Annotated in this window: 50 protein-coding genes, 1 tRNA gene and 1 riboswitch (1 of these 52 running past the window's edge); of the genes, 14 read left to right on the top strand and 37 right to left on the bottom strand. The window is 34.1% G+C overall.

Annotation, left to right across the window (positions count from 1 at the left end):
• Positions 1–131: 131 nt before the first annotated feature.
• From rpoN to asnS, 5 genes are all read right to left on the bottom strand, one after another.
• The gene (gene rpoN / locus DRF58_RS10210) at positions 132–1,595 is read right to left on the bottom strand and encodes an RNA polymerase factor sigma-54 (RefSeq protein WP_116035185.1); all 1,464 of its coding nucleotides are present in this window, start codon (positions 1,593–1,595) and stop codon (positions 132–134) included.
• A 143-nt stretch (positions 1,596–1,738) separates the two neighbouring features.
• On the bottom strand, positions 1,739–3,820 hold the full coding sequence (locus DRF58_RS10215) for a M13 family metallopeptidase (RefSeq protein ID WP_116035187.1): 2,082 nt from the start codon (positions 3,818–3,820) through the stop codon (positions 1,739–1,741).
• Positions 3,821–3,925: 105 nt separating this feature from the next.
• Positions 3,926–4,219, bottom strand: a complete 294-nt coding sequence (locus DRF58_RS10220) for a type II toxin-antitoxin system RelE/ParE family toxin (protein WP_116035189.1) — start codon at positions 4,217–4,219, stop codon at positions 3,926–3,928.
• Positions 4,207–4,425 (bottom strand): DUF2683 family protein, encoded by a 219-nt coding sequence (locus tag DRF58_RS10225; RefSeq protein WP_116035190.1) that lies wholly within the window; start codon positions 4,423–4,425, stop codon positions 4,207–4,209. The genes DRF58_RS10220 and DRF58_RS10225 overlap by 13 nt, the downstream gene beginning before the upstream one ends.
• Before the next feature lie 81 nt (positions 4,426–4,506).
• The gene (asnS, locus tag DRF58_RS10230; RefSeq protein ID WP_116035192.1) at positions 4,507–5,955 is read right to left on the bottom strand and encodes an asparagine--tRNA ligase; all 1,449 of its coding nucleotides are present in this window, start codon (positions 5,953–5,955) and stop codon (positions 4,507–4,509) included.
• Between the two features lie 107 nt (positions 5,956–6,062).
• On the opposite strand from asnS, the gene DRF58_RS10235 reads away from it, so the two are divergent.
• On the top strand, positions 6,063–9,092 hold the full coding sequence (locus DRF58_RS10235; protein WP_116035193.1) for an Eco57I restriction-modification methylase domain-containing protein: 3,030 nt from the start codon (positions 6,063–6,065) through the stop codon (positions 9,090–9,092).
• Between the two features lie 10 nt (positions 9,093–9,102).
• Here DRF58_RS10235 and rimM read toward each other — a convergent pair whose 3' ends face one another.
• The 11 genes from rimM to mutY form a co-directional block, all read right to left on the bottom strand.
• Entirely contained in the window at positions 9,103–9,645 is a 543-nt protein-coding gene (gene rimM, locus DRF58_RS10240) for a ribosome maturation factor RimM (protein WP_116035195.1), read from the bottom strand.
• 157 nt (positions 9,646–9,802) lie between these two features.
• Positions 9,803–10,360, bottom strand: coding sequence for a 30S ribosomal protein S16 (locus DRF58_RS10245; protein WP_116035197.1), 558 nt, complete (start codon positions 10,358–10,360; stop codon positions 9,803–9,805).
• Between the two features lie 368 nt (positions 10,361–10,728).
• Positions 10,729–13,041, bottom strand: coding sequence for a T9SS type B sorting domain-containing protein (locus tag DRF58_RS10250; RefSeq protein WP_116035198.1), 2,313 nt, complete (start codon positions 13,039–13,041; stop codon positions 10,729–10,731).
• A gap of 63 nt (positions 13,042–13,104) precedes the next feature.
• Complete coding sequence (locus DRF58_RS10255; protein ID WP_116035200.1) at positions 13,105–13,617, bottom strand: nitroreductase family protein; 513 nt, start codon at positions 13,615–13,617, stop codon at positions 13,105–13,107.
• A gap of 101 nt (positions 13,618–13,718) precedes the next feature.
• Positions 13,719–14,168 (bottom strand): GreA/GreB family elongation factor, encoded by a 450-nt coding sequence (locus DRF58_RS10260; protein WP_116035201.1) that lies wholly within the window; start codon positions 14,166–14,168, stop codon positions 13,719–13,721.
• A 27-nt stretch (positions 14,169–14,195) separates the two neighbouring features.
• Positions 14,196–14,870, bottom strand: a complete 675-nt coding sequence (locus DRF58_RS10265; protein WP_116035203.1) for an alpha/beta hydrolase — start codon at positions 14,868–14,870, stop codon at positions 14,196–14,198.
• Positions 14,871–15,926: a serine hydrolase domain-containing protein gene (locus DRF58_RS10270; protein ID WP_116035205.1), complete on the bottom strand. Its 1,056-nt coding sequence runs from the start codon at positions 15,924–15,926 to the stop codon at positions 14,871–14,873.
• A gap of 43 nt (positions 15,927–15,969) precedes the next feature.
• Positions 15,970–16,644 (bottom strand): tRNA (guanosine(37)-N1)-methyltransferase TrmD, encoded by a 675-nt coding sequence (trmD, locus tag DRF58_RS10275; protein WP_116035206.1) that lies wholly within the window; start codon positions 16,642–16,644, stop codon positions 15,970–15,972.
• Positions 16,645–17,904 carry an NAD(P)/FAD-dependent oxidoreductase gene (locus DRF58_RS10280; RefSeq protein ID WP_116035208.1) on the bottom strand — a complete coding sequence of 420 codons (1,260 nt, stop codon included), beginning with the start codon at positions 17,902–17,904 and terminating at the stop codon, positions 16,645–16,647.
• 142 nt (positions 17,905–18,046) lie between these two features.
• The gene (locus DRF58_RS10285) at positions 18,047–19,963 is read right to left on the bottom strand and encodes a TonB-dependent receptor plug domain-containing protein (protein WP_116035210.1); all 1,917 of its coding nucleotides are present in this window, start codon (positions 19,961–19,963) and stop codon (positions 18,047–18,049) included.
• Between the two features lie 113 nt (positions 19,964–20,076).
• A riboswitch (cobalamin riboswitch) is annotated at positions 20,077–20,271 on the bottom strand.
• A gap of 43 nt (positions 20,272–20,314) precedes the next feature.
• Positions 20,315–21,373 carry an A/G-specific adenine glycosylase gene (mutY, locus tag DRF58_RS10290; protein WP_116035211.1) on the bottom strand — a complete coding sequence of 353 codons (1,059 nt, stop codon included), beginning with the start codon at positions 21,371–21,373 and terminating at the stop codon, positions 20,315–20,317.
• A 47-nt stretch (positions 21,374–21,420) separates the two neighbouring features.
• On the opposite strand from mutY, the gene DRF58_RS10295 reads away from it, so the two are divergent.
• From DRF58_RS10295 to porX, 3 genes are all read left to right on the top strand, one after another.
• Positions 21,421–21,711 carry an HU family DNA-binding protein gene (locus tag DRF58_RS10295; RefSeq protein ID WP_027383593.1) on the top strand — a complete coding sequence of 97 codons (291 nt, stop codon included), beginning with the start codon at positions 21,421–21,423 and terminating at the stop codon, positions 21,709–21,711.
• A 237-nt stretch (positions 21,712–21,948) separates the two neighbouring features.
• Positions 21,949–23,505 carry an Rne/Rng family ribonuclease gene (locus tag DRF58_RS10300; RefSeq protein ID WP_116035213.1) on the top strand — a complete coding sequence of 519 codons (1,557 nt, stop codon included), beginning with the start codon at positions 21,949–21,951 and terminating at the stop codon, positions 23,503–23,505.
• 138 nt (positions 23,506–23,643) lie between these two features.
• Complete coding sequence (gene porX / locus DRF58_RS10305) at positions 23,644–25,188, top strand: T9SS response regulator signal transducer PorX (RefSeq protein WP_116035215.1); 1,545 nt, start codon at positions 23,644–23,646, stop codon at positions 25,186–25,188.
• Between the two features lie 330 nt (positions 25,189–25,518).
• Here the strand turns inward: porX and DRF58_RS10310 are convergent, their stop codons facing one another.
• Complete coding sequence (locus DRF58_RS10310; protein WP_116035216.1) at positions 25,519–26,121, bottom strand: outer membrane beta-barrel protein; 603 nt, start codon at positions 26,119–26,121, stop codon at positions 25,519–25,521.
• A 9-nt stretch (positions 26,122–26,130) separates the two neighbouring features.
• Positions 26,131–26,793 (bottom strand): hypothetical protein, encoded by a 663-nt coding sequence (locus DRF58_RS10315; protein ID WP_116035218.1) that lies wholly within the window; start codon positions 26,791–26,793, stop codon positions 26,131–26,133.
• Positions 26,794–27,123: 330 nt separating this feature from the next.
• Between DRF58_RS10315 and DRF58_RS10320 the strand changes: the two genes are divergently transcribed.
• Complete coding sequence (locus tag DRF58_RS10320) at positions 27,124–27,888, top strand: exodeoxyribonuclease III (RefSeq protein WP_116035278.1); 765 nt, start codon at positions 27,124–27,126, stop codon at positions 27,886–27,888.
• 46 nt (positions 27,889–27,934) lie between these two features.
• Positions 27,935–28,567 (top strand): trimeric intracellular cation channel family protein, encoded by a 633-nt coding sequence (locus DRF58_RS10325; protein ID WP_116035220.1) that lies wholly within the window; start codon positions 27,935–27,937, stop codon positions 28,565–28,567.
• A 57-nt stretch (positions 28,568–28,624) separates the two neighbouring features.
• On the opposite strand, the gene DRF58_RS10330 is transcribed toward DRF58_RS10325, so the two are convergent.
• From DRF58_RS10330 to DRF58_RS10350, 5 genes are all read right to left on the bottom strand, one after another.
• On the bottom strand, positions 28,625–29,191 hold the full coding sequence (locus DRF58_RS10330) for a DUF2892 domain-containing protein (RefSeq protein ID WP_116035221.1): 567 nt from the start codon (positions 29,189–29,191) through the stop codon (positions 28,625–28,627).
• 59 nt (positions 29,192–29,250) lie between these two features.
• Positions 29,251–31,053 (bottom strand): excinuclease ABC subunit UvrC, encoded by a 1,803-nt coding sequence (gene uvrC / locus DRF58_RS10335; RefSeq protein WP_116035223.1) that lies wholly within the window; start codon positions 31,051–31,053, stop codon positions 29,251–29,253.
• A gap of 130 nt (positions 31,054–31,183) precedes the next feature.
• Positions 31,184–31,663, bottom strand: coding sequence for a cupin domain-containing protein (locus DRF58_RS10340; RefSeq protein WP_245955402.1), 480 nt, complete (start codon positions 31,661–31,663; stop codon positions 31,184–31,186).
• A 31-nt stretch (positions 31,664–31,694) separates the two neighbouring features.
• Positions 31,695–32,117, bottom strand: a complete 423-nt coding sequence (locus DRF58_RS10345) for a Dabb family protein (protein ID WP_116035225.1) — start codon at positions 32,115–32,117, stop codon at positions 31,695–31,697.
• A gap of 10 nt (positions 32,118–32,127) precedes the next feature.
• Positions 32,128–32,925 (bottom strand): hypothetical protein, encoded by a 798-nt coding sequence (locus DRF58_RS10350; protein ID WP_116035226.1) that lies wholly within the window; start codon positions 32,923–32,925, stop codon positions 32,128–32,130.
• A 112-nt stretch (positions 32,926–33,037) separates the two neighbouring features.
• On the opposite strand from DRF58_RS10350, the gene DRF58_RS10355 reads away from it, so the two are divergent.
• The 3 genes from DRF58_RS10355 (at position 33,038) to DRF58_RS10365 (ending at position 38,119) form a co-directional block, all read left to right on the top strand.
• Positions 33,038–33,736 (top strand): sensor histidine kinase, encoded by a 699-nt coding sequence (locus tag DRF58_RS10355; protein ID WP_157966724.1) that lies wholly within the window; start codon positions 33,038–33,040, stop codon positions 33,734–33,736.
• A gap of 61 nt (positions 33,737–33,797) precedes the next feature.
• On the top strand, positions 33,798–35,003 hold the full coding sequence (gene sbcD, locus DRF58_RS10360; RefSeq protein WP_116035229.1) for a metallophosphoesterase family protein: 1,206 nt from the start codon (positions 33,798–33,800) through the stop codon (positions 35,001–35,003).
• Between the two features lie 74 nt (positions 35,004–35,077).
• Entirely contained in the window at positions 35,078–38,119 is a 3,042-nt protein-coding gene (locus DRF58_RS10365; RefSeq protein ID WP_116035231.1) for an AAA family ATPase, read from the top strand.
• A 53-nt stretch (positions 38,120–38,172) separates the two neighbouring features.
• Here DRF58_RS10365 and DRF58_RS10370 read toward each other — a convergent pair whose 3' ends face one another.
• Together DRF58_RS10370 and panD are read right to left on the bottom strand one after the other, a co-directional pair.
• Complete coding sequence (locus DRF58_RS10370; protein ID WP_379883840.1) at positions 38,173–39,228, bottom strand: lysylphosphatidylglycerol synthase transmembrane domain-containing protein; 1,056 nt, start codon at positions 39,226–39,228, stop codon at positions 38,173–38,175.
• 4 nt (positions 39,229–39,232) lie between these two features.
• A complete protein-coding gene (panD, locus tag DRF58_RS10375) occupies positions 39,233–39,583 on the bottom strand; it encodes an aspartate 1-decarboxylase (RefSeq protein WP_116035234.1) in 351 nt (116 codons plus the stop codon).
• A gap of 359 nt (positions 39,584–39,942) precedes the next feature.
• Here panD and DRF58_RS10380 point away from each other — a divergent pair, with 359 nt between their 5' ends.
• Positions 39,943–40,233, top strand: coding sequence for an HU family DNA-binding protein (locus DRF58_RS10380; protein ID WP_116035236.1), 291 nt, complete (start codon positions 39,943–39,945; stop codon positions 40,231–40,233).
• Between the two features lie 67 nt (positions 40,234–40,300).
• Here the strand turns inward: DRF58_RS10380 and ribA are convergent, their stop codons facing one another.
• The 9 genes from ribA to DRF58_RS10425 all read right to left on the bottom strand — a co-directional run bounded on the left by ribA (position 40,301) and on the right by DRF58_RS10425 (position 49,589).
• Positions 40,301–40,897 carry a GTP cyclohydrolase II gene (gene ribA / locus DRF58_RS10385; protein ID WP_116035238.1) on the bottom strand — a complete coding sequence of 199 codons (597 nt, stop codon included), beginning with the start codon at positions 40,895–40,897 and terminating at the stop codon, positions 40,301–40,303.
• A 20-nt stretch (positions 40,898–40,917) separates the two neighbouring features.
• A complete protein-coding gene (locus tag DRF58_RS10390; RefSeq protein ID WP_245955403.1) occupies positions 40,918–41,376 on the bottom strand; it encodes a hypothetical protein in 459 nt (152 codons plus the stop codon).
• Positions 41,373–41,987, bottom strand: a complete 615-nt coding sequence (locus DRF58_RS10395; protein WP_116035239.1) for a DUF4254 domain-containing protein — start codon at positions 41,985–41,987, stop codon at positions 41,373–41,375. Before DRF58_RS10395 ends, DRF58_RS10390 begins: the two co-directional genes overlap by 4 nt.
• A 9-nt stretch (positions 41,988–41,996) precedes the next feature.
• Positions 41,997–42,203, bottom strand: coding sequence for a twin-arginine translocase TatA/TatE family subunit (locus DRF58_RS10400; RefSeq protein WP_168926416.1), 207 nt, complete (start codon positions 42,201–42,203; stop codon positions 41,997–41,999).
• Between the two features lie 30 nt (positions 42,204–42,233).
• Complete coding sequence (locus tag DRF58_RS10405; protein WP_116035241.1) at positions 42,234–43,778, bottom strand: peptidoglycan DD-metalloendopeptidase family protein; 1,545 nt, start codon at positions 43,776–43,778, stop codon at positions 42,234–42,236.
• On the bottom strand, positions 43,775–44,575 hold the full coding sequence (locus tag DRF58_RS10410) for a DUF4292 domain-containing protein (RefSeq protein WP_116035242.1): 801 nt from the start codon (positions 44,573–44,575) through the stop codon (positions 43,775–43,777). The genes DRF58_RS10405 and DRF58_RS10410 overlap by 4 nt, the downstream gene beginning before the upstream one ends.
• A 128-nt stretch (positions 44,576–44,703) precedes the next feature.
• Positions 44,704–45,723, bottom strand: coding sequence for a sugar phosphate nucleotidyltransferase (locus tag DRF58_RS10415; RefSeq protein ID WP_116035244.1), 1,020 nt, complete (start codon positions 45,721–45,723; stop codon positions 44,704–44,706).
• 54 nt (positions 45,724–45,777) lie between these two features.
• Entirely contained in the window at positions 45,778–47,235 is a 1,458-nt protein-coding gene (locus DRF58_RS10420) for a lipopolysaccharide biosynthesis protein (protein ID WP_116035246.1), read from the bottom strand.
• Positions 47,236–47,291: 56 nt separating this feature from the next.
• Complete coding sequence (locus DRF58_RS10425) at positions 47,292–49,589, bottom strand: GH92 family glycosyl hydrolase (RefSeq protein WP_116035248.1); 2,298 nt, start codon at positions 49,587–49,589, stop codon at positions 47,292–47,294.
• A gap of 188 nt (positions 49,590–49,777) precedes the next feature.
• On the opposite strand from DRF58_RS10425, the gene DRF58_RS10430 reads away from it, so the two are divergent.
• From DRF58_RS10430 to DRF58_RS10440, 3 genes are all read left to right on the top strand, one after another.
• A complete protein-coding gene (locus tag DRF58_RS10430) occupies positions 49,778–51,115 on the top strand; it encodes a dihydroorotase (RefSeq protein WP_116035249.1) in 1,338 nt (445 codons plus the stop codon).
• A 137-nt stretch (positions 51,116–51,252) separates the two neighbouring features.
• Positions 51,253–52,134: an SDR family oxidoreductase gene (locus tag DRF58_RS10435; RefSeq protein ID WP_116035251.1), complete on the top strand. Its 882-nt coding sequence runs from the start codon at positions 51,253–51,255 to the stop codon at positions 52,132–52,134.
• A gap of 89 nt (positions 52,135–52,223) precedes the next feature.
• Positions 52,224–54,158 carry a M1 family aminopeptidase gene (locus tag DRF58_RS10440; protein ID WP_116035252.1) on the top strand — a complete coding sequence of 645 codons (1,935 nt, stop codon included), beginning with the start codon at positions 52,224–52,226 and terminating at the stop codon, positions 54,156–54,158.
• 120 nt (positions 54,159–54,278) lie between these two features.
• On the opposite strand, the gene ribB is transcribed toward DRF58_RS10440, so the two are convergent.
• Positions 54,279–55,403, bottom strand: coding sequence for a 3,4-dihydroxy-2-butanone-4-phosphate synthase (ribB, locus tag DRF58_RS10445; RefSeq protein WP_116035254.1), 1,125 nt, complete (start codon positions 55,401–55,403; stop codon positions 54,279–54,281).
• A gap of 314 nt (positions 55,404–55,717) precedes the next feature.
• Between ribB and DRF58_RS10455 the strand changes: the two genes are divergently transcribed.
• Positions 55,718–55,788: transfer RNA gene (locus DRF58_RS10455), tRNA-Cys, on the top strand.
• A 571-nt stretch (positions 55,789–56,359) separates the two neighbouring features.
• On the opposite strand, the gene DRF58_RS18390 is transcribed toward DRF58_RS10455, so the two are convergent.
• A complete protein-coding gene (locus DRF58_RS18390) occupies positions 56,360–56,503 on the bottom strand; it encodes a hypothetical protein (RefSeq protein WP_157966725.1) in 144 nt (47 codons plus the stop codon).
• A 42-nt stretch (positions 56,504–56,545) separates the two neighbouring features.
• Positions 56,546–57,671, bottom strand: the 3' portion of a protein-coding gene (locus DRF58_RS10460) for a hypothetical protein (RefSeq protein WP_116035258.1). The gene runs 248 nt beyond the window's last position; 1,126 of the gene's 1,374 nt are visible here — the last part of the coding sequence; its start codon lies beyond the right edge, outside the window — the gene reads right to left on this strand; the stop codon is at positions 56,546–56,548.

Raw genomic sequence — 57,671 nt, forward strand, 5'->3', positions numbered from 1 at the left:
ATTACACGCTTTAGCACACAATTTAAGAAAGAAAGTTGCCTGAAGAGGACAACTTTTCACTTTTTCTTAAAATATTGAAAAACTTTTATAACAAAAAAATCCGCCTCAAATTTTGTTGTGAGACGGATTCTTTATAATTCTTTTCTAAGTCTTGCAACCGGAATGTTCAGTTGTTCTCGGTATTTTGCAATGGTTCTTCTTGCGATATTGTAACCTTTTTCTTTTAAGATTCCTACAAGAGCGTCGTCTGTATAAGGTTTTCTCTTGTTTTCTTTATCAATCGCTTCCTGAAGATGGGTCTTGATTTCTTTGGTTGAAACTTCTTCACCATCGTCATTGGTTAATGAGTCTGAGAATAAGTTTTTCAAATAAACAATCCCATTTGGTGTGTCTGCATATTTACTTTTTACAACTCTGGAAATTGTAGAAATGTCAAATCCTGTAATATCAGCCACGTCTTTCAGAATCATCGGTTTGATGTTTTTATCATCACCTGTCAAGAAATAATCTTTCTGAAGTTTTACAATCGCCGTAATAGTTTGCAAAAGTGTATTTTGCCTTTGATTAATAGCATCGATATACCATTTCGCAGCGTCCAGTTTTTGCTTGATGAAAAGTGCAGCTTGCTTGTGTTCTGCAGATTTTTTATCGTTAGAATAAGTAGAAAGAATTTCTTTGTATTCATCAGAAACTCTTAATGTTGGAGCATTTTTATTATTCAAAGAAGGAATAACTTGATTGTCCTTAATCTGAATAACAAAGTCTGGAATAATTTCTTGATTGATTGTAATCGTTTGAGTGTCAAAATTTCCACCTACTTTTGGAGAAAGTCTAGAAATCTCATCCAAAGCTTCTTTCAAATCTTCTTCATCGATGTCATATTTCTGAAGAATCTTATTATAATGTTTATTAGCAAGTGCATCAAACTGATTTCTCAAAATGTTGCCTGCTAAAATGACTGCAGAATCAGAACTTACTTTTTTCTCAATCTGTAAAAGAAGACATTCTCTCAAGTCTCTTGCGCCAACACCAGGTGGATCGAGTTTTTGAACATAATTTTCCAAAACATCCGTTACTTTTTCTTGAGTCGTATAAACACCTTGGGAAAAAGCCAAATCGTCAACAATAGATTTGATTTCTCTTCTCAGATAACCGTCTGTGTCAAGGTTTCCGATAATATATTCTGCGATTTTTAAATCTTCTTCATCGATGTTTGAAAGACGGATTTGTTCTAGAAGATAATCGTAAAGCGTTTGTCCTTCTGTTAAAAGCGATTGATTGTCGAATTCTTCATCATCAGCAGAATAGTTGCTAGAAGCGGTTTTGTAACTTGGCTCGTCATCATAAAGATATTCATCAACATCAAAATCAGTTTCGATGCTTTCGTTGCCTTCGCTTTCGTATTCTTCGTCAGCTTTGGAGTAATCTTCGTCCGAATTTTCATCCGATACTTTTTCTAAAGCAGGATTTTCCTCCAACTCTCTTTCCAGTTCTTCTTCAAATTCCAAAGTATGAAGCTGAATCAACTTCATCAACTGAATCTGTTGAGGCGCTAATTTTTGTCCGAGTTTAAGTTGTAGATTTTGCTTTAGCATAATTGTTGTCGTTAATAATTGGATTAACTTTTACGAAGTTAAAAATTTATTTTTTAAAAACAACAAGTTTAGCACGATTTTTGCATTATGATACTTATTATTAAAAAACCTTCAGGAATTTCTGAAGGTTTTTTGTTTTTATACTACCAGATTTTAATTCTGTTTTCTGGAGCAACATATAATTTATCACCCGGTTTGATATCAAATGCTTTTTGAAAAGCATCCATATTAACCAAAGGTCCAAAACTTCTGTAATAACCCGGTGAATGTGGATCTGTTTTTACCTGATTGGTCATATATTTATCGGTAGATTTGGTTCTCCAAACCGTTGCCCAACTCATAAAGAATCTTTGATCTTGATTGAGTCCACTGATTTCTCCAGGATTCCCATGGTCTTTCAGATACATTTGCAAAGCTGTGTAAGCAACATTAATTCCACCTAAATCTCCAATGTTTTCACCACTAGTAAATTTTCCATTCACGAAACTTCCTTTTACCGGTTCGTATTTGTCATATTGCGCTGCAAGTTGTCCAACTTTTTCATCAAAGTTTTTTCTATCACTTTCTGTCCACCAATTGTTGAGGTTTCCGTCTCCGTCAAATCTCGAACCGCTGTCATCAAATCCATGAGAAATTTCGTGGCCAATTACGCCGCCAATTCCTCCAAAGTTAACTGCAGGGTCAGCATTGAAACTGAAAAACGGAGGTTGTAAAATCGCAGCAGGGAAAACAATCTCGTTGTTAGAAGAACTATAATAAGCATTTACAGTTTGCGGTGACATTCCCCATTCTGTTTTATCAACAGGTTTTCCAACTTTATCCAAGTTTTTAGCGTAATTCCACTCAGAGATTTTCTCGATATTATTATAGTAAGTCCCACCGTTGGAAGTCAATTCTAGATTAAGTTTAGAATAATCTTTCCATTTGTCAGGATAAGCAATCTTCACTTTGAATTTTGCTAATTTTTCCAAAGCTTTTTCTCTCGTCACAGGCGACATCCATTCAAGATTTTCTATGTGTAATTTGAAAGATTTTTTGATGTAATCTACATAAGTTTCCATCTTTTGTTTCGCTTCTGCAGGGAAATATTTCTCAACATAAAGCTTTCCAAAAGCTTCTCCCAAAACACCATTAATCACACCAAGTCCACGTTTTTCCATAGAACGTTGCTCTTGCTGACCTTGCAGATATTTGGAATAGAAATCAAATCGGATATTATCAAGATTCTGGTCAAGATTTCCGGCGTTGCTATTCAAAAGGTCATATTTCATATAGTCTTTGATGAGTCCGATATTTTTATCCGTCATCCAAGAATCCATATTTTGATAATATTTCAATTCTCCGATAATCACTTTATCTGTGTTAACGCCAACTGTTTTTAGATAATCAGGAAGGTTAACATTTTTCACTAATGGTTTTAATTCCTCAACAGTTTTGGGATTATAACGCAAATTCGCATCACGACCTTGTTCCAAAGTCAAAAGGTCTTGAGCCAACTTCTTTTCAAAATCAACAATTTTTTGAGCAGTTGCATCAGGCGTTTTATTTCCAAGAACAGTTTCCAGCTTCGCAACGTAACCTTTGTATTCTTCTAAAGTTTTTGTGTTAGCTTCATTCACTTTTTGATAGTAATCTTTACCCAAACCTAAACTTGGTCCGCCAAGATAAACGGCATTCATTACAGAGTTTTTCATATCTGCGCCCACTCTCCAGCTATAAAAAGGATTATCACCTGAAGGAGTCGCTTCGATGAGATATTTCTGTAAATCTTTTACGTTTTTAATCGCATCGATTTTAGCCAATTGAGATTTGATAGGATTGATTCCTTCCGCATTTCTCTTATTCCAATCGATGAAAGTTCCATAAAGAGCCTGAATTTTTTCGCCTTCAGAATTAGAACTGAATTTTTCCGAAAGAATTTTGTTCAAAATATCCAATGAAGCCACATCTACATCTTCTCTCAAAGCATTGAATGAACCCCAGCTTGGTTTATCTGATGGAATCACCGCAGTTTTCATCCAGCCACCATTGACGTAATTATAGAAATCATCCTGAGGTCTTACAGATTTGTCCATATAAGAAATATTAAGTCCTTCTTCTTTGATTTCCTTTGGCACTTCTACTTCTTTTTTAGGTACTTCTACTTGGGTTTTCTGTGATGTAGAGCAAGATTCCAAATAAAATGTTGCTGCAACAGTCAAGATGTAAACACTGATTTTTTTCATTGAGATTTATTTTAATACTTTCAAATTTATGGAATTTAATTTTTTCTGAGTTTTTATCAATAAAAAATCCCACTCGATAAGAATGGGATTTGAATATTTTTGAATTTATAATTCTAAATTTTCTGGATTTCTTCTGTTGTCCCAGAAAGCTATTATTTCTATTGTTTGTTCGGATAGTCTATAGTAGAGAGAAAAATATTTTAAAATAGGAACTTTATAAGTATTGTGAAAATTTGTTGCAATTCCTGAATTTGGATTTTGTATCAGATAATTTATTTTTCTTTCCACATTTGCAATCAATTTTATCGAATATGAATTTGATTTATTGTGTTTTGTCCAAAAAACAAGTGTGTTATAATAATCAGATTCTGCGTCATCTGACCAAATTACTTTATACATTCTCTTGCTTTTTGACTCACGTCATCATTAGAAGAAAATTTTCCTTCTTTAATATCTTTAATTCCCTTTAATATTTTTTCTTTTTGCCAATCCTGAAGCTCTTCAACTTGTTCCTCACTTTTAAACTTAATTTTCATTTCTTCTAAAAGAGATTTCAGAATCTGAAGTTGTTTTTGATTTTCAGGATAAATGATTAAATTTTCCATCAGTTCAATTTTTATCAAAGTTAATAAAAAATTCCTTCAGTTTTAATTGAAGGAATTTGTGTTTTATGTTTAAGTTAATGCTTAAAATTCTGCATTTTTAGGCGTTCTCGGGAAAGGAATCACGTCTCTGATGTTGGTCATTCCTGTTACGAAAAGAACTAATCTTTCAAGACCTAAACCAAATCCGGCGTGTGGAACAGAACCGAATTTTCTAGTATCCAAATACCACCAAAGTTCGTGTTCTTCAACGTGCATTTCTGCCATTTTTGTTTTCAGAACATCCAATCTAGCTTCTCTTTCGGAACCACCGATGATTTCACCGATTCCTGGGAAAAGAACGTCCATCGCGGCAACAGTTTTGTTGTCATCATTCAGTTTCATATAGAACGCTTTGATTTCTTTCGGGTAATCGAACAAAACAACTGGACTTTCAAAATGTTTTTCAACCAAGAATCTCTCGTGCTCAGACTGCAAATCTGCGCCCCACTCTTCGATTGGATATTGGAATTTTCCTTTTTTATTCTCTTTAGAATTTAACAAAATTTCAATCGCTTCCGTATAAGAAACTCTCTTGAATCTTTTCGCAATCACATTTTCCAGCTTTTCGATAAGACCTTCTTTAGCTCTTTCTTTTTCCGGTTTTGATTTTTGCTCTTCTGCGAAACGGTTGTTTAAGAAATCCAAATCATCTTTGCAGTTATCCAAAACATATTTAATAACATATTTCAAGAAGTCTTCTGCCAAATCAATATTATCTTCCAAGTTATTGAAAGCAACTTCCGGCTCAATCATCCAGAACTCAGCTAAGTGACGCGTTGTATTGGAGTTTTCAGCACGGAAAGTTGGCCCGAAAGTATAAATTCTTCCCAATCCCATTGCAGCAGTTTCGCCTTCAAGCTGACCAGAAACTGTTAAATTAGTTTTCTTTCCAAAAAAATCTTCAGAAAAATCGATTTCTCCGTCTTCGTTTTTCGGGATATTGTTAAGGTCAAAGTTGGTAACGCCAAACATTTCGCCTGCACCTTCTGCATCAGCTCCGGTAATTACAGGCGTGTTGATGTAGAAAAACTGATTTTGATTAAAGAATTGATGAACCGCAAAACTCACAGCGTGACGCACTCTGAAAACTGCTCCAAATAAGTTGGTTCTGAATCTTAAATGTGCCTGCTCTCTCAAAGTTTCCAATGAGTGTTTTTTCGGCTGAAGAATTGTTTTATCTCTGTCTTCTGTAAAGTTATCTCCTAAAATAGTGATTTTTTTAGCCACAATCTCTACAGCTTGTCCAGCACCTTGACTTTCTACAACTTCTCCAACGATTTTCAGAGAAGAAGCTGTGCTAATTTTATTTATGATTTGTTCGTCAAAATTTTCAAAATCAACAACGATTTGCAAATTATTAATCGTAGAACCATCATTAAGCGCAATAAAGCGGTTTGCACGAAACGTTCTTACCCAGCCTTGCACGGTAATGTCGTGATGTAATACTTTTTTGTAATCTGTCAATAAGTCTTTAATCGTTTGTCTTTTCATTTTAGTATAAACTTTTAAGAAAGTTTCTGTTTTAAAATTAAGTGAGTGCAAATTTAGGAAAAATCGAGGGAAGTGTTTATATTTATTGATTCAATTATAATGTACAAATGTCACTATTCCAAAAAACAGTCATTTCAAAATATCTAAAAACTCAAAACACTGAGAATTTTAACCAAAAATGGAATTTGTTCAAAGCGCATTTTCATCATCCGGAAATTCAGGAGAATATTAGAAATTCAAAGGAAGAACAATACCAAGGTGAGTTTCTCATTGACTTGTTTGTAAATGTTTTGGGTTATACCAAAAATCCTACACCAAATTTTAATCTTACTACAGAATACAAAAATGTAAAAGACAGCAAAAAAGCTGATGGAGCAATCGTAATCAACGAAAAAGTTTCTTCTATTATTGAATTAAAAGGAACTAATACAACCGATCTAGCGAAAATTGAAGAACAAGCTTTTGGTTACAAAAATAATCAGCCAGATTGCAAATATATCATCACCTCCAATTTTGAGAAATTAAGATTTTATATTGATAATGCGATTGAGCATTTGGAATTCAATTTATTTGAACTCACTTTTGAGCAGTTCCAGATTCTTTATTTATGTTTGGCTTACGAGAATATTTCTGCAGATGTTCCTGCAAAAATGAAAGCAGAATCACTGAGTCAGGAAGATGCGATTACCAGAAAATTGTACAAGGATTATTCGGTTTTCAAAAGAGAGTTATTCCACAATCTTACCACTCTGAATCCCGATTACGAACCAATTGAATTATTCAAAAAATCTCAAAAGTTATTAGATCGTTTGCTCTTTCTTTTCTTTGGGGAAGACCGAGGTTTGCTTCCGCCAAATTCCGTGAGATTGATTTTGGAGGATTGGAAAGCCATAAAAGACCGAGACGAAGATGTGGAATTGTACAGTAGATTTAAAAAATATTTTGGTTATCTAAATACAGGTTTTAAAGGAAAACGGTATGACGTTTTTGCTTACAATGGTGGACTTTTCAAAGCCGATGAAGTTCTAGATAACATCATTATTGATGATGAACTTCTGTACAAACACAGTTTGAAACTCGCAGATTACGATTTTGCAAGCGAAGTAGATGTGAATATTTTGGGACATATTTTCGAAAATTCTTTGAATGAATTAGATGAAGTAAAAGCCCAATTGGAAGGTCAAGAAATTGATAAATCTAAAACCAAACGCAAGAAAGATGGCGTTTTCTACACGCCAAAATACATAACGAAATACATTGTAGAAAATACCGTTGGAAAATTGTGCGAAGACAAAAAAGCAGAATTTACCATTGTAGAAGAAGAATATTTTACCGACAAAAAAAGACAGCAAAAAACCAAACTCACTTTACTGAAAAAACTAGATGATTACAGAGCTTGGTTGCACCAAATTACCATCATAGACCCAGCTTGTGGAAGTGGCGCGTTTTTGAATGAAGCTTTGAATTTTTTGATTGATGAACACCAATATATTGATGAATTGGAAGCCAAACTCACCGGTTCATCGATTGCTTTTACTTACCATTCCGAAAGTATTTTGGAGAACAATCTTTTTGGAGTGGATCTAAATGAAGAATCTGTAGAAATTGCGAAGCTTTCCCTTTGGTTAAGAACGGCAGAACCCAACAGGAAACTTAATAGTTTGAATGACAATATCAAATGCGGAAATTCTTTAATTGATGATCCCGAAATTGCAGGCGACAAAGCATTTAATTGGGAGCAAGAATTTCCACAGATTTTTGCGAAAGGTGGTTTTGATGTGGTGATTGGGAATCCGCCTTATGTTAACGCAAAAGGTAATAATTTTATTAATGAAGAAAAAGAATATTATTACAAAAAATACAAAACAGCAATCTATCAGATAGATACTTATATTTTGTTTATTGAAAAAGCAAAAGCTTTATTAAAGGATGACAAAATAGCAAGTTACATTGTTCCTAATGCTTGGCTTAATAATTTATTACTTTCAGATGTGAGAAGATTTCTATTAGAGAATTTTCAATTATTGGAAATAGTAAATACTCCATCTGGAGTTTTCGCTGATGCAACGGTTGATACTATTATTTTTAATATTGCCAAAAACTTAACTAGAGATAAGGATGTTAAAATTTCTGAAGTCAAAAACTCAGAAATTAAATTTTTACATTCTATTAAACAAAATGTTTTCTTTAATAATAACAATTTTATTATTGACATCTTCAGTGATGATAAAAGTAGAAATATTATTAACAAAGTTGAATTTGAAAGTTTATTTTTAGGTAACATAACTGATATGTCAAGCGGAATTAAAGAATATGAAACAGGAAAAGGTATCCCAAAGCAAACCCTTGAAGATAAATTAATAAATAAATTCAATGCTAATTATAAAAAAGATGATACTTTTTTACCACATATTACTGGAAGTGAAATAGGAAGATATAATTTAGTATGGAAAAATCAATATTTAAGTTATGGCGAATGGCTAGGAGCTCCTCGTAAATTTCAATATTTCGAAGGAAATAGATTGCTTATTAGAGAAATACCTTCTAAACTTGGGCTAATTGTGAGTTTTACAGATGAAATCTATACTGTCAAAAACTCTGCACATATTTGTCGACAGTTTGATAATGATTATGATTTGAAATACATTTTAACAATTTTAAATTCTTTATTATTAGGATATTATTTTAAATTCAAGTTTGCAGAATTTGATAATGTTTTTCCAAAAGCAAAAATTGGTCAATGCAAACAACTTCCAATCAAAAACATCTCCTTAGAATCTCAACAACCCTTCATCGAAAAAGCAGACCAAATGCTTTCTCTCAACAAAGAATTACAGGAAGTCTCATCCAAATTCCAAAGAACCTGCGAAAGGAAATTTGAGAATCTAAACCAGAACAAAAAACTGCAAGACTGGTACAAACTCTCTTATGCAGATTTCATCAAAGAACTGTCCAAACAAAAAATAAAACTCACCCTTTCGGAAGAAGCAGATTGGGCAGATTATTTTGAGCAAGAAAAAAGCAAAGCTTTAGAAATTCAATCCAAAATTGCGAGTACAGATAAGGAGATAGACCAGATGGTTTATGAACTTTATGGCTTGAGTGAGGAGGAAATCCGTATCGTAGAAAACAGTTGAGAATGATTTTTTACTCATCCTTCTTCGAAGGAACCAAGAAAACATCCATCAAACCTTCTGGTAAAAACATTTGGATAAATTTCTCTTCACGGTTCACTTCCAGAATCCAGTCTTTGATAATCGGAATGATGATTTCTTTGCCGACAAGTTCTAGGATGAAATAATTCTGCGCCGTCTGGTCATTAATAGAAACAATATTTCCACAAGTTTTTCCATCAGCTTCACGGATTTCAAAACCAATCACTTCGTGGTAATAGAATTTTTTTCCAGTCAATGGCGGAAGCGTAGAAAGCGGAAGATAAACACCTTTTCCAATCGATTGATTGACTAGCGCTTCGGAAGAATTTTTGAAAGAAAGAATCTTGGTGTCACCTCTTTGCCATTGCTGTTTTTCAACAAAAAAGGGAACCAATAAACCGTTGACTTCAAGAAATATCGAGCTCAATTTATCATACATCTCAGGTTGATCTGTGTCCAATTTTAGAACAACGTTGCCTTGCAGTCCGTGAGTTCTTGTAATCGTTCCTAAAAAATAGCAGTCTTCTTTTCTCATTATTTCAAAAATTAATTTTCTTCCTTTCCTTAGTCCTAAAGATAGGAACAGTAATTAATTTGCTCCCTTTAAGGTTGGGGTACAAATTGATTTTTTATTTAAACAACAAAGACACGAAATCATATCGTGTCTTTGTTTTGTATCTTTTTGTAAAGAATTAAGCTTGAGTTTCTTCAGTTCCTTCTGCCTCAGCAGCTGGTTCTTCTGTTGCAACTTCCTCAGCAGGAGCGTTAGCAGCTTCTTCAGCAGCCTTTGCATCAGCTTCAGCTTTCGCAGCAGCATCAATTCTTGCTTGGTTTACTTTAGCTTCAGCTTCTAGAGCTGCTTTTTTAGCATCAGCTTTAGCAGTAGATAAACCTTCAACTTTACCTTGTACTTTAGCATCTTTAGCCTCAATCCAAGCAGCGAATCTCTTCTCAGCTTCAGCCTCGTCAAAAGCACCTTTAGCAACACCACCTTGAAGGTGTTTTTTGTACAAAGCACCTTTGTAAGAAAGGATAGCTCTTGCAGTATCAGTTGGCTGTGCTCCGTTGCTCAACCATTGAACAGCAGAATCAACGTTCAAGTCGATAGTTGCTGGGTTTGTAATTGGGTTGTAAGTTCCTAATTTCTCGATGAATTTACCATCTCTTCTAGATCTAGAATCTGCAACCACGATGTGGAAAAAAGGTTTTCCTTTTGATCCGTGTCTTTGTAATCTGATTTTTACTGACATAAATTTAAAATTTGTGGGAACACGTCCCGGTTAAATATTAAGTGTGCAAAGATAGGAAAATATTTCAATGTAACAATTTGAAAATCTAATAATTTAACAATCAAAAAAAGAAAAATTCTCCGACTCTCAAACACGCAAACTCTCAGACCAAATGTTAGGAGCCGGAAACCTGCTTGAAGTTTATGCTGAGCGGAGTCGAAGTGTTGCAATCTTTTTTGCTACACGTTTTGTCAGGCAGAGGTTCTCGAAGCCCAAGCAAAAAAGGATTTCCACTGCAAAACAAAATTTAGACGAATCCAATAAAAAAATAAAAATATTGAGTCAATCAGGGCTATGGTTTTGTTGTATAAGGAAGTGTTTTTTGTATATTACCTATTTTTCAACAATATCCAAGAATTATATCTGTGAATCACTTCTGTGTCTGGTTCTGTCCATTCCAAAGTGTACCAGAATGTGCCGGTAGAAAGAAGTTTCTTTCCATCTTTTCCATCCCAAATGTAATTTCCATCTTTACCAATGAAGACAAATCTGCCATAACGGTCAAAAATTTTAAAAGTAACATTGTTCTTTAGACTTAGAGCAGAAAAATCCAGAACATCATTTTTGCCATCGCCATTTGGAGTTATTACATTTACAAGATTGATGTTGGAAAACTCCCTTACAGAAGGAATACATTTTTTTGCACTTCTTACATATGCTTTCTGGATTCCTTTTGGAAGATTATTAAAAATGTTCGAAGATTGCCAGTTAGTTCCGTCAAGAGAATATTCGTAAGGAGAAGTTCCTCCTATTGCGGTTATTGTCAATCTGTCATTCTCAATTTCTAAAATTTTAATGATGACGTCTTCCTCAGCAATGACTTTAACATCTTGTCTGGTTGTACAACCATCAAATGTAAGATCTACCCAATGATCTCCCACGCTAAGTGCTCCAGAACCAGAATTGGTAGAGCCAGAATCCCAAAGATAAGCATCGAAGCCGGGACCTGCATCTAAAACAATTTGATTTTCTTTGCAGATGATAACATCTTGTAGTGAGTCAGATATTTTAGGACTTTTAAAAATTAACTTTAATTCTCCGACTGCTGGACAATTTATGCTGTTTTCAAAACGAAAAAAGTAGCTTTTATTAGCTTTTAAATCTTGTGAAGCAGGGATATTGTTGAGTTGTTTTTTTGCATCATCTAATGTTTCGTAGAAATTGGTTGTATCAGCTTGTGTTGTAAATATATTAATGTAGTCATTTAAATTGACAGGCTCATTTCCGGAACGGTCTGAGTCGCATATTTCTATTGGGGAAACGGCGTTAAGTATAATCTGAGGTGCAATTTTAAAATTAATTGTACCAAAAATAGAAGGACAACCATTTTTACTTTTGACTTCTACAAGGATATTTGTATTTACTGTAAAAGTAAAATTGTCTGGTAAAGCAACTGTAGGACTAGAAGCTAAGTAATAGTAAACTTCAAAATCATTTGGATTGCTAACAATTATTGGAGTAATATCAGAAAAATTTAAACTGATGGAATTATCCAAATCATTATCACAAAGGTTAGAATTATATAAAGCGGTATCTACATTTGGAACTGGATAGAAATTTAAAAATATTTCTGCCGAATTTTCACATCCACTTGTAGTAATGACCCAAGCAAATACAGATCCGCCATTAGAAATGTGTCGCGATGGATTTAAAATTTCAGTACCTGGAATATGGTCTTCAGCATCCTCTGGAGTTAAATAATATTTTATACTAGATATAGATTCTGATGTGAGATTTGCAGATGTAAGATTAAATGTACCTTGTCCTAAGTTATTTTTACACGTTTTTATTTCCGGATTTGAAAGGATAAGCGGTTTATAATTTACTTTGATTGTCTCTACACGGAAACATTCTGTTAAAGTGCTTTGAATTCTGTAATAATAGTCGTGATTGTCAAGTGTAGTGGGAGCGGTAATTCTATTCTCATCGTAAGTTGCGTCTTCGTAAGTGTTATAATAAGTTACAGTAAAATCTGGATTGCTATTTAAAATGTTGCTTGTAAATAAGGAAAAATCATATAATAAGCTTGGGTTGCAAACATCAATTGGATTTACAATTCCAAAAGGATTCGGAGCGACTCCAAAAGGATCTTCAAGAATGGCTGTTCCTGTCCAATTGAGTGTAAATGCTCCATTTCCAACGGGTCTGTCAATGACAAGAAAATAGGATTCGCCCGCAACTACATTCAGAGATTTTATATATCCGTCACCCAATTCGGCTGGTCCTTCGTGAAAATCACCAGCTGGTTCCGAGTCTCTCATTCCTGTATGGTTATCTAATAACAATGCAGCCAGTGGATTGGTCGTGGAGCATCGTATTGGAGTTCCAATTTTACCACAAGACACGTTAGGCCCGAAAACCCAAAAGTCATAATCGACGATTAAGTCTGTATCTGCTGGGATAAGGTCAAATCCTAAAGTTCCAGTTGTTTTTGCTGTGAATTTCAGCCATAAAGAATTGTTTTCATCACTATTACATGAGATACTCTGGTCTATTTCCTGTACACCATATCCTGTTGGATTAAGTGAGATACTTTGATTTCCGCAAATTTGAATGTAATTAATACAATCATTAGCTTCTTTGCTCTGAGAAAAAAATAGTGAGAAAAGGAAAAGAGAAATGAGGAAGGAGATTTTTTTCACAAGATTGTTTTAGTTTTTTGACAAAGCTAAAAATAACACTTATACCCTGCAAATTAATCTTCATTAATCAATATTTCCTAAATAAAACAATCCCAAACATTGTTGATTTTCTTCAATTTTCAAAGAATCTTTCAGTTTGTTGACGATTTTCGGAGAACTCCAGTAACAACCGATTCTATGAGCGGTGCAAGTCAAATGCATATTTTGAACAGCCATAGACGTTGCCGCAATCTCTTCCCAATCGGGAACCAATCCACTGAATTCAACCACAATTGAAATGATAACATTCGCTTTCGAAATTTTGAAAGCAATATCATCATATTTCTTCTGTAGAAACTGAATTTCTGGTGTCACTTCTTTGTAAATATTTTGAAGTTCCTGACCAAGATTTTGTTTTTCCTCACTTTTGAAAACTTTGAAACGCCAAGGTTTTGTACGTTTATGATTCGGAGCTAAGACAGCATTGCTGAGAATTTCGTCAATGATGTGTTGTGGAATTTCTTTATCTGTGTAATCTTTCGGGAAGATGCTACTGCGCTCTTCTATGATATGCTTGAGAATTGTTGCGTTTTCCATAGTTCAAAGATACGGGAAAGAAGAAACAAGAGCAAAGTAAAAAGAAATAAGAAAATGATTAGAATGAGAAACTTCGGACATCTGACCTTCAGCATCCAACTTTAAAAAATCTCCACAATTTCCTGATGAATTTTATTAAGGACAAAATCATCGCCCACTTTCTTTCCGAGCATTATCTGCGCCATTGGACTTTCCGGAGAAATGGCATAGAAGCGGTCGCCTTGAAAGAAGAATTCCCCCAAAGAAACGGAAATGTAAAAACGGGCTTTATTGGTAATGACAAGAGACCCGAGTTTTATAGTCTTTGAGACAGAGTTCAGAACTTTTCGCATTTGGGTCTGCATACTTTTAAGCGAAACCATTTGTCTGTCCAAATGATAGATCTCTTCCTGTATTTCCTCTCTGATAGAATCGTATTTTGATGTTTTTTTAATGTCCCGGCTAGCTTCCAGAGAAAAGTTGAGGTAAAACTCCAAAGTTTTCACTTTCCCCGAAATACTGTCGTTCACAAAGTCCCGTAATTCACTTTTATTATAAATCGTCTTCTGCATAAATCCAATTTTGAATAAAGATAATAATTAATCTCTTAATTCATAATTTCGTTTTGCCCACATTTTGGAAGGCTTTATCCAGTTGTCCGAAGCGATGTACAGAAATCCGTGCTTCAATCCCGTCTTCAATTCGATTTCTTTAAAATGATTAATTTTTAATTTCGACGTTTCCTTTCGTTTGATTGCTGAAACTCCAAAAATATCTGATTTTTCATAAATGGTTAAAATGTTTCCGCAGAAATTAATTGCTGGAAGTTCTTCAATGTCAGTGTCTAGATAACTTCCAATAAACACAAAGTTCAAATCAGGATTTTTCGCAAAAGTGGAAACAAATTGTGCAATGTAACCACCTTTTGAAGTTCCGATAACCGTGATGTGATTGGGCTGAACACCTTTTGAAATTAAACTGTCGATTTGGAAATTTATTTTTTCAGCGTATTTACTACCATTAGTTTTGGGTTTTCGTTTTTCGCTAAAGACAACAAAGCCATCTTTTCTGAATGAGTTTAAAATCTTATTGTATTCTGCTTTCACACCATATTTTTTATCGAAAGTTCCATCAGGATTTTCTTCTAAAAATTTATTGTGCAAGAAGAAAATGTAATTATTTTCGTTATTTGGATTTTCTGATTTTTTACTCGACTGGCAATTTGTAAAAATTAATAATAATAAAATCGGGATAAGGATAATTTTAGTTTTCATCTATTTCAAAAGTTTAGAATTCATCACAATCTTTCTGATTTCCTGCTCAAAATAATAAGCAATCTCAAAATTTTCAGTAGCTACATTTTCCATTACTATAACACTCGTTTTAGTCTTTGGATAATATAAATTGACCGCCGTAAAACCTTCGCTTGGATGAAAACCTGTGTGCCCGATTTCGTAGATATCAGCCTTGTCATTGATTCTCAAACCGTAGCCATAGCCAATCGGATTTTCACCAAATATTGGATGTGTTGCAGTTGTTGAATAATTGGTCATCAATTTATACGTTTCAGGTTTTAACAATTTTCCATTGTGGAGACATTCGTTCCATTTGGCTAAATCCGGAGCTGTGACAATCAAATGACTTCCAAAATAATTAGTAGGGTCAAAACCCGATTTTTTATTCAATTTAAAAGTTACTTCTTCCTTGATAGTGTGACCTTTTGTTAGAAGTTGGCTACTGGTTTCGGTAGGATAGAAACTGTCGTTCATTTTACATTTTTTGAACAAAGCGGTTACCAATTCCTGATAACTTTTACCGCTTTGCTTTTCCAAAACCAATCCTGCAACATAATATCCAACATTGGAATAACAGAATTCTTTTCCGGTTTTGAATTTAAGATTAGGTTTCAAATCGTCGCTGTACAATCCCGAAGTATGATTGAGCAAGTGATGAACGGTCACTGTATCTGCCCAAGAATATTGGAAATCCGGAAGATATTTTCGAATTGGCTGATGTAAATCGATTGTCCCTTTTTCAACTTGTTGCAAAATCAATGTGGCAGTAATCTGCTTGGCAATCGACATTGTAGAAAACTTATTGGAGATTTCCAGAGGTGTTTTCTTATTGAAATCGGCATAACCAAAAGCTTTCGCATATTTTTCCTTCCCGTTTTGCTGAATGTAAACTACGCCGTTGAAAGTTCTGGGATTTGTAGTTTTGATTAAGCTATCAATTTTTACCGGATAATCGTCTTTTTTTTGAGCTGATGAGTTACAAGAAGTAAATAACGTAATAATAGCAACCGAAGCCACTTTGAAAAAATGTCTCATTTGTTTTTGAATTTGGTTAAGTTTTTTAATTTAATGATTGGACCTACTCCAAAAGGTCAGGTCGCCTTTCTTTTGTGATTCTTACAGCTTCATCGTGTAACCAATCTTCAATCGCTCCGAAGTTGCCACTCAATAATATTTTTGGAACCGATAATCCTTTGTAAGTTTCTGGTCTTGTGTAGATTGGAGGAGAAAGAAGATTGTCTTGGAAACTATCGGTTAAAGCACTCTGCTCATCATTCAAAACGCCAGGTAACAATCTGATGACAGAATCTGCCAAAACACAAGCTGCCAATTCTCCACCAGTTAAAACATAATCACCGATTGAGATTTCTTTTGTGATATGCAAATCGCGAACACGCTGGTCAATGCCTTTGTAATGTCCACAAAGAAAAATCAGATTTTTTTTGATTGATAAAGTGTTGGCAATTCTTTGATTAAGTGTTTCTCCGTCTGGTGTCAGATAAATAATTTCGTCGTAATCTCTTTGAGATTTTAGTTCAGAAATACATTTGTCCAGAGGTTCTATCATCATTATCATTCCGGCACCACCGCCATAAGGCTCATCATCAATTTGCCGATGTTTGCCAATGCTCCAGTCTCGGATGTTGTGAAAATGAACTTCTGCCAATCCTTTTTCCATCGCTCTTTTCAGGATTGAGGTTTTGAAAGGACTTTCCATAAGTTCCGGAAGTACGCTGATGATATCGATTCTCATTTATTGTTCGGTAGGATTTTTCTTAGACGGCGCAATAATCAGCCTTAATGAAGAATCTTTATTAATATAACTCCACATCCAGTTGAAGAAAATTGCGATTTTGTTTCTGACGCTCAGAATCAGCATCAAATGTAAGAACATCCATAGATACCAAGCAAGAAATCCCTGAAATTTGAATTTCGGAAGGTCAACAACAGCTCTGTGTTTTCCAATGGTTGCCATAGAACCGCGGTCGATATATTCGTATTCTGTCCAGTCTTTTTCGGAATCTTTCTTAAAGTTTTTTGCTAAATTTTTACCTTGGTTAATCGCCACATTCGCAACCTGTGGATGACCTTGTGGGTATTTCGGGGTTTCCATATAAGCGATATCACCAATCGCGAAAATGTTATCAAAACCTTTCACTTTGTTGTGTCTATCAACGATATATCGATTTCGAACTAAGTTTTCTTTATTAAAATCATCAATAATATTTCCAGTAACTCCGGCTGCCCAAATCACATTATTTGTTGGGATTGAGTTCCCGCTCGCCATATTGATGACTTCTCCGTCATAATCTGTAACGCGTTCGTTTTTTAAAAATTTGACACCGAGTTGTTTTAAGTAATCTTCTGCCGCATCCTGTGATTCTTGGCTCATCGCTTCCAATGGTTTGTCGCCTGCGCTGATGAGAACAATATTAAGGTCATCAAAGTTCATCCTAGGATAATCTCTTGGAAGAATATGGGTTTTCATCTCAGAAAAGGCACCTGCGAGTTCAACTCCGGTTGGTCCACTTCCTACGATGACGAGATTCCAATTTCCATCGTCGCTGGCTTTTCTTTCGATAATCATCTTTTCAAATGTCATCAAAATATGATTTCGAATCGTGATAGCTTCCTGAGTATTTTTCATTCCGAGAGCTAAATCCTGCATCTTCTGATTGCCAAAAAAATTAGTTTTACAACCTGTCGCAATCACCAATTTATCGTAAGTGAAAACACCATCTTCACCAATGACTTTGTTTTCGGAAGGAACAATTTTTTTGACTTCCGTCATTCGGAATTGAATGTTTTTCGACTTCTGGAAGATTTTTCTGAAAGGGAAAGAGATATTAGAAGGCTCGATTCGTCCAGTTGCAACCTGATAGAATAACGGCTGGAACATATGATGATTCATCTTATCGATGACCATTACTTTATATTTTCCTTGATTATTAAGATGTCTCGCAAGTTGTAAACCTGCAAATCCACCTCCGATGATAACAATCTTTTCCCTCATTGCGATTTTTTTATAAAATTAAGATTTTTATTTTGCTTTAGACTAATCAAATATTATGCTGGATTTCTGATTTCAAAATAAAAAAGAACCCTGCCAAAAATAAATTTGACAGAGTCCTAAAAACACAAATGATGAAAATTTTTTAAAACAGATAACTTATACCCACAGTATAGTTTCTCGGCCTTGTTTTATATCCAATGATATCAACGTATGAAGTGTTGAAAAGATTTCCAACATTTGCAAATGCCTCAATTTTATCTGTAATTTTTTGATTAATATTCAAATTGAAAAGATGAAAACTTTTGTTGACAACATTAACTGTTGCAAAAGTTGCTGAATCGTAATAAGCATCGCTTCTGCTCCCTACGAATTGGTGATTGATGTATAATCTTGTAGATTTGAAAGGTTTTGCTTCAACATAAGAATTGATCCTTTGCTTCGGCTGACGTAGCATTGTAGCTTCTTTGTCTTTTTCTACATAGCTGAAATTTCCACCAATTCTTACATATTGATTAATGTCATAATCAAAACCGATTTCAAAACCTTTAGCTTTGTTTTCATCAATATTTAGATACTGTCCGGCAAAAGCAACCACGTCAACTATTTGATAGGCGAAAGCATCTTTTTCCTGTCTTTGAAAAAGGCTTGCATTTACCACAAACGTTTTTGAACTATTTCCGATTGTTAAATCTATTTCGTGACTTTGATTGGTTTCAGGCTTCAGATCAGCATTTGGAAGAATGTACGGAAGAGAACCATAATTCTGATATAAAGTTGGTGCTATAAAAGCAGTGGCGTAAGAATAGCCAATTTTGAAGAATAAGTTTTCAGCCTCTCCTAAATAATAAGGATTAACAGAATAAACCCGATGATTTCCAAATTTTGAATTATCTGTCATTCTAGCGCCTGCATCTAAATTGAACCCTTTATAATTCAAATTGACTTTTGCAAAAGCATCAAAGTTAGAAAGCTTTGTGTCTTTTTCTAACAATACGTCTTCCAACTCTGTTCCACCCCAAGGTAATGTTGTGGAACCCATTTTTTGATCTTCATATTGAACTCCTACAGTGAAATTGAAAAAATCATTGACTTTATAAAAATTGTATAATTCTGTGAAAAGGTTTTTTCCGGTGTAAGAAAACTGGTCATTGTATTTATCAGAATAAAAATTCTGACTCGATCTATCTGTTCCGGAATATCTGGAATTAAAAACGACTTCACCATTGTTATATTTGAAACCTGCATTTACACCACCAAAAAATTGTTTGTCATTACCACGATAGAGCCCGTCTGTAAAAGCACCTTCGTCATACTTGTAAAGATTATGGTTCCAACCTCCGGAAAGATTAACGTTGAACTTCTCATCAGTATAGCCAACATTTGCAGAGATATTTTGCTTTTCCCAACCATCTTTATCGAAAGTATCGTTGCCTTCAGCCGAAGATATACCCTGAGATTTCTCATTGAAACCATTTATTTGGTAATTAAATTTATCTAATTTACCTTTAACAGTCGCATTCTGAGCAAATGTATTGAATGAACCTCCTCTTGCAGAAACAAGTCCTTCTATTGCTTTTTGAGAAGATTTTTTTGTTTCGATATTGATAACAGAAACGGTAGCGTTTGAGCCATACAAAACTGAAGAAGCTCCATTTAGAACTTCGATGCTTTCTACACTTTCCAAAGCAATCAGGCGCAAATCGGAAACGGTATAATCATTTCCTGTAACATCTTTCAAAGGAGTGCCATCTAATAGAATCAAAATATTAGCACTTTTGCCTCCTCTGATTTTTAAAGATTTCGGTTCGGTTTGGTTGTTGAAATTTCCCGTAATCTGAAAACCCGCAACTTGATTCAAAACATCATTTAAGGTTTGACCTTTGAAATTTTCCAGATCTTCTTGCGTGAAAAGTTTAACGTTTTTTCCTGTTTTGTAAAGTTGTTGTGGGATTTTGGAAGCTACAGTAACCTCTTCGATTTTTGTTTCGTCATTTTGTTGGGCAAAAACCGATGTTCCTATCATAAGAATCGCGCTGGCCAAAATTAATTTTCTGTTCATTAAAATATAATTAAAGTTTATAAATTAACCTTCAGAAAATAGCAGAGAATACAAACACAGAATGTCTATAGAATCAGGCTTTTCCTCCGAAAGCATTTATTCAAAATGTTCTTTTTGGCAGGTCTCCTGACTTTCGCTGATTTTGCACCTTCTCGCTCTTTTCAGAACAATGGCGTTTTGCAAAAACATTTAAACTTTAATTATTAATTTTTCATTCTTAATTAAAGTTCTTGCGATTTACAGTTGCGGGGACAGTTGAAGAATTACACTTCATTCCCATTTTAATCCCGAATCATTCGGGAACCAAATTTTTGCAAATATATAAAGTTCGGATGAAAATCTTAATTTTTCTTAAAACTTGAGTTCTCCAATTTCTGGTTTTCCGATATTTTTGTAGAAATTTTCCAATGGTTTTGGAAACGATTTATCATCGGCTTGTTTTTCATTCACAATGATAAACTCATTATCAGAAGCAAATTTTTCAAATTCTTTTTTGGAATCTAATTCAATGGTATTGATTTCTATTGCTAAGTTTTTATGCGTCAATTTATGATTGATTATTTTAGAATTAATGATAAAATCTCCCCATTCGGAAGGGATTGTAGTTGGGAATTCATAAAGTTTTTTCCAGATGAAGTCATTTCCTCTTTGTTTAATTAAGAACTGATTTTTGAATTTAATAAAGAAATATTTCAAACTCAAATCCGAGACTTTTGCTTTCTTAGTTTTAACCGGAAATTCAGAGATTCTACCAGTTTCGTAAGCTAAGCAGTCATCATTCACTGGACATTCGTTGCAAATTGGATTTTTCGGTTTACAATTCTCCGAACCAATATCCATTATCGCCTGATTGAATTCCCCAGATTTGTCATCAGGCATAATTAATAAAGCTAAATCAGAAAAATATTGAAAAGCCTTTGAACTTGAAATGTCAAAATCATCAGCAAATATCCTTGACAAAACTCTATAAAAATTGCCATCAACTGCAGGAACTTTTTCTTCAAAACAAATACTAGCAATCGCAGCAGCTGTATATTTTCCGACTCCCTTTAATTTTAAAATGTCATTATAATGATTCGGAAATTCGCCTCCGAAATCTTCAACAATCTGATGAGCTGCTTTGTGAAGATTAATCGCTCTGGAATAATAGCCCAAACCTTTCCAATATAATAATACGTCATCCTCCGAAGCGTTGTGAAGTTCTGTTACGGTCGGGAATCTTTCGATAAATCTGAGATAATGTCCGAGTCCTTGTTTTACTTGAGTTTGCTGCAAAACAATCTCGCTTATCCATATATTATAAGGAAGCTGGTTTTCTCTCCAAGGAAGTTGTCTGGCATTGCTATCGTACCACTTTGTGAGCTTTTTTCCAATGTGAAGAAAATCAGCATTTTGTTTGTTTGTTTTCAAAAATATGTCTTATATTTGCACACCAAAAATATAAAGAATTTTAGAAAATGACAAAGGCAGAATTGGTAAATACCATCTCGAACAAGCTGGGAGTAGAAAAGAATGATACACAGAAAGTTATCGAAGCTTTCATGCAAGAAATCAGAACATCTATGTATAACGGAGATAACGTTTACTTAAGAGGTTTCGGTTCTTTCATCATCAAAACAAGAGCAGCTAAAACAGGAAGAAACATTTCTAAGAATACAGCTATAGAAATCCCTGCTCACAACATCCCTGCTTTCAAACCTTCAAAAACTTTTGTAGAAAAAGTTAAGACCAAAGTTGCAGTAAAATAATTAATCGAGTATTAACAGTATAAAAAAAATATAAATTATGCCAAGCGGAAAGAAAAGAAAAAGACACAAGGTAGCAACTCACAAAAGAAAGAAAAGAAGAAGAGCAAACAGACACAAAAAGAAAAAATAATTTAGCCTTTTTGAGTCTTAAACATATTAAATATAGTTGGCATTTTGCCAGCTATATTTTTGTTTTATATTTACAACCTAATTTTAATAAAACCTTTTTATGAAGTTATGAAAAAAGAACTTATTATTTCCAATGAGGGAGATGCTTCAAAAATTGCTTTATTGGAAGATGGCCGCCTTTTTGAACTTCACGAACAAGAAACAAAAACCGATTTCGTAGTCGGTGACCTATTTTTAGGTAAAATTAAAAAACTGGCACCCAACCTTAATGCTGCATTTGTCAACATTGGAACAGACAAAGATGCGTTTTTGCATTATCAGGATTTGGGTCCGCAGTTCCTTTCTTATCAGAAATTTCTGAAAAATACAATCTCAAAAAAACAACAATCTCCAAGTCTTAAAAATTTTGAAACTACAAAAGATATAGACAAACTGGGAACTGTTGATAAAGTGCTTACGGCAGGAGATTTGGTATTATTACAAATTACAAAAGAACCTATTTCTACAAAAGGACCAAGAATCTCTACACAGATTTCTCTTACAGGTCGTTTTCTGGTTCTGATTCCTTTTGATAACAAGATTTCTGTATCCAAAAAAGTAAGTAATTCGGAAGAAAAAACCAGATTGAAAACTTTGATAGAAAGTATTCGTCCGGAAGGTTTTGGAGTTATTATCAGAACGGTTGCAGAAGGGAAAAAAGTAGCTGAACTTCATAATGATATGAATCAGCTTGTTAAAAAGTGGGAATCGACATTTAAAAATATTCAGAAAAACAAAGTTCCAAGCAAAGTTCTGAATGAGGAAGATAAAGCGTCTTCGATTCTGAGAGATAACTTTAACCAGGATTTCGTAAGCATCATTTGTGACGACGAAAAAATGGTTGAGGATATGAAATCCTATATCGAAGTTATCGCACCGGAACGTAAAAATATTGTTCAGTTCTACGACTCACATATTCCACTTTTGGAATATTATAATGTTGAAAAACAACTGAAGCAGAGTTTTGGAAAACACGTTAATATTCCGGCTTCCAAAGGGGCTTATCTGGTGATTGAACATACAGAAGCGCTACATGTTGTAGATGTCAATTCCGGAAATAACATCTCATCTTCTACAACCAACAAAACCCACGCCTTGACTGTCAACAAAATGGCAGCAACAGAAATTGCAAGACAGTTACGTCTTCGAGATATGGGCGGAATCATCGTCGTGGATTTTATCGATATGACCGACCCAGAACACAGAAAGGAATTATACGAACATTTTCGTGAAGAAATGAAGCGTGACAAAGCAAGACACAAGATTTTGCCACCTTCGAAATTTGGTTTGATCCAGATGACAAGACAGCGTGTGCGCGCAGAAAAGCACATAGAAACGTCTGAAGAAAACCCTAACAAAGACGGCGAAATCATTGCTCCAATCGTGATTGTGGAAAGGATGGAAGAATCCATAAGAACTATTATACAAAAAGAAAAAGGGAAATTGTACCTGCATGTACATCCTTTTTTGGAAGCTTATCTGACCAAAGGATTGGCAAGTATCCAGAACAAGTGGTTTTTGAAGTACAAAAAATGGGTAACCATCATCCCGAGAGATTCTTTCAAGATGCTGGAGTTTCATCTCTACAATGCTCAGAAGAAAGAATTGATGAGCTATTCCAATTAAAAAATCAAACTTTGCTAAATTTTTAGCAAAGTTTTTTATTTACATTAACTAATATTTAACGCCTATCTTCTGTTAATTAAAACATAATTATGAAATTTTGGTCATAATTTTGATACTTAGAAAACAAATAAAAAATATATGTCAGGAAAAATTTTATGGATCGATGATGAAGTAGACCTTCTCAAACCTCATATTGTCTTTTTGGAAAACAAGGGTTACAATGTAACGCCTGTTAATAATGTGAATGAGGCTTTGGAGATAATTGAAAAAGAAAAATTCGAGTTAACTCTTCTTGACGAAAATATGCCAGGAATTTCTGGCTTGGAAGCAATTCCGATGATTAAGGAAAAAGATAATGCGCTCAAAATCGTGATGGTTACGAAAAGTGAAGAGGAGCACATTATGGAGCAGGCGATTGGTTCACAGATTTCGGATTACATTTTGAAACCAGTTAATCCAAATCAGGTTCTATTGTCACTTAAAAAAATATTGCAAAGTGAATCTTTGGTAGAACAAAAAACTATTGTAGACTATCAGCAAGAGTTCCGTAATCTGAGTATGGAATTGTCTTATCTCAGATCTTACCAAGATTGGGCAGAATATTACAAGAAAATCTTGAGCTGGGAAGTTAAATTTGATAAAGTTTCTGACAGCGAGTTTGCGGATTTGCTTCAAAATCAAAAAGAAGAAGCTAATATCCAATTCTCAAAATTTATCGAGAATAATTACGAAGAATGGCTTCACAGCAACGATAAACCGATGATGAGTCACACGCTTTTCAAAGATAAAGTGAAACCAGAATTGGAAAAAGACAAAGTTCTTTTGTTGATGATTGACAACTTGAGATATGATCAGTGGAAAGTCATAGAACCTCTGTTTACTAAGTTCTACAACAAAACTTCCGAGGATTATTATTTCAGTATTTTGCCAACGGCGACTCAATATGCACGTAACTCATTTTTTGCAGGATTGATGCCTTCAGAAATCGAAAAAAGATTTCCGGAGTATTGGTTCAATGATAATGAAGAAGGCAATAAAAATCAACACGAAAGAGATTTCTTAGAAGATCAAATGAAACGTTTAGGACTATCAAGCAAATCAATGAAATACTTGAAAATCCTTAATTCGGATTTCGAAAGAAAAATTTTAGACGATTTCAATCAGCACAAGAACAATGATTTGTTAGTTGTTGTTTACAACTTTATAGATATTTTATCTCACGCAAAGACAGATAATAATATTGTAAATCAGCTAATTAGAGATGATAAGACATTCAGGTCATTGACTTACAACTGGTTCGAAAATTCATCTTTAATTAAGATTATAAAGACAGCTGCGGAAAATGGATTCAAATTGGTTATTACAACAGATCACGGCACAATTTATGTTAAAAAACCTAGTAAGGTAGTTGGCGACAGAGAAACATCAACCAATATAAGATACAAAACAGGGCGAAGCTTGACTTATGAAGACAAGGATGTTTGGGCGATTAACAATCCCGACAAACTTTTTCTACCAAAAGGCAATCTGAGTTCCAAATATATTTTCGCCAAGAACAATATATTTTTAGCATACCCGAAGAACTATAATCACTTTGTAAATTATTACAAAGACACTTATCAACACGGAGGAATTTCCCTAGAGGAGGTCATCATACCGATAAGCATACTAGAACCCAAGTAGTTTTTTCATAGTTTATTTGATTTGGGTTCATTGGGCGGAAAGAGGTAACTTTTTCCGCCTTTTTATTTTTTTAGGAGCAAGAAGTTTTGGTCATTCTTTAGACTTTCTCAGCCCGCTATCCACTATATCTTTTTGTGTTAGAACCCTCAAGTTGTCAGGCAGAGGCTCTCGAAGCCACACAAAAAGGATGTCGTTCCTATCGGGGCTAAGAAGAACTTTTTCAATTTCTTTTGACCATTCAATTCATGATGAAATTTTGACATTATTAATGAAAAAAATCCTTGTCATTAAAGTGTCAAGGAATAAGTTGATATTTAAAAATTGTAACTTCTATAATTTATCTAAGTTATATGCAAAAGAAACTCCGAAATTGAACCCATTATTAGTTAAATTATTAAAATCGCTTTTTCCAACTTTGGATAAGTTTTGATTATAATATGAGTATGCGCTGAATCTGAAGTCACCAAAAGTGCGCGTAAATCCTAATTGTAAGTTTGCGGAAAATAGAGTTTTCTTCAGATCATAATCATTCTCATAAGGTGTATTCTCGAAAGGTTTTTTAGATAATAGAAAATTGATTTCCGGCCCAATTCCCAAATAAAAATAAGCATCAGGAATATTGAATTTGTAATTAATATAACTGTCCAACAAAATATAATCCCAACGTTTCGTAATCTTGTTCCAATCTCCCATCAACAAGGGATTGGTTTCGCGCCCACCTCTTTGTTTGTAACCGATGTTACTTGAAACAAAATATTTTTCGTGTTCAGGATAATCAATTCCCAATTTTACATTATAAGCTTGAAGATTAGTTTCCAAAACATCAACATTTTTTCCTTTGATAGAATTGCTGGAGAACTCTGGAGAAATACGAATGTATTGACCATAAATAGAAATCGAGTATAAAAATATGAAGGAATATAAAAGTTTCATTGCAATATCTTAAAATGTAAAATATCTATAAGTAAATCTTATAGCACTTGGATTCATTGGTCTGAAAAGATTTCCCAAATATTGTCCTGCAGCATTATATTTTAAGTGTAAAGTATATGTATTGGCAACTAGATAATTCTTTCCGTTTTCAACAGCCATTCCATAAGTAAAACCACTTGTTTGATTTGAATAATTAGAATATCCAACAGGGTAGACAGCGTCTACTATTCCAACGGCATTTGCAGGTAATTCTACTTTTAAGTAATATCTGTAAACATCTGCGTAATAAACACCAATAGGAGGATAGTTATTACCATCATTAAAAATTATACTTTGATTTGTTGCAACAGGACCACTGATACCAACTTCTATGTTGTATGGTCCAAAAACTGCTATTGCATCAGGAGCTTTTTGTGTAACAATCGAACTTGAGCCGCCGGATGATGGGAAAGACGTATTCACTGTTTTCATTTTAACATTTTTGAAAATAGAATCATTCAATTTTTCAAACATTGCTTGTGATTCTTTCTTAATAATTGTTATTTCCTTTTCGTTAGGTGCTTTCTTATTAAGAATAGTTGGGTTTTCTACTTGATTAACTATTTCATTGTTTCCTGTACAAGAGATAATCGCTAAACTGATAATGCCAAAAAAGCTTAATTTGTTTTTCACAATATAAAGTTTTTATGTTAATGCATTAAAATTAAAATTAAAATTAAAATTATGCAAGATTTTTTTGATTATTTCAATTTTTAGTGTGAATCAATGAAAATTAAAAACTTTGTAATCTGTCAGCATTGTGAAGGTTCCCAACATATTTTTTTCGAAATTCAATTCAAAATTCCGAACTTTGGAGACTAAACTAATTTCAACACAAAACTTTTAGCTTCGTTAAAATTGAAAATCTTTGATTTTCTTCGTGCCTTAAAAACACAAATTGAGGAAAATAATTCTTTGTACCTTAGTGTTAAACTAAACAAATCATTCATCAATTATAATAAAATGAAAATCATTTCCTACAACGTCAACGGAATCCGCGCAGCATTTACAAAAGACTTTTTGGGCTGGCTCAATGTCGCTAATCCAGATGTAATTTGTATCCAAGAAAGCAAAGCAGGAAATGACCAGATTGATATCGATAGTTTCGAAAAATTAGGCTATCATAGTTATTGGCATTCAGCAGTTAAGAAAGGTTACAGCGGAGTAGGAATAGCTTCCAAAGTAAAACCAAATCATGTAGAATATGGCTGTGGGATCGAAAGTTATGATAATGAAGGAAGAATTATCCGAGCGGATTTCGATGGGTTTTCTGTGATTTCGGTTTATGTTCCTTCGGCTTCTAATATCGAGAGATTAGATTTCAAGATGCAATTCTGTTTCGATTTCTTAGCTTATATCAAAAAACTCAGAAAAACCATCCCAAACTTGATTATCAGTGGAGATTTCAATATTTGTCACGAAGCGATTGATATTCATAATCCAATTGGTTTAGCCAACACTTCAGGCTTTCTTCCAATGGAACGAGAATGGATGACCAACTTTATGAATGAAAATAGTTTGACGGATAGTTTTAGATATTTCAATGACCAACCGGACCAATATTCTTGGTGGAGTTACAGAGCTGGTTCCAGAGCAAGAAACAAAGGCTGGCGTTTGGATTACAATTTCGTCTCGGAACCGTTGAAAGAAAAAATGACAAGAGCCGTGATTTTACCAGAAGTTAAACATTCTGACCATTGTCCAGTTCTGGTAGAATTCGAAATATAAATTTAATTCATAAATACAACAACTCTATAACGCTCAAACTCAAAACGTGCACGAACAATTCAATTTTATCATCGAGGTTTTAGGAACCATTTCTTTTGCAATGTCTGGTAGTTTTGCGGCAATGCAAAAACGTCTTGACCCTTTTGGTGTTTTGATTATTGCATTTGTGACTTCTGTTGGAGGAGGAACAGTCAGGGATTTACTTTTGGATGTTCCTGTTTTTTGGATGACAGATATGCTGACTTGTTCATTGATATTCTTCACTTGTGTTTTTTCTATGATTTTCAAATCCATTGAGAAAAACTTCAAAGTTACATTATTTATATTTGATAGTTTTGGGTTAGGATTATTCACAATTATTGGAATTCAGAAAGGGATTAATGAAGGTCTTCATCCGTTAATATGTCTCACTTTAGGAACAATTACAGGTTGTTTTGGAGGAATCATTCGAGATATTTTGTTGAATAGAATTCCTCTGGTTTTCCGGAAAGAAATCTATGCAACTGCTTGTATTGTAGGAGGGGGAATTTTTCTTCTTTTATCAAAATATTCTGTTCTCTCTTATGGATTGATTCAGATTTTTACGATTATTTTGATTGTCACTATCCGAACTCTCGCTGTAAAATACCATTGGCAAATCCCAAAATTTTATGGTTATGAGGAGAACAATGAAATGTAAAAACAAAAAAAGGATTGAAAATTATTTTCAATCCTTTTATATTTTATGTTAAGAGATTTAGTTGAATTTTCCTCTCATTCTCATATTCGGGTTATGCATATGTTTTTGCATTGTTGGCATTTTCATTTGATCTTTCATCATTTTGATTTGGTCGGTCATCATTCCTGCAGAATCTAGTTGTTTAGCTTCTTCCAGAAGTTTTTGAGCCTCGTTTTTTCTGCCTTTTGATAGAGCAGAAGCAGCCAAATTCAGTTTTGCCATTGCTCTGTCGTGTTTCATATTCAAGCCATAATCAAGAGCTTTTTTCATCAATCCTTCTGTTTTTGCAGGATGATCCTGAGCAGAAGTCAATGCTTGTAAATAATGAAAATATCCGTATTGACTTTTGTGAAGCTGAGATTTGTAATCTGTAATTTTAGATAAAAACTTAGACGCTTTTTCCATATTTTGTTTTCTCAATTGCCAAAAAGCTAAAAGAATATTCTCGTTTTTGAAGAACAATGCAATAGGAATTGCTGAAAGTACAACCAAAACGATTCCCCAGCCGATGTTACGGTTGAACATCAAATAAACACCCAAAGCGATAATTACAGCTGCTATTACAAATTTTATGTATTTGTTCATTTTTAAAATTTAGGTTGCAAAGATAAGAATTACCGAGAAGAATTCCGATAGTTATGATATTATGAATTTTCAGAAGAATTAAAAAACTCCCAAACGATTTTTGCTTTAGCTTTTCCAAGAATCTCTTCCAATGTTGCCAGGTCGGATTCTTTGATTCTTTTAACGGATTTTAGTTTCGATAAAAGTAGTTCGATAGATTTTGGTCCAACACCTTGGATTTCCTCCAGCTCAGATTTTATGGTTGAGTTCTTTCTTCGGGTTCTGTGGTGTTTAACACCAAAACGGTGAGACTCGTCTCTTACACGTTGCAGGATTTTCAAAGTTTCCGATTTTTTGTCTAGATACAACGGAATAGAATCTTCGGGAAAATAGATTTCTTCCAAACGTTTTGCAATCCCAATAATGGTGATTTTTCCGTAAAGTCCAAGCAGTTTCAAACTTTTAACAGCAGAAGATAATTGCCCTTTTCCTCCATCAATCAGTATCAGTTGTGGCAAAGGTTCGCCTTCGTCCAATAATCTTCTGTAACGTCTGTAGATCACTTCTTCCATTGTTGCAAAGTCATTCGGGCCTTCCACAGTTTTTGGATGGAAAATTCTGTAATCTGCTTTGCTTGGTTTCCCATCTTTGAAAACCACACAAGCCGAAACAGGATTAGTTCCTTGAATGTTGGAGTTATCAAAACCTTCAATATGTCTTGGTTCAACCGGCATATGCAAGAGTTTTTGCATCTCAGCCATTATTCGATTCGTGTGTCTTTCTGGATCGACGATTTGAACTTGTTTCAGTTTTTCAAGCCTATATTCTTTGGCGTTTTTCTCAGAAAGTTCCACGATTCTTTTTTTGTCACCGACTTTGGGAACAATCAATTTTACATTCGGGATTTCGATTCCAAGATGAAATGGAATTAATATTTCTCTCGATTCAGACAAAAACTTTTGACGAATTTCAATAATCGCTTCTTCCAGAATATCTTCATCACTTTCCTCTAAAACCTTCTTGATTTCTGTTGTAAAACTTTGTACGATAGAACCATTTCTTATTTTAAAATAATTGACATAAGCTGCAGTTTCATCACTCGTCATCCCAAAAACATCCACATCATCAATACTTGGATTCACAACCGTATGTTTTGCTTGATAATCATCTAATGACTCAATATTTTGCTTCAATATCTGTGCTTTCTCAAATTCTAGATTTGCAGCAAATCGATACATTCTATCTTCCAAATATTTCTTTGCAAATCGGAAATCTCCTTTGATAATTCCTCGGATTGCTTCTACTTTTTCGTCGTAGTCTTCCTTAGATTCTAGATCTTCACACGGGCCATTGCAATTTTTGATATGATATTCTAGACAGACTTTGTACTTTCCATCAGCAATTTTCTCAGGCGCAAGATTCAGATTACAAGTTCTAATTTTATAAAGATTTTTAATCGTATCAAGCAAAATTCTGGCAGGTCTTACTTTCGCATAAGGACCATAATATTCGGAACCGTCTTTTATTTTGGTTCTTGTCAGAAAAATGCGCGGGAAATCTTCATTCTTGATGCAAATCCACGGATAAGACTTATCGTCTTTCAGCATCACGTTGTAAAAAGGCTGATGTTCTTTGATGAGGTTATTCTCTAGCAAAAGTGCATCGTACTCGCTATTCACAACAGTTGTTTCCAATCTGTGGATTTTAGAAACCATAATCCTTGTCCGATAGCCATTCTGATTTTTGTTGAAATAGGAAAGCACTCTTTTGTTGAGTTGCTTAGCTTTTCCGACATACAAAAGCTGGTCGTTTTTATCATAATAACGATAAACGCCAGGCTCTTTAGGTAGGGTTTTGAGTTGAAGTTCTAGATTAGGATTCACTTTACAAATTTACGGAATGAATCTGAGTTTTGAAATTAGAAACTATAAAATGAAAAAAAGGCTTTGACAATAATGCCAAAGCCTCTCGATGTTGAAACTTAATTCAATTTATGAAAATCTAGATGTAGAATTATTTTTTATCAGCAACAAAAAGATCGTCTGCGTTTTCTGTAATAGGAACATATAGTCTTTCCCATTCTTTGCTGTTTACCATATCCCAACTGTGTCCTACACCAGTTGTATCCTCAGCTAAAAGTATAACGCCAGGTTCGATGATGAATGTTGAGCCATCGCTCACTTTGAATTTGATTTTGCCTTTCAATGTGATGACGTATTGTCTTCTAGGAGCTTTGTGAGTATTTTTTTCCCATTCTTCGGTTTTATTATTTATCCAAAAGGTTGTGGTATTCATGTGTTTCAGGGTTGGGATTGTTCCTCTTTCAAAAGAACTAGTACCATCTGGGTTACTGATTAATCTTACTGCAGGGATTGCGTTTTCGGATTCTTCTACTTTTACATTCACGTTTTTATGTGCTTTTTTTTGCGCATTCATTTGAGCTGTTGCTAATAGAGATAAAGATAAGAAGATCCCTTTGATAATGTTTTTCATTGTTTTTAAAATGTATTAATGTTGTTTTGATTTATTTGATATAAGCAGTGTCGTAAACTTTCATTTTTACGAAATAAGGTTTGTATTTTGCGACAAGAGCAAGATGCTCGGGCATTTTTCCGTAGGCTTCCAAGTCCTCCAAAGAATCGAACTCCATTGTACAATTGTAGGTGAAGGTCTGATCCAATACAGCTCTGGGAGATGATTTTGCAGGTATGCCATAATGTAGATTTTTCTGATAAGGCAATTTTGATAATCCTACGAAAAACTGCTCAAATTCTTTGACTTTTTCTGGTGGAAGAGCTGGGTCTAGCCAAAATAATAAGCTATGGAAGTGGGTTACTTTTTGTTCTGATTTCATAGGTGTATTTTTTGTTATTTGTTTCTGTGCATCCATGTTTGCTGCAACTAATAGAAATAAAGACAGGAAAAGTCCCTTGATAATATTTTTCATCTTTTTAATTTTAATTAAAGTCTATTCTGTATTTCAGAACAAACTGCCATTTTCTGTCTGTTACAACTGGACTGCTGTTAGCATCTGGCATGTAGATAGGGCGGTTTTGTGCATCAAATGTCAATCTAGAAGACATCCCATTGAAGAGTAGAGAGATTCCTGCATCATAGGTTACGACGTTATCTTTTAGTCCATCAAGATTTGAGATTTGAATACTTGCAGCAGGTTGCAATTGTAAAGTACTTTTAGACTTGTTGAAGTAAGGTAAAGTACCTCCAGCTTGTATGAAATAAGTGTTACCTGTCCCAACAATTGGAAATGCATTTCCGGCACCATTCAAACTTGCTTTTGTAGCATCAACACCAGAAGCAGGACTGTTGGTTCCAACGTATCTTACATAGTTTGGTCCATAATCGTTATGCATTGCCATTGCGTAAGCTGAGAATGATGTTCCTTTTTCTTTGTTGATAGGCGTATCATAGAAAACATCCACTGCAAGATTTTTCATATCATCATTAATGACATTGCTGGAAGCATCTTTATGATACAAAGCGTCTTTCAGATAATCGAAACCGGCGCCAAGTGCGAGAACTTTTTTCTTTCCACCATAAGTTCCGGAATTAAACGGAGAAGCAATACTTTCTTTGTCTAAGAATTGATATCTGAAATATCCAGAAAACTCTTTGTTAACAGAATTTTTGCTAAATGTTGCTACATTATATTTAGGGTCAGCAGAAGTATTGTTGTAAGGGTCAATAACTACCAATCGGTAATCGAATTTCCCTAATTGACCTCTCAAATATATCATTAGTCAGATTCAGGATATTTCTGAGCATAACTTGAATAAGCGGCTGGAGCTTCCAAAAACCAAGGATGAGTTGTACGATTTGAGTAAGTCATTCAACTCAACATTCAATAGATTGGAGAAGAGTTTTAATAATCACAGGAATTTTGTAAGTACCATTTCGCACGAGTTTAGAACACCATTGTCTATTTTGATAACAGAATTGGAATTGGCAAAAGAACTTAACAAAACCATAGACGATTATAAAATATCGATTGATAATGCATTGGAAGACGCTAACAGAGCTTCGGAACTTTCGTCTGCGTTGTTGGATTTTGCAAGAGCGAGTTACGATATTTCTCAAATTAATCTAAAAACTATCAGAGTAGATGAGGTTTTAGCAGATGCAAAACTGAATGTCATTAACAAAAACGGACAATATAGAGTAGCTATTCAATATGATAATGATGTGACGTCAGAATCTAGTTTTTTTGATATGGAAGGTAATCCTTATCTACTGCAGGTTGCATTTGTGAATTTGATAGAAAATGCCTGCAAATATTCTCGGGATAATACTTGTAATGTTAAGATTTCTAATGACGACAAAACTATTCAATTACATTTTAGTGATAACGGAGCAGGTATAGACTCCGAAGATATTCCTCATATTTTTGATTTGTTTTTCCGAGGAAAGAACAAAAAAAGTGAAAAAGGAAATGGAGTAGGTTTATCTATTGTTCATCAGATTATTACGATTCATAATGGTAAGATTGATGTAAAATCGAAGTTGGGAAAAGGTTCTGTTTTTTTAGTTTCTTTACCTTTAGAAATATAGGCGGGATTTATTTTGTAAGTTGTCAATTAGGAATTAAATTTGTTCTTGATACAATTATAAAATGAAAATCCTGCACACCGCCGATTGGCATCTTGGAAAACGTCTCGAAAATTTTTCCCGATTAGAAGAGCAAAAACTAGTTATGAAAGAACTGGTTGAGATTGTTGATTCCGAAAATATAGATTTGGTTTTGGTTGCTGGAGATTTGTTTGATAATTTCAATCCATCAACCGAAGCTGTAGAGTTGTTTTACAAAACTTTGAAACAATTGTCCAAAAATGGTGAACGTCCAGTTATCGCCATTGCAGGAAACCACGATTCACCAGATAGAATTGATGCTCCAAACCCACTCGCAAAAGAATGTGGGATTATTCTCATCGGTCATCCAAATGCCGAGGTTCCGATTTTTGAACTTGAACACTTTAAAATAATTAATACTGATAAAGGATTTATTGAACTAAAATTAAATCAATTCGATTACCCGATTCGAATTCTTCACACGGCTTACGCAAATGAAATTAGATTAAAAGAGTACCTCGGCGAAGACAACAAAGAAATCGCTCTGAATCAAATTCTAAAAGAAAATTGGCAAAATATTGCTGAAAATTATTGTGATGAAAATGGCGTGAATGTGCTTCTTACTCATCTTTTTATGATGAAAAAAGGAATGCCAAAACCAGAAGAACCAGAAGGCGAAAAACCGATTATGATTGGCAATGCGGATTTAATTTATTCTGAGATTATTCCGGAGCAGATTCAATATTCTGCGTTGGGACATTTACATAATTATCAAAATATTGGAACGGCTGAGAAACCTGTTGTTTACTCATCATCGTCGCTTTGTTATAGTTTTTCCGAAGCTGGACAAAAGAAATCTGTTACAATTATCGAAGCTAAACCGAATCAAAATGTCAGTCTTAAAAATATTCCTTTAACTCAAGGAAAAACATTATTTCGAAAAACATTTAATAACGTTGATAAAGCTGTTGATTGGCTTAAGGAAAACCAAGATTGCTTGATAGAATTAACTTTGGAAAGCGATACTTTTTTAAAAGCTGAAGACAGAAAATTACTCTATCAGACGCACAATGGTATTATTCATCTGATTCCAAAATTGAGGAATAAAATTGATGATTTAAGTCAAGCGGATATTAGTATCAATCTAAATCAGGATATTCAGGATTTGTTCAAAGATTATTTCAAATCGAAAAATCAAAATCAGGAACCTAATGATGAATTGTTGTCAATTTTCAAAGAGATAATTTAAAATGAAATGGCTTCGAGAGCCTCATCCTGACAATTTCCCAAACACACAAAACCTCAAAATCTCCAACTCAAAAAATGCTTCCAATAAAACTTACTATAGAAGGACTCTATTCTTACCAAACCCGTCAAATAATCGATTTTTCTGAACTGACTCAAGCTGGTTTATTCGGGATTTTTGGTTCTGTTGGTTCTGGAAAATCCTCGATTTTGGAAGCGGTAAGTTTTGCACTTTACGGTGAGACGGAAAGGATGAATAGCAAAGACAGCCGGGCTTATAATATGATGAATCTCCGCAGTAACAGGTCTTTCATCGAGTTTGATTTTCAGAATTATGAGAACAGAAAGTTTCGTGCTGTGCGAGAATTTAAAAGAAATTCCAAACGTTTTGATAAAGTTGAAATCTCTAATTCTATTTTCTACGAAGAAAAAAATAACGAATGGATTCCAATGGAACATAACAATGCCTCGGAAATTCTGGGTTTGAGTTATGATAATTTTAAGCGAACGATTATCATTCCGCAAGGTCAGTTTAAGGAGTTTTTGGAGTTGGGAGCAAGAGACAGAACGCAGATGATGAAGGAAATCTTTGGACTTCACAAGTATGATTTGCAGGATAAAGTCTCTGAATTGTCTAGAAGTAACGACGTATTTTTGGCTGAATTAAAAGGGAAACTGGGAACTTTTGAAGAAGTTTCTGAGGAATTGATTTATCAAAAAAGAGATGAAGCTGGCCTTTCAAAAATGAATTTTGAGAAAGAAAAAGAAATTCATAACCAACTTGAAACTCAATTTCAAAAGCTTAAAAATCTTAAAACTGATTCTGACAATCTTAAAATCAAAGAATCTGAATTTCAAATTAAGGAAAATGAGAATGAAAAATTTCAAAAACTTGAACAAGATTTGGAGGTTTTTGAAAACGCAGAACGGAGTTTCAAATCATTGTTGACGGAGCAAAAACGTTTGTCAATAGAGATTTCTAAGAATGTAAAAGTTCAGGAATTAACAAAGGTTGAATTTGATTCGCTTTCTGAAAATTTGAACAACTTAAAAAAGAATATTTCGAATTTAGAAAACGATTTCAATCAACTTGAAAATAGCAAGCAAAAAGCGATTGAATTATTGAGCATTTCTAAGGTTTTAGATTTTGAAATTCAGAAAAATTTGTTGTTAGAAAGAATTGGGAAGGGCGAAGAAACCATTTCAAATTCTAAATATAGAGAAATCGAGATTCAGAAAAATATTGATTCTGAAATTAATATTATATCTGATTTAAAATCGAAAAAAACAGATACAAAAATTCTGATGGAAGTTGAAAATTGGTTTCAGACCCAGAAAAATTTTCAAAATGAATTACACCAAAATCAAAAAAATATTAATTCTAAATTAGAAGAAATTGCAAGTCAAGAATCGTTACTAAATCAATTTCCCAAGAATTGGAAATCCGATTTTTCTGAAAAAATAACATCTCTGAATGAAAGAAAACTGAATCTTCAGAATCAGAAAAGTCATCTGGAATTGTCGCAAAAACTAGCAGAATTTGCTCAAAATATTGAAAGTGGAAAACCTTGTCCGCTTTGTGGCTCGACAGAACATCCAGAAATTTTGGTTTCTGAAAATGTTTTGGAATCAATGAAAAAATTGAATTCTGAAATTCTTGAAATTGAACAGGAACTTGAGAAAATCAGAATTGATGAATCTCAAGTAAGTAAAATTATTGAACTGAAGCAGGCTTTTAATAATCAGAAAGTTGAATTAGAAAATCAAAAATTAGAAACTGTGAAAAAATTGCAATTCCATTCGGAACAATTTATTTGGAAACAGTTTGATAAAGAGAATGAAAATAATTTTCAGATTCAAAAAAATCAAGCTTTGGAATTGGAAAAAAATATTTCTTCTGCGGAAAAAATTCTTGATGATAATCGGAAAATATTCGAAAATCAACAGAAAGAAACAAAACGTTTCGAAGATGCAATTGCTGAATTTAGAAATAAAAAAATCAGTTTAGAAACTTCGGTTTTTGACTTGAAAGTTAGTTTGAAAGTTCTTGATTTTAAAGATTTTGAAAATAGTAATTCAGAAGAAATCAAGATTGAATCTGAAACGTTATCCGAGAAAAACACTTCGGTAGAAAGTCAATATAAACAACTTCAAAAAGATTTGTTGGAAATCACTCCGAAAGTAGCTTCCAAGGAAACATTGCTTTCTCAGATTTCAAAGCATATTGTAGAACTTCAGAAATCGGAAAAAGAAAATACTGAGAAATTAGAATCTATTTTATCAAAATCTTCATTCAAAAATATTGAAGAAGTTGAAATAATCTTGGCTCAAGATTTTGATGTTCAGACGATAAGAAAAGAAATTCAGGATTTTAAAATCAGTTTCAATACGTTGAAAGAAATCATCAGTTCTTTGAAATTAAAACTAAAAGAATCTGATTTTGACGAATCTAGTTTCTTGGCAAAACAAGAATTGTTTTTGAGTTCCCAAGAGAATATCTCAGAATTACAAAAACAATTGACCATTGTAGAACAACAACTTTCTGACTTGCAAAAAAGCTTTGATATAAAGAAAGAATTGATTGTGGAACAGGATAAATTGATGCTGAGAAAGAGCAATCTTGATACGCTTTTTAATCTCTTCAAAGGTTCTGGTTTTGTGCAATATGTTTCATCGATTTATCTAAAACAGCTTTGTGATAATGCCAATGTGAGATTTCATAGAATGACAAAAAATCAATTGAGTCTTCAAATCAATGAAAAAAATGAGTTTGAAATCATTGATTATCTGAACGAAGGGAAAACCAGGAGTGTCAAGACTTTATCTGGAGGACAGAGTTTTCAGGTTTCGTTGAGTTTGGCTCTGGCTTTAGCAGAAAGTGTGCAGTCCCAGGCAAAATCGGATAAGAACTTTTTCTTTATTGATGAAGGTTTCGGAACGCAAGACCCGGAATCTGTGAATCTTGTTTTTGAAACGTTGATGAATCTCCAAAAAGAAAACCGAATTGTCGGAATCATTTCACACGTTGAAGAACTGAAAGAGAAAATCCCAATTTCTTTGAATGTTACCAAAGATGAGGAAAATGGAAGTTTTTTGAGTTTGAGAGTGGGAGAGTTTTAGAGTTTTGAAACGTTCAAAACTTGAATCTTTTTCCTTTGATCTTGTTTCTCTTTCTAAATCTTTCTATTCTTCGCTAACATTGGAATCGAAATTAAGCCCATTACGAGCATAATTAGGATTTGCAAAGGCAAAGTTATGAAAGAGTAGGCTAGACCTAATTCTCCGCCTTCAATCGCGTCTTTTCCCATAGAAATAAACAATGCAGTGAACCCGAATTTCATTGCGAGATTAAAAGCGCCAATTCCGCCACTTGCAGGGATAATCATTCCTAGTGTTCCGACAACTAAAATGAAACATCCATCAGCGGGAGTAAAATTAGAAGTTTCGGGAAGTGAGAAACATACTAAATAAGATGCGAAGAAATAACAAATCCAGATTCCTGCTGTCAAAAGAATGAATTTTCCTTTTTGACGAAGTTTAAAAATAGATTTTAAACCTTCGAATACACCTTTCGCAAAACCTATTAATTTGTCTTTTTTATAAATGAAAAGATATATTAAAGCTAAGATTATCAGAATTCCAATCGATATTTTTAAAAAGAAATAAAATTGTTCTAAATCAGTTATTCCAATTTTTAACAATTGTTGTTCAAACCAATTAAGTTCTTTTTTATCGTCCGGTTTTTGTTGTGTTGCTAATTTATAAAATGATAATAAGGTATCATATTTGAAAACTAATGTCAACAATGCAAAAATCCCCATACAGACCAAATCAACAACTCTTTCGAGAATAATCGTTCCAAAAGATTTGTCCACAGGAACTTTTTCTACGCCATAAAGTGCTGTTGAACGGGCAACTTCACCACTTCTGGGAATAGTCAAATTCATAAGATATCCGAAAGAAAGCGACCAAAGGGAATTACTATTGGAGATTTTGTAACCCATTGGTTCAAGAAGTAGATTCCATCTCACAGCTCGGAAAACGTAGGCTGAAACTCCAAAAATGCCTGCAAACAAAACCCACAGATAATTGGCTTTCTGTAAAGAATTTTTGATTTTATCAATGTCTAATCCTCTAAGTGCAACCCAGAGAAAAACAACTGCAATTGCAATAGAAATTAAAACTGTAAGAACGTTTTTGAGTACTGTTGGTTTCTTCTCTTCCAAGATATTGTTATGTTAGAAGATTAGTTTTTTCGTCCGGAAAAACGATTTTTGGTTGGAAGTCTTTGGCTTCCTCAGGAGTCATCTGTGCGTAGGCAATGATAATGATAGTGTCGTTTTTCTGGACTTTTCTCGCAGCAGGACCATTGAGACAGATTTCGCCAGACTTTCTTTTTCCTTTGATAACATAAGTGTCAAAACGCTCACCATTGTTAACATTTACAATGTAAACTCTTTCGCCTACTATCAAACCAGCAGCCTCAATAAGGTCTTCGTCTATAGTAATACTTCCGATGTAGTCAAGATCCGACGCAGTTACACGGACTCTGTGAATTTTCGATTTAAAAACTTCGATTAACATAGGTGCAAATTTACGCTAATAAATAAAATTGGAAAAGAAGATTTTATTTTAATTAATGTTTTTTAAAAAAACAGATTGGTTTTCGGTATTATTAATTGTTTTAAAATTGAGTTGTGTTTTTATGAAATTACAAATTTGGCACGATTTTGTATAGATTGTTTGTAGTTGATGATGGATATTAGATTATTTTGAAATATTATCATCTTTAAATCGACTATTTTCGTCAAAAGTCAATTTGTTAAAAAAACAATGTTTTTGAAAAAAAGATAAACACTTCGCTATTTTTTTTAAATTTATTTGCATGATATCAAAATTGTCTTATATTTGCTATAACAACATAACTTTAATTAATAAATATTATGAACAAGTCCGAATTAATCGACGCTATTGCGAAAGATGCAGAAATTACAAAGGCTGCTGCAAAAAAAGCTTTGGAATCATTTGTTGCTAACGTAACAGAAACACTTAAGAAAAAAGACGGTAAAGTATCTCTAGTAGGATTCGGTACTTTCTCAGTGTCTGAAAGAGCTGCTAGACAAGGTATCAACCCTGCAACTAAGAAGCCAATCAAAATTGAGGCTAAAACTGTTGCTAAGTTCAAGGCTGGAGCAGATTTAGCTACTGCTGTTTCTGGGGCTAAGAAAAAATAATTTTATTTGAGTTTATTCAAATAAAAAGCCGTCTTATGACGGTTTTTTTGTTTTTTATTGTTAAGGCTTAATCATTTTCATCATCCAATAGATGTCCAAAGTAGCTCTTTTTGGTTTTTAAGTAACCAAGGCTAGAGTCATTAGATTTGATTTGTAAAGGTATCCGGGAATTGAACTGAATCTTACTATCCTTTATAATCTGGATTTTTTCTGGATTATTGGTCATTAGATTTAGAGACTTTACATTCAATTGCTCTAGCATTTCTATAGCTATTCCAAAATCTCGATCATCTGCAGGTAAGCCTAGTTCTAGATTAGCTTGTACAGTATCCAAGCCTTTTTCCTGCAAAGCATAGGCTTTCAGTTTATTAATAATTCCGATATTCCTTCCTTCCTGCCTCAGGTATATGATTATACCTCCATTTTCTTGCATATATTGCATTGCAGAATTTAGTTGTTGTCCACACTCACATTTTTGTGAATGAAAAACTTCTCCAGTAATACATTCTGAATGGATTCTTACATTGACTGGTTGGCTGAGATCTGTGTTTTTAGCAATCAAAGCTATGTGAGGCATCCAGTCTTTTTCGTTTTCAGAAAAAGCCATCATTCTAAATTCCCCGAAATCTGTGGGAACGTTTGATTCTGCTTGTATTTGTAACATGAATTGAGCGGTCGTGAAGATTAATTAGATGACATAGAAGTACCTTCTGTTTTTGATTGAGATGCTTCTAGAAGATTGATATTAGTTTTAATCTTAACCATGTATCTGTTCAAGACCTCGTCATCATCTTTTATCATAAATTTTCTCAATTTTTGAATCTTTTTATAATATTTTTCAAAAGCTTCTAAAGATTTGTGCCTGGATGATTGATTGAAGTCGCGAACCGCACCCAGATAATCTGAAAGTGAAACTTTCAATGAAGAAACTTCTCTGTTGACCGCATCATTCCTGAATTTTGGAAATGTTGCAATCAAATTGGAAATAGAAGAGGCGTAAACTATAGCTTCCGGAGAAAGATATGCATAAGTATCTGAAACAGCACCATAATGTAACTCATCTGATGCTGCCGAACTTGTAGAACAAGAATCTATAACCGTAATTATTGCTAATATTGCTAAAAGTTTACTGAAACTTTTCATTTTTTCTGCATTTTTTGATACAGGATTGGGTTAAGACTTTCGTCGTTATACATTTTCATTTGCTTATAAAGCTTCATCTTAACTTTACCGTTTTCAATGTCAGAAAGCAATTGGTCTATTGCTGTAGAGAGATCTTTTTTCTGTTCCAAAAGTACATTTAGCTTCTGGGTACATTGTGATTTATGTTCTTCTGAAGCGTCTTCACGAGATGCCTCTATAGACATGTGATATATTTTCAAAGATAAAATCGAAAATCTATCTATACACCAAGCTGGAGTTTCGCTGTTGATTCTTGCGTCTGTATTAGGAGTAATATTTTCGAAGCTTTTATAAAACCAAAAATCAATTTGTTCTACCAAATCTGTTCTTTTTTGATTCAGTTTGTCAATTCTTCTTTTGATTTTTAAAGCTTCTGAAGGATCTATATCTTCTTCTCTGATAATATCTTCCAAGTGCCATTGAACGGTATCAATCCAATTCTTTGAATACAAAATCCATTCCAAACTATTAGCTTGGAATGGATTGATTTCTTCAGAATTAACATCGTCATTAATATGATAATCATTAACCGATTGGTTAAAAATTTCCCAAGATTTTTCTGTTAAGCTCATTAATAATTCTTATTGGTTTTGGTCATTAGTTGTAGAAGAATTATCTTTCTTCTTGATGTCATCTTCTTTTACAGCGTCTTTAAACTCTTTGATGCCAGAACCTAGACCCTTCATTAATTCAGGTATTTTTTTTCCTCCGAATAATAAAAGCAAAATCAAAGCAACGATTAATATATGTTGCCAAGATAGACTTAATATAACTGTTGATATTATCATCTTAATTTTTTTGCAAAGTTAAATTATTTTTTAATACGAAACCCAACCTAGTGGATCTACAGGGTCTGTACCTTTCCATACTTGGAAATCTAAAGTTATAGAATCATCAAAATCACTGCCAATCTCTCCAATAGGAGTTCCAGCGGAAACTTGTTGACCCGATTTTACTAGTGTGCTCGCAAGGTTGGAGTATACAGTAAAATAACTTCCGTGTTTTACAACAACAGTTCTAGTTCCGTTGATGGCCTGTATGCTGGATACAACACCTGGAAACACGCAACGTGCTTTGGTTCCAGGAGAAACAGCAATCTTAATTCCTATATTGTCTTCAACTATATTTTTGAAAACAGGATGAGGTTGTCTTCCAAATCTGTGAGTAACGCTACCTTTTTCTACAGGAAAAGTTATTTTTCCTTTATTGTCCGCAAAATTACTTCCCACAGTAGAGCCTACATCATAACTTTTCATTATTTTTTTCTCAGCGGCTTCTTTTGCATCTTCATTCTTTTTGTTGATAGCATCTTCATTAGCTTTTGCAGCTGCTAATCTATCTGCTTTTTCTTTTGCTAATGCAGCTGCTTCTCTCGATGCTTTTTCTGCGGCCGCTTTTCTTTCAGCTGTTTTATTAGATTCTACTAATTTTCTTTCTTCTTCGGCTCTTTTAGCTGAGAGTTCCGCCGCTTTTCTCGCTTCTGCTTCAGCTCTTTTTCTTTCAGCTTCAGCCGCCGCTATTCTAGCTCTATTTTCTGCTTCTATTCTTTCTTTTTCTTTTTTAGCTGCAATCTCCGCTAACCTTTTTCTTTCCGCTTCCGCTTTTTTCTCAGCTTCTTCTTTTGCTTTAGCAAGACGTATTTCTTCAGCAATAATATTGGCAATCTGTCTTTGGAGTTCTTTCTGTTGAGTTTGCTTTTGTCTTAGTTCAGCGGTTAGTTTAGATTCATTTTTCTTGAACTCATTCAACAGATCTTGTTTTTGTTGTCTCTCGATTTCTATTGTAGCAAGATCTTTTTTCTGAGAAACTAGAAGGTTGTCTTTTTCCGAAACAGATCTTTTCTTGAGAGCAATGTTTTTCTTGATTTCGTTAGCTTTATTGGATATCTCAGCCGCTTTTTTGTCTTGATATTCTGAGTATCTTTTCAAGTATTCTATCCTAGTCAAAGCTTCTCCCATATTTTTGGAAGAAAGAATGAAAGTCACTTTGTTTTGAACACCTTTTGTTTTGTAAGCTTTTACAAGAATCTCAGCATAATTTTTTCTGAGAACTTCCAACTCGCGATTGTTTTTATTGATTTCCAACTGACGTTTGTATATATCGTCTTCTATATATCTTTTTTCTTTCTGAGTGTTGTTGTAAACCTTCTCACGTAGTGTGAGTTTTTGATTTACAGCATTAAGATATGCAATGGAAAGTTTGGATTCTTTTTTTGTTTGGCTCAAAGTCGTATTGAGGGAAGAAATTTGCTTCTTCAAATCAGCATTTTGTTTTTGCAAAACCTCTTTGTCTTTCTGAGGGTTTTGTCCAAATACGCTTCCGAAAAGGATGATACTTATAAAAAAACTTAATTTCTTAATCATTTAATCTCTGTCTTTTTGTAATTGGCAGGAACGGAATAAGTAGTTTCCATCCGGGAAAAATCAAATTTCGTATTTTCTAAGAATATTTCGTCTGTTTTATCGGCTTTTATAATTATTTTAACACTTTTTGGAAAGCTTTCATTATTGAGAATTTCTCGGTTAGAATAAGTAATATCAAGCTGATTGTTATTGCCAATGTTTGTTAATAAAACATGATTCAAATTCAACTCTTGGTCGTAATCCAATGATATCTTGTACTCGGTAGTTTTTCCATTTTCGGTGATTTTTTGAGTTTGTTTTGAAGTCAAATTAAAACCGTTGGCGTTTTGTGTCAAATTGTAATCATTATCTGAAACTGGGATGAATGTCTTTCCTAAAAGTAGATTCTGCAAAGCATTATAATCGATAAAATTGACATTCAAAAGCTTGTTGAGATAGCCAAAATCAGAATCGATGTAAGTTTTATCCAATTTATAATAACCTTTGATCCCTTCTGGAGTTGCAACACCTCTTGCAGCAGGGATAAATACTGCTACAAGATTCATCCATACTTTTTTACCATTTTCTATATAAATAACAGCATCTAAAGTTGGGATGAAAGAACCTGTTTTTGCATCTATTTTACTATTGATTTTAACAGCATCAAAATTGGATTTTTTTTCTATTGATGAGAAAAATTGGGCTTTGTTATCAATTGCTTTAGTCGTACTGACTGTATTATTTTGAATCGTTTTCTTTTGAACACTACAAGAAGTGAAAGCTAGTGCAGAAAGTATAGTTAAAATATATGGTTTCATAAACTCTTTTTAAGGAAGGTCTAACAATATTAACGCCAAAAATAGGCTAATATTTTCAGATTGGTATCTAAAAAAAACTTTGCCAAAGTAATATACCTTGACAAAGCTGATATGTTATTAATTAGAAATTAATCTTTAGAAACGAAATCTAAAACTGAATAATCTCCCAAAGAAATCTCTCTTGCAACACCAAAGTACTTTGCGGAGTTTCCGATCATAGAATTACTTAGGTTTCCGTGGTCTATGATTGTGTTTTCCTGGATCAAAGAGTTATCAATATTTGAATTAATAATAACTGTGTTATTTCCAAGAGAAACATTTGGACCTATTTTGGAATTTAAAATTTTCACATTTTCACCAATGAAACAAGGTGGGATAATCATACAGTTTTCAATTACTGCAGACTCAGGATATTTTGCCATGCATTCCTTTTCGTACTCCAAGATTTTGCTATTGGTCTCAACTGTTGCTGTTTTGTTTCCACAGTCCATCCAATCGTCAACTTTCCCAAGAGAGAATTTAGCACCTTTAGCTCGCAGGTTTTCCAAAGCTGTTGTTAATTGATATTCGCCACCATCAGTAATATTATTTTCAATAATATAATCAATCTCTGCCATCAATTTTTCAGCAGAATTGAAGTAATAGATTCCTATAATCGCAAGGTCAGAAACATATTCTTTTGGTTTTTCTACAAAATCTGTAATGAAACCATAATCATCCAATTTTACAACGCCAAAAGCTGAAGGGTCTTCTACTTTTTTTACCCAAATCACACCATCAGCGTTTGTGTCTAAGTGGAAATCTGCACGGAATAATGTGTCAGCAAATGCAATGATTACACGACCACTCATACTTTCTCTTGCACAATTGATAGCATGGGCTGTTCCAAGAGGCTCGGTTTGGGAATAGATACTTCCTTTTGCACCAAGGTTTTCTGCCACTTTAATAAGAGACGCTTCTACCTCCGGACCAAAATCTCCGATGATGAAGGCAATCTCTTCAATAGTTTCATTGGCTACTTTTGCAATATCCTCTACCAATCTTTGAACAATTGGTTTTCCTGCGATGGGGATCAATGGTTTTGGAACCGTTAATGTGTGTGGTCTAAGTCTGGATCCGCGTCCAGCCATTGGAACTATTATTTTCATAACTTTTTAGTTTGTAAGTTGGTTGTTAGTTTAGTTTATAATTAGTTTGAGTTGTTATTTTATTCCAATTTTATTAAGGATTTTCTTAGGAATTAACTTTTCCTTTCTTAGCAAGAAGATTGCCAAAATTAGAAATATAAGATTACCCAACCAAATGTTTTCTTTTAAATATTGATAATACACAAGCGATATCAACATAGTTATCAGAATAACAAGAGAGTTTTTGTAAATATTGTAAGGAACTGGATATTTACGTTGTCCCCAAATGTAGGATATCACCATCATTGTGAAATAACTCGCAATGGTTGCCCAAGTTGAAGCCCAATATCCATATTTTGGTATAAAATAGAAATTAATGAGAATTGTAATCAATACTCCAATTGCTGAAATATATGCTCCGATAATCGTTTTATCCGTCAACTTATACCAAATAGAAAGATTAAGATAAATTCCTAAAAATAAACTGGCGAAGAATAAAATCGGTAGAATTCCAATACCTTCATAATATTCTGGATTGTTGATGTAAACTTTTGCAATCCAATCAAGATTGACAGATAAAAATAGAACAATAAGACAATTGATAGCAATGAAAATATCCATCAGTTTCACATACATTTCTTTAGCATTTTCCTTTTTAGAATTACTAAAGAAAAATGGTTCTATTCCTAAAGAATAAGCCTGTCTGAAAAGAATTACAAAAGTCACCACTTTGGCAACGCCTCCATAGATTCCCAATTGATGCCTTGCAATTTCTTCAGGTAAAAGGAATTTCAAAAATTGTCTGTCAAATGTTTCATTAATAATTCCAGCCAAACCTGCAATGGTAATTGGCCAAGAGTATTTTATCATTTTTTTCCAGAGTTCCAAAGAAAAATATTTGATTCTTGCAATGAAAAGCTCTTTTGATAGCATCAAGAATGTAATAGAACTTGCAACAAGATTCGCTACAAAAACATAACCGATTCCAAATTCTGAACTGTATTTTAAACCGAAAATTCCATTTGGATATTTTGGAAGAATGATGATGAAAAATACGACCAAAAGGAAATTAACAATTCCGTTTGTAATTCTTATTCCGGCATATTTTAAAGGTCTTTCGTTTTTCCTTAGCATTACAAAAGGCATCGCACAAAAAGCATCCAAAGCCAAAGTTACGGTTAAGATTGCCAACAAGTCCACTTGGTCTGGCGTTTTGAAAGCGTCTGCCAATGGTTGTCTGTAAAATAATGTGAAAATCAAATAAACTAAAGTCACCGCCAAAACACTGAAGAATGAAGTCGAAATCAGTTTTCTATCATCTTTCTCGTCCAAAGCAAAACGGAAAAAAGTCGTTTCCATTCCGTGAGTTAGAAGCACAGCAATAACGCCAGCCACCGAATAAAAATCGGCAAATGGAGAATACGCTGTTGGTCCAAAAGTTCTCGTAATAATTGGATTAATAACGAATGGGAAAAGCCTGATAATCACAGTCGTTAATCCATAAAGAGCAGTTTGTCCGAGAAGTTTTTTCATTTTGATTTCAGTTCGAAAATTTTTGCAAAATTAATGGATTCTGTCAAAATTCAATTTTATTTCTTCGGTTTGTTGGTCATATAGAAAGTCAGTTTTCCACCATTCATAATGTCCTGATGTTTGATAGTGAAATCTTTTATTGCTTTTCCATTCAGTTCGATTTTTTCGATGTAAACATTTTTATCAGACTGATTTTTAGCTTCGATTTCGAATGACTTTCCGTTTTCAAGATTCAAAGTTGCATTCTTCACACTTGGACTTCCAATTTGATATTCATCAGAACCTGGTGAAACAGGATAGAATCCTAAACTGCTGAAAATATACCACGCACTCATTTGTCCGCAATCATCATTTCCGCCTAATCCATCGGGTTTTGCTTTGTATTGCATTGTCAGGATTTTTCGGATTTGAGCCTGAGTTTTCCAAGGTTGTCCGGCAAAATTGTAAAGATAAGCGACGTGATGCGCAGGTTCGTTTCCGTGAACATAACCACCGATAATTCCTTCTCGTGTAATATCTTCGGTGTCTGCAAAAAATTCGTCTGGCAAATGCATTGCGAATAACTGGTCAAGATTGTCTCCGAATTTCTTTTTTCCACCCATTGCATCAATCAAACCATTCGGATTGTGAGGAACGAAGAAACTGTAATTCCACGAATTTCCTTCGATAAAACCTTGTCCGTGTGTGCTCAGCAAATCAAATTCTTTTTTGAAACTTCCATCAGACAATCTCGGTCTCATAAAACCGATTGATTTATCGAAAACATTTTTCCAGTTTTCGGAACGTTTTATATATTCATTATAGATTTCAGTTTTGCCTAATTTCTTAGCGATTTGAGCAATTGCCCAATCGTCGTAAGCATATTCTAAAGTGTTGGAAACCGACGTTCCGTTTTTCTCCGCAGAGATATAACCTTTGTCAACATATTCGCCAATGCCTTCATAATTTTTTTTGTTGGAAGTTGCGATACAAGCGTTCAAAGCTTCTTCGGGATTTCCTGTAAATGTATTTTTAATAATCGCATCAGCAATCAAAGAAACCGAATGATAACCGCTCATACACCAGTTTTCGTTAGCATAATGAGACCAAACGGGTAATATTTTCAAACTAAATTGGTCATAATGCGCCAACATCGATTTTACCATATCATCATTCCGTTTTGGCTGAATAATATTGAAAAACGGATGCAAAGCACGATAAGTGTCCCAAAGTGAAAACGTGGTGTAGTTGGTAAAACCTTTAGCTTGATGAACATTTTGGTCAAGACCTTTGTATTCTCCGTTACTGTCCATATAAGTGGTTGGATTGATGAATGTATGATACATCGCCGTGTAAAAATTTACTTTGTCATCTTCGGAAATTGTATTGACAACTATTTTATTCAATTCTTTATTCCAATCATTTTGAGCTTGATTTTTCACATTTTCAAAATTCCAATCCGGAGTTTCTTTTTGTAAATTTTCCAAAGCATTCGCTTGACTGACTGGCGAAATTGCAAACTTGATTTGAACTTTTTCATTTTCCTGAGTGTCGAAATCAAAATGCATTCTGATTTTCTTTCCGGCAATCTCAGGGAAATTATCATCCTGATTCCATTTTCTCCAAAAACCGCTGTAAGCTTGTTTGGTGTCAAAGTTTTTCTGACCGTAAGATTTGAAAGGCTTCGAAAATTCCATTGCAAAATAAACTGTTCTGGTTCTTGCCCAGCCATTGGTTTGTCGGTAACCCGTTATTGTATGGTCGTTTTCGATTCTTACATAAGTCCACACGTTTTTGTCATCGTAATTATAAATTCCGGACATCAAATCCAAAATAATATGCGCATCATCAGATTTTGGAAAAGTATATTGATGAAAACCAACTCTTGTTGTTGCCGTTAATTCTGCCAAAATATTATAATCATCCAGTTTTACTCTATAATAGCCTGCTTCTGCCTTTTCGTTCTGATGAGAAAATCTGGAGCGGAATCCACTTCCAGGGTTTTGAGCAGTTCCGGGATTTAATTTCACTTTTCCAATCGTTGGCATTATCAGAAAATCTCCCAAATCCGAATGTCCAGTTCCGCTAAAATGGGTGTGCGAAAATCCGACAATGGTTTTATCTTCATAACGATAACCTGCACAATATTTATAAACATCAGGATTGTATTTTCCACTGATTTCATAAGACAAAGTATCGGTTTCAGGACTTAATTGAACGGCTCCAAAAGGAACAGTTGCACCAGGAAAAGTATGTCCCATTTTTTCGGTTCCAATGATTGGATTAACAAATTTGACTAAGTTTTCTAATTTCTGGGAATTGAACAATGAAGCAAATAAAACGGGCAGAATTAAAATGAATTTTCTTAGAGACATTCTTTGGAATTTTGAAGCAATTTAGTTAAAACCACAAAAGGCACAAAAGTTTTATGCGTTTTTGATATTTTAAAAAGTCAAAAATTTTGTCTTCCTCAATTAAATAATAAAGATTACTTTTTTTCTTTTGTGACTTTTGTGGTTTATAAATTCAAAAACTTAATTTTGTTTCCATCTAAAAAAGAAAAATGAAAATCCTGATTAAAAATGCCCAAATCGTCAACGAAGGGAAGATTATCCAGAGCGATATTCTCATCGAAAACGATTTAATTTCTAAAATACAACCCCATATTTCTGAAGAAGCAAACCAGATTATCGATGCTTCGGGAAAATATCTTTTACCAGGAGTGATTGATGACCAAGTTCATTTCCGTGAACCGGGTTTGACTTGGAAAGGCGACATTGAGACAGAATCACGTTCTGCAATCGCAGGTGGAACTACAAGTTTTATCGAACAGCCAAATACGGTTCCAAATGCGGTAACTCAGGAATTGTTGGCTGATAAGTATGAAATTGCTTCTCAAAAGTCATTTGCCAATTACGGTTTTATGATGGGTGGAACGAATGATAATCTTGAAGAAGTTTTAAAAACAAACCCAAGAAATGTCCCTGGAATTAAATTATTTTTAGGTTCATCAACCGGAAATATGCTGGTTGATAATCCTGAAACTTTGGAAAATATTTTCAGCAATACCAAAATGTTGATTGCTGTTCATTGCGAAGATGAAGCAACAATCAGAGCCAATACTCAAAAATATTTGGATGAATATGGAGAAGATATTCCTGTGAAATTTCATCATTTAATAAGAAGCGAAGAAGCTTGTTATAAATCTTCCTCAAAAGCAATTGAATTGGCAAAGAAAACCGGAGCGAGACTTCACGTTTTCCATTTGTCAACGGCGATTGAAACGGAGCTATTTAGAAATGATATTCCTTTAAAAGATAAAAAAATTACGGCGGAAGTTTGTGTTCATCATTTAACTTTTACCAATGAAGATTATGAAACAAAAGGCGGATTAATCAAATGGAATCCTGCCGTAAAAACGCAAAAAGACAAAGACGGACTTTGGGAAGCGTTATTGGATGACAGAATCGATGTAATTGCGACCGATCACGCGCCTCATACTTGGGAAGAAAAACAAAATGTTTACACAAAATGTCCTTCCGGAGCACCTTTGGTTCAGCATTCTTTGGCTGTAATGTTGGAAAATTTTAAAAATGGAAAGATTTCCCTTGAAAGAATCGTTGAAAAAATGGCTCACAATCCTGCAATATTGTTCAGGATTGAAAAGCGAGGTTTCATCCGAGAAGGTTATAAAGCCGATTTGGTTTTGGTTGACTTAAATCAAAACTGGACAGTTGAAAAAGAAAATATCCTTTACAAATGCGGTTGGAGTCCGCTCGAAGGAACTGAATTTCATTCAAAAGTAACTCACACTTTCGTCAACGGAAATTTGGTTTACGAAAACGGAAAAATCAATGAAGAAAAATTCGGAGAGCGTTTGCTTTTTGAAGTGGAAGAATAAATGATAAGAAAGCGGACTTCGATTCGCTTTTTTTATTTTAAAATAATGTGTTCGTATTTCTTGCATAACTTTTGTTAATTCTCAAGACAAAATAAAAATCTAAATTTACCACAAGCACAAATCATTAATTTTTAATTATGAATTTATACACACAACCAATGTTGCGCGAAGACGCACTAAAAGATAAAGTCGCTATCGTAACAGGTGGCGGAAGTGGTCTTGGAAAGGCAATGACCAGATATTTCCTTCAACTTGGAGCAAAAGTCGTTATCTCTTCCAGAAACTTGGAAAAACTTCAAGGAACAGCAAAAGAACTAGAAGATGAAACTGGTGGAAAAGTACTTTGTGTTGCTTGTGATGTGCGAAATTGGGAAGAAGTGGAAGCGATGAAAGAAGAGGCTTTGAACGAATTCGGGAGAATTGATATTCTTTTGAATAATGCGGCGGGAAATTTCATTTCTCCAACCGAAAGATTGACGCATTCAGCGTTTGATTCAATTTTAGATATCGTTTTAAAAGGAACTAAAAACTGTACGCTTTCCATTGGGAAATATTGGATTGATAATAAGATTCCTGGAACAGTTCTTAATATTGTAACAACTTATGCTTGGACAGGTTCGGCTTATGTTGTTCCATCGGCTTGTGCAAAAGCAGGTGTTCTGGCAATGACGAGAAGTTTGGCTGTAGAATGGGCAAAATATGGAATCCGTTTCAACGCCATTGCGCCGGGACCATTTCCAACAAAAGGCGCCTGGGACAGATTGTTGCCGGGAGATTTGCAGGAGAAATTTGATATGAGAAAAAAAGTGCCGTTAAGAAGAGTAGGAGAGCATCAGGAATTGGCGAATCTCGCTGCTTATTTGGTTTCAGATTATTCAGCTTATATGAATGGAGAAGTGGTGACAATCGATGGTGGAGAATGGCTTCAAGGAGCGGGAGAATTCAATATGCTGGAGGATATTCCGCAGGAAATGTGGGATATGTTGGAAGCAATGATTAAAGCGAAAAAATCGAATTGATTTAAAAATAAACAATAATTAGTCTCAAGTTTGTAACAAATTTGAGATTTTTTTTACCTATTTTTAAATGTTATAAATCTTTTTACCTAATGAAATTGAAATTCCCTCATTTGATTTCTGCTGTTGCGATATTTGCTTTTATCAGCAATTCTTACGCTCAGGAATCTCCAAAGTACGACTACACGGAAGCTTTTAAACCGTTTTTCTATCCTCAAACTGGAACTGAAACTCGTTCTGCAAGCGGACAGCCAGGACACAAATATTGGCAGAACTCAGCAGATTATCTGTTGAATGTAAGTCTTAATGAAGCTAATAATGAATTGACAGGTTCAGCCGAAATTACTTATACCAACAATAGTCCGGACCAGTTGAGCTTCCTTTGGTTGCAACTCGATCAAAATCTTTTTGCTAAAGATTCCAGAGGTAACGCTGTCGTTCCATTGTCGGGAAGTAGAAATGGAGCTCACGGAGAAACTTTTGATGGTGGTTATAAAATCAAATCTGTAAAATATGACGGGAAAGATGTAAAATATACCATTACGGACACAAGAATGCAGATTGACCTTCCAAATGATTTGAAAGCTAACGGCGGTGTTGCAAAATTGAAAATTGAATATTCTTTCTTATCTCCAAAATACGGCTCGGACAGAATGGGCGTGGAAGATACCAAAAACGGAAAAATTTTCACATTGGCGCAATGGTATCCGAGAATGTGTGTGTATGATGATGTAATGGGATGGAATACGCTTCCTTATCTTGGTGCCTCAGAATTTTACTTAGAATACGGAACATTGTCCGCCAATATTACTGTTCCAGCTAATCATTATGTTTTGGCTTCAGGGGAATTATTGAACGAGAAAGAAGTTTATTCTAAAGAAGAAATCAGTCGTTGGAACTCTGCAAGAAGCAGTGAAAAAACGGTGATGATTCATCCAGAATCTGAGTTGGGGAAAAATAATAAATCAGGAACAAAAACCTGGAAATTCAAAATTGAAAAAGCTAGAGATTTTGCTTGGGCTTCATCTGCGGCTTTCATTATTGATGCGGCGAGAATTAATCTTCCGAGCGGTAAAAAATCTTTAGCAATCTCCGCTTATCCTGTAGAAAGTGCAGGTGACAAAGCTTGGGGACGCTCTACTGAATATACAAAAGCCTCTATCGAACATTACTCAGGAAAATGGTTCGAATATCCTTATCCTGCTGCAACCAATGTTGCAGGAAACGAAGGCGGAATGGAATATCCTGGAATTGTTTTCTGCCATAGAAATTCTAAAGGCGAAAGTCTTTGGGGTGTGACTGACCACGAATTCGGGCACACTTGGTTTCCAATGATTGTTGGTTCTAACGAGAGAGTTTTTGCTTGGATGGACGAAGGTTTCAATACGTTTATTAATGAACTTTCGACAGAAGCTTTCAACAAAGGCGAATATTACCATAAACAAGATATTGGAAAAATAGGACCGTTTGTTCAGAGTGATAATTTTGAGCAGATAATGGTTGGTCCGGACAATATGAAGGAGAGAAGTATAGGTGTTTTGGCTTACTTCAAACCAGGAGTTGGATTGGGAATCTTGAGAGAAACGATTCTTGGACCTGAAAAATTTGATAAAGCTTTCAAAACTTATGTTCACAGATGGGCGTTCAAACACCCGACGCCTTGGGATTTCTTCCACACAATCGAAAATGTTTCCGGTGAAGAGCTGAACTGGTTCTGGAGAGGTTGGTTTATGAACAAATGGAAAGTTGACCAAGCTGTGAAAACGGTAAAACCTGTGAATGACGATTTCAAAAACGGAACTCAAATCACAGTTGAAAATATTGGACAATTACCAATGCCGACAACAGTTTTAGTAACCTTCAAAGATGGAACTACTCAAACAGTGAAATTACCGGTTGAAGTTTGGAAACGTAATACAGAATGGACTTTCCAAATTGATTCTACAAAAGAAGTGACTAATGTAAAATTAGATCCGCAATCCATTGTTCCGGATATCAATCCTAAGAATAATGCTTGGCCAAACTAAGACTATTAAGATAATAGACTAATAGATAATAGAAAAACGCTCCAATTATTGGAGCGCTTTTTATGTTTATTAAACAACAGATAAGATAATCTTTCATCTATCCGTCTATTATCTTTAAGTCTATTTCAAACAAACCATCTCGGTCACTTCCACATCATAGCCGGAAAGAATTGGTTTGATATTAGGATTCTGAGTAATCACTTTAAATTTATTAATGCCAAGATCTTTTAAGATTTGAGTTCCAATTCCATAATCACGGAAGTTAGGAGCAATCGTTGGTTGTTCGCTAGTTCCGTCTTGGAAATTAAGAAAATGTTTGATTCTGCTCAATGTATTTTCCTTGTTAGAAACATTATTGATGAAAACGACAGCACCTTTTCCTTCTGCATTGATAAGGTCAGTGATTTGCTGCATCAATGGATGTTCACCATTAGACAACCTACTGAAAACATCAAAATAAGTTCCCGTTGACTGAACTCTCACAAGCACAGATTCGTCTGCAGACCAAGTTCCCTTTGTCAAGGCATAATGGATTTGTTCCGTCGGTTTTTCTTCGAAAACGTAAAATTTAAAATCTCCATAATGCGTTTTGATATCGCGCTCTTCGATTCTTTCCACAAGATCACCTTGTCTCATTCTGTAGTTGATAAGATCTTCGATAGAAACAACTTTCAAGTCGTGTTTTTCTCCGAATTTTAGAAGGTCAGGCAGCCTCGACATACTTCCGTCCTCATTTAGGATTTCGCAAATCACGCCACCTTCTTTTAGTCCTGCTAATCTTGTTAAATCAATTGCCGCTTCTGTATGTCCCGCTCTTTTCAGAACACCGCCTTCTCTTGCACGAAGTGGGAAAATATGTCCAGGTCTCATCAAGTCGCCAGGTTTGGTTTCCTCATCCATAATCGCCAAGATGGTTTTTGCACGGTCACTTGCTGAGATTCCGGTTGTTGCACCTTTTCCAAGAAGGTCAACTGAAATCGTAAAAGCTGTTTCTTTCGGATCGGTAGAATTAGCCACCATCGAGTGAAGTTCCAGATCATCACATCTTTTCTCGGTAAGAGGCATACAAATCAAACCTCTAGCGTGCGTTACCATAAAATTGACAATCTCAGGCGTTGTCAGTTCAGCAGCTGCTAAAAGATCCCCTTCGTTTTCGCGGTCTTCATCATCTACAACGATGATCATTTTACCATTTTTAAGGTCTTCCAGCGCTTCTTCTATTGTATTAAGTTGGAAATTATCCATTGTTTCAAAAAAATTTTTGCAAAGATACTTATTTAGAACCTAAATAAAGATTGTAACAATCAATTAAAAATATGCAGAAAATGTATTTTCAGGAGCCGGGAACCTGCTTTCCGCTACAATCTTTTTTGCAAGACGCTTTGTTTTCAAATATTATGAGTTTTCCGCAAAAAAGGATTTCCACTGCAATCAGTGCTATGACGCATTTGGTCATCAAATCAAGCTTTTACAATTCCAAGTCACTTTTTTTGAAAAATAAAATCAGATAAAATTTGAATTCTAAAAAAAAAACACTAAATTTGCAAACCAAACAAAACGGTGCTTTGGCCGAGTGGCTAGGCAGTGGTCTGCAACACCATCTACAGCGGTTCGAATCCGCTAGGCACCTCACAATAAAACCCTAACTCATTTATTAATAATGCTTTAGGGTTTTTTGTTTGATGATAATTCCAACCAAATTCCAACCATTTGAAAAAAGTTTTATTTTTTGTGTCTTATTTTGTTAGTGATTTATAATTTTAATTCTATTGGGTGTTGGTTATTTATTAAAAGTTTAAACACTAGGCTACATAACGCCTTATTATCTGTAACCATAAATTATCAATATTCTTAGGGTAATAAAATCTATGTAAATTCCAACTAAAAAATAGACAAAAGAGTTGTTTCAATCACGGGTTATGTGTTTATATTCTATGCACAATATAAAAAAGTGTGAGTTTTTAGTCAAGTATTGAGAGTTTAGATATACATAGATTTGCGCTTGTAAGATTTGGTTATTTCACTTAGAACAAAAATACCCCGCCCTTTCTTTTTTCAGATTTCGATTTCAAAATTCAAACTCGTTTTTATGTAACTTGACATAGAATAAAGAAATATCAATTCGTTCTAGTAATATTCAGAAGTATATCGGATTTAGAGTTAATAGGCTGGTTACAGTTGTTATTTTGTGGAAATCTATATCAACTTTTTATCTTTTTATCTTGTGCCTCTGCCTTAGCTTTAGCTTCATTTAGTACAACGTTCATTGCTCGTAGTTTGATTGCTTTCATTCTTTCTATCTGCTCTTGGCTCAATGGCGGTTTGGGGTTCGGGTTGTCTTTCATAATATTGTTTTCCCGAAATTACTAAAATTATAGTTCGGTACTTTAAAAATTAAATTGTAATTGATTCTGCGGATAATTACGTTCCTCAAACCTTGCTCTATTGTTCCTTGGGTTGCTGTCGGTATCTCGGATGACTTTGCAGATTCTGTATAGTTGTTCTTTTTCGGTAAGTTTTTTTGCTTTGTTGGTCAAGTATTTTTTTTCGAGGAATTTATATATCTCGTGATTATTTTCTTTCAGGTTTTTCAAAGTTTTTTCTCTTAAAAATTTGCTCCTTATATTTTGAGTGCTGATGTCTAATCCTGTGATTTTACACACTCTTTTATTTTCATTTCTTTTCTGGATTAGATTTGTCGTTTTTCCTATACCAATGTAGTTGCAAAGATTGCAGAATCTATTATTAAGTTCGATGTCTATTGAGTTTTCGCTTATATAAATGTGTAAAAAGTTAGATAGGAATTTGGACGTACTTTTTACCATTATTTCGTTAGGAATCCCGACATACTTTTTGAGTTGCAGATGCTCCAAAATTGTTTCCCGAAGTTCCTGTTTGATGTCGGTTTTCTTAGGCATTTTTTCGGAATAATATTTTCTTTGCTCGTTCCGATTTCTGGTATTTAGAGATTCCCAATAGCCTTTCACTTGGTACTGATAGTATTTTTTCTGTTGTGGATTTGTTAGCTTCTTTGTGTTGATGTCTTTGATGGAAAAGAAAAATAGTTTATCAAATTCTTTTAGAAGCTGGTTGGTTATCCTTTCCTCTGCATTCTCACAAAATAAACTTTCCATATTGCCAAAGTCTATGTAGTCAAACTTTTCTGCTCTCTGGAGCTTGGTTTCGAATCTCATTATATTGCTCGGGCAATAATCGAGTTCAAAATAAGTCTTGTCTTGGTCATTGTCTTTTTGTTCGGATTTAATATAAAATTTTGTTTTCAGATATTTGTCAGATTTGTTCTCTGCAAATCGGTAATGTTTGTATTTGTTGTGGGTTTCAAAAAATTGAGAACCTTTTGACAATGCAGAATTGAGAAGAGTGTAAACATCACTCTGTACAGAAAAGTTGATTCCTATTTCCAAAGAGGATATATAAAACTCTTGGAATAATTCTTTTGTAATCCCAATGGATTCAAAGGTTTTGATAATTTGATTTCTTGCTTTTACAAAT

The sequence above is a fragment of the Epilithonimonas hispanica genome, assembly GCF_003385395.1.
GTDB lineage: Bacteria > Bacteroidota > Bacteroidia > Flavobacteriales > Weeksellaceae > Epilithonimonas > Epilithonimonas hispanica.

What these genes read in the sequence shown, in the direction of transcription:
- rpoN (WP_116035185.1), bottom strand. Translation starts at nt 1,595, where the DNA reads ATGCTAAAGCAAAATCTACAACTTAAACTCGGACAAAAATTAGCGCCT.
- DRF58_RS10215 (WP_116035187.1), bottom strand. Translation starts at nt 3,820, where the DNA reads ATGAAAAAAATCAGTGTTTACATCTTGACTGTTGCAGCAACATTTTAT.
- DRF58_RS10220 (WP_116035189.1), bottom strand. Translation starts at nt 4,219, where the DNA reads ATGTATAAAGTAATTTGGTCAGATGACGCAGAATCTGATTATTATAAC.
- DRF58_RS10225 (WP_116035190.1), bottom strand. Translation starts at nt 4,425, where the DNA reads ATGGAAAATTTAATCATTTATCCTGAAAATCAAAAACAACTTCAGATT.
- asnS (WP_116035192.1), bottom strand. Translation starts at nt 5,955, where the DNA reads ATGAAAAGACAAACGATTAAAGACTTATTGACAGATTACAAAAAAGTA.
- DRF58_RS10235 (WP_116035193.1), top strand. Translation starts at nt 6,063, where the DNA reads ATGTCACTATTCCAAAAAACAGTCATTTCAAAATATCTAAAAACTCAA.
- rimM (WP_116035195.1), bottom strand. Translation starts at nt 9,645, where the DNA reads ATGAGAAAAGAAGACTGCTATTTTTTAGGAACGATTACAAGAACTCAC.
- DRF58_RS10245 (WP_116035197.1), bottom strand. Translation starts at nt 10,360, where the DNA reads ATGTCAGTAAAAATCAGATTACAAAGACACGGATCAAAAGGAAAACCT.
- DRF58_RS10255 (WP_116035200.1), bottom strand. Translation starts at nt 13,617, where the DNA reads ATGGAAAACGCAACAATTCTCAAGCATATCATAGAAGAGCGCAGTAGC.
- DRF58_RS10260 (WP_116035201.1), bottom strand. Translation starts at nt 14,168, where the DNA reads ATGCAGAAGACGATTTATAATAAAAGTGAATTACGGGACTTTGTGAAC.
- DRF58_RS10265 (WP_116035203.1), bottom strand. Translation starts at nt 14,870, where the DNA reads ATGAAAACTAAAATTATCCTTATCCCGATTTTATTATTATTAATTTTT.
- DRF58_RS10270 (WP_116035205.1), bottom strand. Translation starts at nt 15,926, where the DNA reads ATGAGACATTTTTTCAAAGTGGCTTCGGTTGCTATTATTACGTTATTT.
- trmD (WP_116035206.1), bottom strand. Translation starts at nt 16,644, where the DNA reads ATGAGAATCGATATCATCAGCGTACTTCCGGAACTTATGGAAAGTCCT.
- DRF58_RS10280 (WP_116035208.1), bottom strand. Translation starts at nt 17,904, where the DNA reads ATGAGGGAAAAGATTGTTATCATCGGAGGTGGATTTGCAGGTTTACAA.
- DRF58_RS10285 (WP_116035210.1), bottom strand. Translation starts at nt 19,963, where the DNA reads ATGAACAGAAAATTAATTTTGGCCAGCGCGATTCTTATGATAGGAACA.
- DRF58_RS10295 (WP_027383593.1), top strand. Translation starts at nt 21,421, where the DNA reads ATGACAAAGGCAGAATTGGTAAATACCATCTCGAACAAGCTGGGAGTA.
- DRF58_RS10300 (WP_116035213.1), top strand. Translation starts at nt 21,949, where the DNA reads ATGAAAAAAGAACTTATTATTTCCAATGAGGGAGATGCTTCAAAAATT.
- porX (WP_116035215.1), top strand. Translation starts at nt 23,644, where the DNA reads ATGTCAGGAAAAATTTTATGGATCGATGATGAAGTAGACCTTCTCAAA.
- DRF58_RS10310 (WP_116035216.1), bottom strand. Translation starts at nt 26,121, where the DNA reads ATGAAACTTTTATATTCCTTCATATTTTTATACTCGATTTCTATTTAT.
- DRF58_RS10320 (WP_116035278.1), top strand. Translation starts at nt 27,124, where the DNA reads ATGAAAATCATTTCCTACAACGTCAACGGAATCCGCGCAGCATTTACA.
- DRF58_RS10330 (WP_116035221.1), bottom strand. Translation starts at nt 29,191, where the DNA reads ATGAACAAATACATAAAATTTGTAATAGCAGCTGTAATTATCGCTTTG.
- DRF58_RS10340 (WP_245955402.1), bottom strand. Translation starts at nt 31,663, where the DNA reads ATGAAAAACATTATCAAAGGGATCTTCTTATCTTTATCTCTATTAGCA.
- DRF58_RS10345 (WP_116035225.1), bottom strand. Translation starts at nt 32,117, where the DNA reads ATGAAAAATATTATCAAGGGACTTTTCCTGTCTTTATTTCTATTAGTT.
- DRF58_RS10350 (WP_116035226.1), bottom strand. Translation starts at nt 32,925, where the DNA reads ATGATATATTTGAGAGGTCAATTAGGGAAATTCGATTACCGATTGGTA.
- sbcD (WP_116035229.1), top strand. Translation starts at nt 33,798, where the DNA reads ATGAAAATCCTGCACACCGCCGATTGGCATCTTGGAAAACGTCTCGAA.
- DRF58_RS10365 (WP_116035231.1), top strand. Translation starts at nt 35,078, where the DNA reads ATGCTTCCAATAAAACTTACTATAGAAGGACTCTATTCTTACCAAACC.
- panD (WP_116035234.1), bottom strand. Translation starts at nt 39,583, where the DNA reads ATGTTAATCGAAGTTTTTAAATCGAAAATTCACAGAGTCCGTGTAACT.
- DRF58_RS10380 (WP_116035236.1), top strand. Translation starts at nt 39,943, where the DNA reads ATGAACAAGTCCGAATTAATCGACGCTATTGCGAAAGATGCAGAAATT.
- ribA (WP_116035238.1), bottom strand. Translation starts at nt 40,897, where the DNA reads ATGTTACAAATACAAGCAGAATCAAACGTTCCCACAGATTTCGGGGAA.
- DRF58_RS10390 (WP_245955403.1), bottom strand. Translation starts at nt 41,376, where the DNA reads ATGAAAAGTTTCAGTAAACTTTTAGCAATATTAGCAATAATTACGGTT.
- DRF58_RS10395 (WP_116035239.1), bottom strand. Translation starts at nt 41,987, where the DNA reads ATGAGCTTAACAGAAAAATCTTGGGAAATTTTTAACCAATCGGTTAAT.
- DRF58_RS10400 (WP_168926416.1), bottom strand. Translation starts at nt 42,203, where the DNA reads ATGATAATATCAACAGTTATATTAAGTCTATCTTGGCAACATATATTA.
- DRF58_RS10405 (WP_116035241.1), bottom strand. Translation starts at nt 43,778, where the DNA reads ATGATTAAGAAATTAAGTTTTTTTATAAGTATCATCCTTTTCGGAAGC.
- DRF58_RS10410 (WP_116035242.1), bottom strand. Translation starts at nt 44,575, where the DNA reads ATGAAACCATATATTTTAACTATACTTTCTGCACTAGCTTTCACTTCT.
- DRF58_RS10415 (WP_116035244.1), bottom strand. Translation starts at nt 45,723, where the DNA reads ATGAAAATAATAGTTCCAATGGCTGGACGCGGATCCAGACTTAGACCA.
- DRF58_RS10420 (WP_116035246.1), bottom strand. Translation starts at nt 47,235, where the DNA reads ATGAAAAAACTTCTCGGACAAACTGCTCTTTATGGATTAACGACTGTG.
- DRF58_RS10425 (WP_116035248.1), bottom strand. Translation starts at nt 49,589, where the DNA reads ATGTCTCTAAGAAAATTCATTTTAATTCTGCCCGTTTTATTTGCTTCA.
- DRF58_RS10430 (WP_116035249.1), top strand. Translation starts at nt 49,778, where the DNA reads ATGAAAATCCTGATTAAAAATGCCCAAATCGTCAACGAAGGGAAGATT.
- DRF58_RS10435 (WP_116035251.1), top strand. Translation starts at nt 51,253, where the DNA reads ATGAATTTATACACACAACCAATGTTGCGCGAAGACGCACTAAAAGAT.
- DRF58_RS10440 (WP_116035252.1), top strand. Translation starts at nt 52,224, where the DNA reads ATGAAATTGAAATTCCCTCATTTGATTTCTGCTGTTGCGATATTTGCT.
- ribB (WP_116035254.1), bottom strand. Translation starts at nt 55,403, where the DNA reads ATGGATAATTTCCAACTTAATACAATAGAAGAAGCGCTGGAAGACCTT.
- DRF58_RS18390 (WP_157966725.1), bottom strand. Translation starts at nt 56,503, where the DNA reads ATGAAAGACAACCCGAACCCCAAACCGCCATTGAGCCAAGAGCAGATA.